The sequence below is a fragment of the Streptomyces sp. NPDC101227 genome (assembly GCF_044767545.1).
Classification (GTDB): domain Bacteria; phylum Actinomycetota; class Actinomycetes; order Streptomycetales; family Streptomycetaceae; genus Streptomyces.
Genome location: NZ_JBIWOD010000010.1, coordinates 167032 through 221029 on the forward strand (window position 1 = coordinate 167032; position 53998 = coordinate 221029).

The following is a 53998-nucleotide window of genomic DNA, read 5'->3' on the forward strand; positions in this document are numbered from 1 at the left end:
CAGGTCCGGTCCGGCCGCGTCCTCGGGGGCCGAAGGGAGCAGCGTCGGCTCGGCAGCGATCAGATGCAGCAGACCGGCCGCGGCCGCGGCGTTCACGGCGCGCCCCCCGCACGGGAACGGGCCTGCTCGCATGCGGAGCGGGCTGCGATGAAGGCGGCGTCGGCGCCGCCACGGTCGGGGCGGGCCGCGGCCATGGCCGCCTTGAGCTGGGTCAGATGCGGCGCGGCGGACGAACCTGCGGTGGTCAGGTCGAACTCGATCAGGGGCACCGGGGTGTCCGGGCGGGCGGCGGGGTCGGACATCGGGCAGGACTCCTCGGTGGTGCAGGTCAGAAATTGTGGAACAGGTTGGACCGACAGTCCGGGCAGACGCTGGTGTCGTCGTCCTCGTCGTCCTCGTCGGGTTCGTACAGCTCGCCGCACTCGGCGCACGGGACCGCGTCCTCGCTCAGGGGGCGGGCGCAGGCCAGGCACAGGGTGTGGGGGGTCTACGGGGCGGCGGCAACCAGGGCTTGCCGGAGCAGCGTGTCCATGCCGCAGCCAGCGCAGCTCCCGCTGCCCAGGCCGGGGCGTTCGAAGGCACGGAGGTAGGCGCCAGCAGCCCCAGGGCTGGCGCCAGGTCATGTGGCAGAAGCGGCAGGCCGGGGCGGGTACCCCGACCTGGACGGCGAACTGCGTCCATCCCGGGCACTCGACGACGACGTGCGCCAGCGGCTCCAGTTCCGCGCGTATCTCGTTGTAGGGAGCAGTGCTCGCGCAGCAGGCGCGCCTTGAGCAGAACCTCGGTGGCGGCCTGCAGGTGCAGCACCGCGTACTTCAGGTCCCTCGGGCTCGGTGTCTGGGCGCGGGTGAGGTGCTCGGTGACGGACAGCGGGTAGTCCACGTCGTTCTGCTCCGGCGGGAAGTGGACCTGCCGGTTGGCACGTGCGTGGCTCCGGCTGTTGTCGTCGCTAACGGTCAAGTCCTTGATCCTTGCTGACACCGGATGATTCTGACGGATCCTCGCTGCCTCGTACTCGTATTCTTCACCTGCTCCTCGCGCGTGCTCGAGGCCGACTTCAACTGCACGCAGCGCTCGGGCACGGCACCGACTCCGGTTTCGGCGCCCTCTGCGTGGGTGTCTCGAAGACTGTGCACCACTTGGTTCGAGCGCCTGGGCTGTGGTCGCATGGTGGCGATGCTCTCCAACGAACCTTCCGCAGATTCCAAGGCACAAATACCGGTGAGCCGTGCTGCCCAGGACGGCCCCGCCTCGGACAACCAGGGCCTGGACAAGCCGTCGGCCCAGGGCAGTGAAGAGCCGGACGCCTCGTCGACCCAGGGCAACACCGCCGTCACCGACAACGACACCGACTCGCGCGCCGGCGCTGACGTCGGCACCAGTACCACCGCTACCGCCACCGCCGCCGACAGCGGCACGGACTCGGCCACGGCCACTGGCGCCGACACCAGCGTCGCCGGCGCAGCCGGAGCCACACCCGCAGCCGCCGCAGGTACGGACAACACGATCACCGGCGACGAGAAGGAGCACCCGCGGGCGGCCGGGCGCAAGCCGCGTCGGATCGTGCGGAGGACCGCGAAGGTGGTCGTCGCGCTGGCCGTCGTCCTTGCCTTTCTTGCGCTCGGTGACCGGTGGGCCGTGCTCTACGCGGAGAATCTGGCGGCGCAGCAGGTGCAGAAGGCGCTGAAGCTGAACGCCGAGCCCGAGGTGCACATCGACAGCTTCCCGTTCATCGGGCAGGTTCTCGCGGGCAACATCGACCAGGTCGAGGTCGACGTCCCCGATGTGGACGCCGGGCCGGTCTCCGTCGCTCAGGTGAAGGGGACGGTGGACGACATCCGGATCGTCGGCAGCCTGCCGTCCTCGGTCAAGGGTGCGGTGCTGAGCCGGGTGCGCGGTGACATCCGGCTGGACTTCAAGGACCTGAACCGCGAAGTCGGCGCGTCGCAGATCCGTTTGGTGCCCGGCCCAGAGAAGAACACGGTGCTGGCCGGCGGCGACTTGCCAGTGGGGGACGAGCAGGCCCAGATCCGGGGACGTGCGCAGTTGCAGCGCACCGGGGACCGCGGCCTGCGCATAACCGTGCAGGACACGCGCGTGGTGGTGCCCGGCCTGCTCACGTACGTACCGGGCAAGGGCGGTGGCTTGCAGCTGACCGCACCCGTCGCCGACAAGATGGACGAGGGCGAGCTGCAACAGGCGACCGGGAAGCACGTCCTTCCGCAGCAGATGATGAAGGGCCGCGTGCTGGACACGCTCGTGGACCATCCGTCGCTGCTCAAGCCCACCGGCATCGATCCCTCGCTCATCCAGGGCCTGCGGAAGCTCCGGGAGCCGAAGGTCGCGCAGCAGATGGAGTTCTCCATGCAGCTGCCGGACAACCTGCCGGGCGATATTCGGCTGCGCGGCGTCTCCGTGACGAAGGACGGCATTCGGGCGCAGCTGACCGGCAAGGACGTACCGGTGGGCTGACACGACTGACTGACGCAGGCGCCGTTACGCGGGCGCGAACTCACCGTCTTCCAGTTCCCTCCTACGCGCCCGAACTCAACCCTGTCGAGGCTGTCTGGTCGCTGCGGTGACGCGGGTTCACGGCCAACACCGCCTTCACCCATCCCGATCGCCTCGACCGCACGGTGCGGCACGGCCTCCGCAAGATCCAGTGCCGCGCCGGTCTCCTTGACGGCTGCCTCGCCGAGACCGGACTGACCCTCCGTCCCAGATAGCGGACAGGCTGATGCCGAAGGGGATCGCCGGCGCTCGGACCACGGGTGGTACGCAGTCAGGCGTGTTTGGGCAGGGCAAGCCAGTCCTGCCAGGAGATATGACGGCCGAGGTAGCGGGGCAGACGAAACGGCCAGTCGGTGGCGATCCACTGCGGCACCAGCGCGTCCAGCGCGCGCTCCACGTCGCTGCCGAGCAGGTTGTCCACCACCCACCAGGAGATCTCGCCGTCCGCGCCGACCCGCTCCGGCGGGTCGATGTAGACGCAGCCGAGGATGGCGGTCTCCGCCGCGTCGAACAGCGCGTAGTTGAAGGACTGGTGGGCAGCTATCTCCTTCTCGTGGCGAAGGAGGTCGACCCGGTCCTCCTCGTAGGTCATCGTCTCCTTCGGCCAACCCCAGGCGGGGCCGAAGATGCCCCACAGACGCTCGCGGGAGCCCATCACGGCTGGGTAGTCGAGCTCGGTATCGGCCTCCTTGATCGGCCGCAGGTGATGTGCGCCGCCGGGCAGCGGAACGTGGACCGGGTGGACGAAGTCGTCAGGGAGCCAGCTCATAGGACCCGAGGCTACCGAACCCGCTGCGCCTGGGTACGTGATCACCCGACGTCACGTGTTCAGTTGAGTAGTACCTGGTTGAGGGCGGTGGGCGGTGGGCGGCAGGGCCTGGACTGTGGTGCGGCCGTCCGGCGGCAGGTTCAGGTTCGTCCAGATCACGAGTGCTGAGGTCATCGTCTTCGCCGCACGCTCCACGGCGAACCGGACCGCGGCTGGATCGGTGGTCCTCAGCACCGGCGGGGCGGGTCGGAGGCGGTCACCGCCCCCGGGGTGGCCGACGTGGCGGTCGGGGGCTGCGCCCCCTCCTCAGGGGCGGGTTTCACGGCCCTCTCCGGGCCAGGCCCGGCGACGTGACTTTGCTGTCTTTGCAACTGACCCCACGTCGAAGATGTGCAGATGCCTCGTGAACGAGGGGGCGTCCGTGTGCGGCAACACCCCGGGGATGATTGTCTGGCCCTGGCAATGTCACCCCGACCCGAACCGGCCCGGCCGGCAGGAGGACTCCGCATCCATGAGCAGCCCCTATGCGTACGAATACAAGGTCGTCACCTTCCGGGAGTCGTTGATCGGCGACGCGCTCGACAGCGACAAACTGGAGAAGGTCCTGAACAAGCATGCCGAGGACGGCTGGGGCCTCAAGGCCATCACCTCCGCTGACGTCAAGGGCCGCATAGGTCCCGGGGCCGTAGAGGGACTGCTGCTGACCTTCGAGCGTCCGCGCGGGTAACCGGAAACATCCGCGTCTTGCAAGTTGGAACGGGTCCCCGACCTGGGCCAACTTGCAAGACGCCAACGGCCGACCGGGTGCCGACCGGGACCGCGCGTTTCGGTTGGTCTGTGCGTGCCGTTGGCTGATGCCCAGTGGGTGCGGATCGAGCCGTTGCTCCTGGACCGGATGCCTCAGAGGGGCGGCCGGTGGCGGGATCACCGCGAGATGATCGACGCGACTGCCTTCAAGTTCCGGACCGGATCGCAGTGGGGCCGTCTGCCGGAGAAATACGGCAATCGGCAACTGGAGAGCTGTCTGCAACCGGCTAGGGGTGCGGGCCGTCGGCGGCACTTGCGAGGGCGTGTTCACCGCGCTGAGTGCCCAGGCCGACGCCGAAGCGTCACGCGGATGGGGGAGTGCGTGCGGGAGCGCAGTGTCAGTGTCAGTAGCCGCCCACAGCGATCGTGCGATCCGCTGATGTTTCGTGGGCGCAGCGGTCGGTGGCAACGGTCGCAACTGACGACGGGTGACCGAGTGCTGTGGGCGGCCCTGGCTGACGGTGGTCACAACGCGACGGGTTCGGGCGTCTCGGCTCGGTGCTGGGCGGCGGCCAGCACGGGATAGTCGGTGTATCCGGCTGCTCCGCCCGTGTACATCAGGCCCTTGTCCTGCACTGGATTGAGCGGTGCACCGATGCGCAGTCGTTCGACCAGGTCGGGGTTGGCCAGGAATGAACGGCCCAGCGATATCAGGTCGGCTCCCGCGGCCAGCAGCCGCTCGCCCTCGTGCTTGCCGCCGTCGGCGGGCAGGGGTCCGCCCCACCCCAGCACAGGGTTGGCGATCAGCGTGCCCGGCCAGGCCTTCCGGATGTCCTGGAAGAGGGGCTGATCCGGGTCGGCGAAGACGACGTGCAGATAGGCCAGGCCGGCGTCCGCCAGGGCATCGATGAGCGCCGGGTAGATGCTCTCGGTATCGCCCTCGTCGATGCCGTTGACGGTAAGTCCGGGGGCGATTCGCAGGCCCACTCGTTCAGCGCCGATCGCGTCGGCAACGGCCTGGACCACCTCGACCACGAACCGGATGCGGCCGGCCACCGAGCCCCCGTACGCGTCCGTGCGGTGGTTGGTGTTCCGAGCCATGAATTGGTGGAGGAGGTAGCCGTTGGCGGCGTGCACCTCCACTCCGGCGAAGCCCGCGTCGATGGCGTTGCGGGCGGCGTCCGCGAAGTCGGCCACGGTGGAGTGGATCTCGTCAATGGTCATCTCACGCGGGACGACGGCGTCCTGGTGTCCGCTGGGGGTGTGGATCGTTTCCGGAAGCGGGACCGGCGAGGGCGCGACCGGCGCCAGTCCGCTGTTGTCGGGGTGCCCGATCCGGCCGCCGTGCTGCAACTGCAGGAACATCCGTCCGCCTGCGGCGCGCACCGCGTCGGTAACCCGCCGCCATCCGGCCACGTGCGTCTCGCCGTAGATGGCGGGGATATTGGGGTAGGTCAGGCCCACGGCGTTCGGCGTGGAGGCCTCCGCGATGATCAGCCCCGCCGAGGCGCGCTGTGCGTAGTAGGTGGCCATGATCGATTCTGGAACGCCGTCAGCCGAAGCACGATTGCGAGTCATCGGTGCCATCACCAGGCGGTTGGGAAGGCGCAGGGCGCCGAGGCTGGCGGACTCGAACAGGCGGGACATCACTGGTGTGTTCGTCATGCCGATACGATAGAAGTTGACACCAGTGTCAGGTTCAAGTCCCGAGTTGGCGTGAGAGGTGGGGGAATGCGGATCGGTGAACTGGCTCGGCGGAGCGGCGTGAGCGACCGCTCGCTGCGCTATTACGAGACGCAGGGGCTGCTGAGGGCCGAGCGAACTCCAGGTGGCCAACGAGACTACGGCGAGTGGGCGGTCGACCGGGTCATCCGCATCCAGGCACTCTACGCAGCGGGGCTGAACAGCAAGAAGATCGCGCAGCTACTGCCCTGCATGCGTGACGCGGACGGTGCCCCGAACGATCTCACCACACCACAGCTGGTCGACGAACTCGCCGCGGAACGGGACCGCATCAATCGAATGATCACTGACCTGCTCCGCTCCCGCGACGTCTTGGACGAGGTCATCTCCACGGCCTCGGTCGGCGGGCACACCTCCGCAATCTCCCTCGCCGACACCGCTGGGGCACACCGCGGGTAGTGGTCCGGTCTGCAGAGGTCAGGCGCAACCCTTGAGTCTGCCATCAACACGTCAGTCATCAGCCTGACGTCGAGTGGTCAGCCCGCAGGCGTCTGTGCCGGTGCGATGAGTTCGTGCCGCCATCCATTGAATGTGGCCGTCACAACTGGTCACCTAACGCCGGACCAGGCCCCGCTGTGCGGGGCCGTCGCGCTTCCGTGGATGGCCCGCAAGGAGGATGGGACCGGATTTTGGCGGTAGCGGGCCGAGGGCTGCGTTCGGTGCAGACGTCTGTGCGTTCATGTGTTCGCGTGTTCGTCTAGCGGTGGTTTCGCTGGAAGGGACCGCGGCGGGGCCGCACTGTCCCGTGAAGCCGTGGTGAGCTGCTGTTAGTGCTGGTGCGCTCGCGCTTGGCAATCAGGACGGCTGGACCTCGTCGAAGAGGGCGAGGGCTTCGGCTGGGTCCGGGCTCACGAGGCGTTCCAGACCGGCTGTCGTGATTTTCGCCCACCTGCCGGCCCGTGCCCACATCTGTTCCTCGAAGCCGCGGACGGCCTCGTCCAGATCTCCGGGGCCGGTGGCGATGGACTCGGCGAGTTCGGCGCCTTCCAGCATCGCGAGATTCGCGCCCGCCCCCAGTGGGGGCATCAGGTGGGCGGCGTCGCCCAGTAGCGTCACCCCCGGGACGTGGGTCCAAGTGTGGGACACGGGCAGGACGTAGAGGGGGCGGTGGACAAAAGCGGTGCCGTGGCGGAGGAGGCCGAGGACGGGAGCGGACCAGCCGTCGAACAGAGCCAGCAGGCTCGATCGCACGGCCTCGACGTCGGCCAGGTCCAGGTTCGTGTGCCAGCCCAGCGGCGCGCGGAACTGGGCGTACGCCTTGACGTGGCCGCCGCTGTTGCGCTGGGCGACGAGAGCTCGGTTCACGCCGTACACAGCCACGGAACCGTCGCCGATCAACCGGGCGAGGTCAGGGTGGCGGGTGTCGACGTCGTCCAGGGAGGTCTCGACCGAGGTGACGCCGGTGTAGTGCGGCGTCGCCGACGAGACTGCCGGGCGGATCCGGGACCAGGCGCCGTCCGCGCCGACCACGAGGTCGAACGTCTCCTGTCGCCCGTCCGCGAAATGGACCAGGACGCCATCCCGGGTCCCCGGCACCACCTGCGTCACGCCCCGCCCCCACCGGACGTCGAGAGGGCCGAGTAGCAGGTCACGGAGCTGCCCGCGGTCGATCTCGGGATTGGCCCGGTCATCCGGACGGGGTCGCCAGTCGCGCAGGACGGTCCCGTCCGCGTCCAGGATGCGCATGGCCTGCCCCTCGGGACGAGACAGCGCCTGGAACTCCGCCAGCAGCCCCGCCTTGTCCAGCGCGCGCTGGCCCAGCCCTTCGTGCAGGTCCAGCGCGCCGCCCGGGGGACGGGCGTCGGGGGCTGGATCGCGTTCGAGGACGGTGACGGGGTAGTCATGGCGATGCAGGACGCGGGCGAAGGTGAGGCCGGCAGGACCGCTCCCGACCACTGCGATGCGGTGTCTCATGTCGATACACTGTATTTCCTCGTGACGGTGTATCGCAACGGTACGGTGTGACCATGACTGTTTGGGATCGGCCGGAGCCGCCGACTCGCCCCGTGCCGCTCGACCGGGAGCGGATCGTCGCCGCCGCCATCGCGCTGGCCGACGAGGGCGGGCTGGAGGCGGTGTCGTTGCGCAAGGTCGCCGCCCGGCTGGAGGCCGGCCCGATGCGGCTGTACGGATACATCTCCACCAAGGAGGAACTGTTCGACCTCATGGTGGACGAGGTCCACGCCGAGATTCTCCCCGAGGAGCGGCCCGGTGACTGGCGGGAGGCGCTACGCACCCTCGCCCACCGCACCAGGCAGGCCGCCCTCCGTCACGAATGGCTGGCCGACCTGCTCGGCGGCCGCCCGACCCTGGGCCCGAACGGCCTCGCCGTGGCCGAGGCCACGCTGGCCGCCCTCGACGGCCTCGCCGACATCGACACCGTCATGCGCGCCGTGGAGACCGTCAGCGCCTACTTCACCGGCGCGATCAGGCGCGAGATCGCGAACCTGCGGGCCGAGCGCGCCACGGGCCTGTCCAAGCGCGACTGGCAGCGCGCCTCCGGCCCGCATGTGACGCGAATGTTGGCCACGGGCCGCTTCCCGGCGCTGGCCAAGGCCGTGTACGACGGCACGGACGTGGACGCCGAGGCATCCTTCGCGACCGGCCTGGACTGGGTCCTCGACGCCATGGCCGCCAAACTCACCCGGCCGCCGGCGTGACGCTCAGCTTTTGCCGAATGTGAGCGAGGCGGGGGCGGTGTCCACGGGCCGTGCGGGCTTGCGCCGTCACGCTTCACTTTGGTCCGCTCGGCCATAGCCTGCTCCTTTCGTAGTTGCGTCCTTCCGGGCTTGCGTGGACGCGTAGGTGGACGGACGGGATCGTCCTGGTGATTGCTGTGGCTGTCGAAAGTAGACGGAGCGGTGGTGTCCCCACGTGTGGGCGGCTTCTGGTTCAGCGCAGGTTGCCGTGATGGGCGCGGTGAGAGGATTCCTTGATGGGGATGACCGATAGCGACAGCGAGACCACCCAGTACATCCGGTTCCAGTCGCCGCACCGGAACACGCGGGGCCACTTCACCGGCGTGTTTGGACTCATCAACACGCTGGCGCGGGAGGGGAGACTCACTGACGAACAGGAATCCTTCCGCCGCGTCAACAACAGCTGGTACGACGCCGCGTACACCGACCCTTCGACCGTTGACCCCACCGTTTACGACCATGAGATCAACCCTGGCGCCGCGGCGTGGTTCAAGCCGTCAGCCGCACATCTCATCGCGCGAGTCCCCGGCTATCTGGAGGTTCTGGCCGCCCACGGCGTCGATTGCCGGATGATGCGTTCCGTCGATCCGGGGCGGGTCATCTACGAGGACGACGTACAGGTCGTGGCCGTGCCATACGCGTAGGCTTCCGAGGCCTTCGCGTCATGACCTGCCTGCCAGGCGGGACTGTGAGGATGCTTGGTGCTCGGCACGCAGGTCTCGTCGCTGCTGCGCAGCTCATCAGTCACGAAAGTCGTTGTGAGGTACATCGGCTCGTGTGATGCGGCTGCGGCTCGGATCATGGGTGTGTGGGATGGAATTCGGCTTTCGGCGGGGCCGAGCCGGTGGATGTGCTCGAGGTGGCGCCGACGGCCCGGACGGCGGTGGCGTGGCTGCCGCCGCAGGAGCTCTGGCCGGTGATTCAGGAGATCCGCTGGGAGCATGATCCGCAGGTACGGCGGTGGCCACCGCATGTGAATCTGCTGTTCGGCTTCGTGCCGGAGGCGGAGTTCGCACGGGCTGTGCCGTTGCTGTGTGCCGGGGCGGCGCAGAGCGCGGCGTTCATGGCGCGACTGGCCGGCGTGCGGTACTTCCGGCACCGGCATTACACGACGGTGTGGCTCGATCCGGCCGCGGCGGGCCTGGGACCGTGGGCACGTCTGCACCAGGCGCTGGAGCTGCGGTTCCCACTCTGCGGCGGGCGGGGCACCCACTTCACTCCCCATCTGTCACTCGGCCGCACTCAGCAGCCCCGGGCTCTGGCCGCCGAGTGCACCGGCCGGCTCGGCACACTGCCGGCTGTGGTCGAGGAGGTGGTCCTGCTTTCACGTCGAGGCGAGGGACCCATGCGGCCCCGGGCCGTGATCACGCTGGGCACGGGCGAGGTCCGCCGACTGCCGGATGATGAGGGCGGCCAACGGCGCTGACCGTCACTTCACCGGAACGGCTTCACCGGGAGCTTCCTTGAGGCCGTCGACTTCGCATCGGGGCGACCGGCCCATGACATGGTCGTGCGCCGCGCCGCAGCTGGCCGGTCGCCCGGGCTCATGCCCAACTTGCGGGGCAGACAAGAGCGTTCGCCCAGCGATGTAGTCCGATCAGACCCGCGCCCGCGCGGGCTGAACACGCGCCCGCCCCCGCTTGCCCGAGGTGCTCAGCTCTCTCTCATGCCGATCGAAGTGAGTGGTTCTGCGTCTCGCTCGGGTGTGAGGTTGGCGCTTCGGCCCGTTGCAGTTGCAAGCTCAATCGTCGTAGACCTCGTGTCCTACGAGATGGCCCGCAGTTGTCCGTGGGAGTGTCGGCACAGTTGGTCGACGGCCTGAGCCGTCCCCTCGTCGGCAGGGAGGTGGACGACCAACTGCTGTGCTTCTTCGGTGAGTTCGAACGTCACGCGGAGCAGTCGGAGTTCACTTCCGGAGGGGTGGTTGAGCCGGAGGGCGCCACGCTGCGGCACCACGTGACGGTTCAGGCGCCGCGTGAAGTCGGGTCCGGCGAGCGGTGCGAGTTCCGCGCTGAGCCACTCGGAGTTCTCCACGGCCGGCCCCAGCCACAGGTCGAACGCCTGCTCATCGGCGACGTCGTCCCAGTCGGCGAAGAACGTCCGGGCGCGGGGGTCGGTGAAGGCGTAGCGGGTCAGATTCGGGGCGTCGGCGTCCAGCAGCCCGCTCCCGCGCATCACAGCCTCGTACGCACCGGTGTAGGCGAGGACGTCGCCCAGCCGGTTGGTCACCAGGGCAATGCCTGGTTCGAGCAGGCGGAGTGTCTGCAGGACGGAGGGCCGCACGTCGCGGGGTGGGGGAGTGGGCCGGGGGTGGGCGGAGCATTCGCCGCCGGTGATCTTCGAGAGGTAGCGCAGGTGGCTGCGTTCCGACGGGTCGAGACTGAGCGCGTCGGCGAGCGCGTTCACCACGGCCACCGAGGGGTTGCGGTCCCGGCCCTGCTCGATGCGGGTGAGGTATTCGACGCTGATGCCTGCCCTTGCGGCCAGGTCCGAGCGGCGCAGTCCCGGTGCCCGGCGGCGGCCGCGGTCCGGCAGTCCCAGCGATTCCGGCTGGATGCTGTCGCGCTTGACACGGATGAAATCCCCCAATGGCGTACCCATGCCGGGAGGATACGGCGTCGGGTCCTGGTCGCGGGGGTGCTCAGGGTAGCCCTGCGGGGGCCAGCCTGAGCACGGTCTGGTTGCGGTCGCGGCGCTGCGTGATCGTGAGGGGCATGGACAACAACAAGCACAAGCTCGTGGTGATCGTCGGGAGCGTCCGGGAAGGCCGGTTCGGCCCGGTTGTGGCGTCGTGGGTTGCCGAACAGGCCGCTGCGCACGGCGGGTTCGAGATCGAGGTCGTCGACCTGGCCGACATCGACGTCCCGCTGGCACTGCCTGCGGCACCACCGAAGTTCGCCGGCGACGATTACCCCCGGCCGGCCGGAATGGCGGCGCTGACCTCGGCACTGGAGAGCGCGGATGCGTTCGTCGTGGTCACGCCGGAGTACAACCACAGCTACCCCGCCTCGTTGAAGGCCGCCATCGACTGGCACTTCACCCAGTGGACGGCCAAGCCCGTCGCCTTCGTCAGCTACGGCGGCGCGGCGGGCGGCCGGCACGCGGCACTGCATCTGGAGAACGTACTCACCGAGCTGCACGCGGTGACCATCCGCGACGGCCTCGCCTTCGCCAACTACTTCACGACATGGGAGGACGGCCGCCCCCTCGATCCCGAAGCCGCCGGGTACGCCAAGACGCTGCTGGAGCAGCTGGCCTGGTGGGCAGGGGCACTTCGCTCGGCGCGCGCTGCGGCTCCCTATCCGGCATGAGGACGGCGACGACGATGCAGTACATACCGCTCGGGAAAACCGATCTGAAGGTCAGCCGGATCGCGCTCGGCTGCATGGGATTCGCGGATCCCACGCAGGGCGTGAATCCCTGGGCACTGGACGAGCAGGCCGCCGTGCCGATGTTCCGGCGGGCCGCCGAACTGGGCATCACTTTGTGGGACACCGCGAACGTCTACGGCGGCGGCACATCGGAGGAAATCGTCGGTCGCGCCATCAAGAAGTACACCCGGCGTGCGGACATCGTCCTCGCGACCAAGGTCGGACTCCCCGTCCACAACGGGCCCGGGGGCTCGGGCCTGTCGCGTCACGCGATCCACACACAGGTCGACGCCTCACTCGTCCGCCTGGGCACGGACTACATCGACCTTTACCAGATCCACCGGTTCGACCCGGCGACGCCTGTCAGCGAAACGATGGAGGCACTCCATGAGGTGGTGGCGGCCGGCAAGGTCCGGCACATCGGGGCCTCCTCGATGTGGGCCTGGCAGTTCGCGAAGATGCAGCACACCGCCGCGCAGCACGGTCGTACGAGCTTTGTGTCGATGCAGAACCAGTACAGCCTCGTTCAACGCGAGGACGAGCGGGAGATGTTTCCGCTGCTCGCCGACCAGGGCGTGGTCAGCCTGCCGTGGTGCCCCCTCGCCAAAGGTCGGCTGGCCCGCCCCCGCGGGCAGGTGACCCACCGCTCGGCGGGCGATACCGTCGGCCAGCGGTCTTTGCCGACGTCGATCGCCCGATCGTCGACGCCGTCGAACGCATCGCGGCCGCACGCGGGATACCCATGGCACAGGTGGCGCTCGCCTGGGTCCTCCACAACCCCGTCGTCGCCGCCCCCATCGTAGGGGCGACCCGGCCGGGCCACCTGGACGATGCGGCGGCCGCCCTTACCGTGCAACTCGACACGTCCGAACTCAAGGAACTGGAAGGCCTGTACACCCCCCGCGAGCCCAACGGTTTCTGACGACAAGGCAGAGAAGACCAAGCCGCTGCGGGACGGCACCTACGGCGGCAGGAGTACAGCTCCGTTCGTTTTCGACCGGCCCCGCTGCGCCCGCAGGACGAAGTCGAACGAACCATCAACGCCCTCAAGGGCTTCCGGGCCGTGGCGACGAGATATGACAAGAGCGCGCATGCTTCGGGGGCACGGTCATTCGGTGGCGGTGGCGGTGGCGGGCGCGTCGTCCCAGGCCAGCGAGGATATCTTCCACCCTGAGGGGGTCTGGATGAACTGCGTGGTCTTGCAGCCGGAGCCCTCGAACCACTCGCCATGGTGGAAGCCGGACTTGCGGTATGTGCTGAACCGGTGCGCGATGGATCCGAAGATCTCGGTCCGCTCGGCGACCTCCCATTCGGAGAACTCCGTCAGCGTCCCGTCCGTGAGCATCTTCTCCCGGGGCTCGATGAACGCGTCGAGATCGTAGATCACGGGCTCGTCCCCGACGTTCGCGATGATCCGGCCCTGCGGAATGAAGACGTCCCGGATGACCCCGAGGTCCGGTCCGCGGCCACCGGTGTTGTCGAAGGCGCTGAAGAGCACGCGCATCAGCCGGTCGAGCTCGGCCCGGACTCCGGCCCCGGACGCTTCCCCCACAGGCGGCCATTCTGTGGGAAGGACCGACCAGATTTCGCTGTCGTGCCGCACACCTCGGTACGGATAACGCTGTCGCAGCACGCCGTCGCGGGTCATGCCCAATCGGCGCGCGACGTCGATGCTGCGGGCGTTGCCCGCCGCGACCCACCATTCGACGCGGCTCATCCCGCGCTGCTGGAAAGCCCAGTCGATCAAGACCCGGCACGCTCGGGTCACCAGCCCCCGTCCCTCCCCGGCCCGTTCCACCCAGCAGCCGATCTCACATACCCCGGAATCGCTCTCGAAGCGGGTGAACATGACGCCTCCGACCAGCGTGTCGTCCAGCCAGATCCCGCAGATTCGGCCGCCGTCCTGGGCCAGACGGTCGGCGTAGCGCTGGAGGGTGGCCGTGGCCGAGTCGAGGTCGGAGCTGAACGTCGCCCAGGGTATCCACGGGTCCACGGAGTCCCTGGCGCGGTCGATATGGGCGAGGAACTCCTCTGCCTGCCACGGCTCCAGGGGGCGGAGTTGGGCGTGATCGTCGAGCGGCAGGGTGAACATGTGAGCCTCGCTCTCTGGGTGCGTAACAAGTGTTCGGTACGTAAGCTAGCAGCATGCCGCCCGCACCCGGAGACCGTGAAGCCCGCCGCAAGGACGTATCCGAGGCGGTGTGGCGCGTACTCGCCGACAAGGGGTTCGGCGGGCTGACCCTGCGTGCCGTTGCCGCCGCGATGGGGGTCTCGACCGGGATGCTCATGCACTACTTCCCGACCAAACGGGCTCTGACCACGCACGCCCTGAACCTGCTGGAGGAGCGCACTGCGGAGCGGCCCCGTCGCGCGAGGCCCGCCGCGGGCCTCGCCACCGTGCGCGCCATGCTCCTGGACATCCTGCCGCTGACCCCGGGCGACACCGCCCGCAACCGCATCTGGGTCAGCTCCTGGGACCTCTCCCTCGCCGACGACGAGCTGGCCACGGAACAGGCCGACCGCTACACCCGCCTGCGCTCGACGATCCGCCCGCACCTCGACGCCGCACGTGACCTAGGGCAGCTCCCCGCAGACGCAGACCCGGAACAACTCGCCGCCACTGCCGTCGCCTTCACCCACGGACTCGTCGTCCAGGCCCTCTTCGACCCCGGCCGCTTTCCCGAAGGCGTACAGATCACCATGCTCGACGACTTCCTCGCCTCGACCGCGCTGCCCCGGCCCGACGACGGCGGCAGCCCCTGTACCCACGTCACACCTCCAGCTCGTTGCATGGAGACTTGAGACGCTGCTGCACGCAGGTGCTCCGGTCTGTCCTGCTGGGAGGCGGAATGAAGAGGCTATTGAGGACTACGCGGCAGGGCCGCAATGCTGTTGCGCCTGCGGTGCTGACCGTGACCGGTCTCCTGATCGCCGGCTGTGGAATCGACGGCGGCGGAGGCGGCGAGGCGAGTCCCGAGAGTTCACCGGTCATCCGTGTCCTTGGAGTGGACGAATCGATCGACCCTTCCCGGCTGTTCACCGAGGGGGCAGGCACTTCTGAAGGGGCTGGAGCTCCCCGGCGGTGCCGGTGAACTATCGACCTCACGCGGCACCTTACGAGGGCTGCCCGAAGACCGCGGTAGACGCCGAAGCCGGCCCGCCTCGGGAAGTCCGCTTCAGCGCTGAGGACGTGCGCATCGGAGACGACGCGTTTGTTGAGAAGTCGGAGTCCGGCGAAGCCGACACCGACCAGGAAGACTCGGCACAGGACGGCCACACTTACAGGGTCTACATCCGTCTGGGTGGCGTGATTGTCGAATTCTTTGGCGCGAGGGATGAGACCACCCTCGTCGAGGCCGCCGCGAAGGGCGCGCAGAAGGTTCGAACGCTGTACGGCATCTCCTGAAGCCCCTCGAGTGCGGGGCAGGGGTGGCTTTCTTCGCGAATCGGTCTGACTGTCAGACCCGCCTGAGCAGCCACGCGACATCACGAGTGCACCCCGGCAAGGGAGATGGGAGCGGCAAGCGCTGTGGGAGTCGGGCGGGCCGAGTGGCTACTGGCGCGGCTCGGGTCAGGAGACTGGCAAGAACCAGAAGATGACGCCGGCGAGTCCGATGGTGCCGAGGATGATTCCGGCGGCGGCGGTCCACAGGCGGCCGGCGCCGCGTCGGGCGTAGTGGATGCCCGCCGCGCCGAAGGTGACGGCGAGCCCGCCGGCAATGATCGTCCATGCGAGTAGGGCGAGCGCGAGCGCGGGCGTCCATGCACCTAGGGCTGAGATGGTGCCGAGGACCAGTGCGGTGGGACCTAGGGCGACGGCGGGTGTATCGGTTCGGCCGGGCGCGGTCGGCTTGGTCATGACCTGTTCCCCCATTTTTTGAACGAGTTCAAATTTACTGCTGATCATACCGACAGGTGGTGCGGCTCACTGGGTCGGGATGGGCATGGCGAAGCCTCCGGTGGCCGGCGAGGGCTCGGATCGGGCGCGGCAGACAACCAGCCGTCAGCCGCTACGACGCCACGAGCTCAATCCCAGTAGCTTGTCGATTAGCCTCGTCTCCGTTGGGGGTGGGGATGGAAGAGGCGGTTTTTGGGTCCGTCAGGTACTCCGGTGTGTGTCATGGCTGCGGTGCGGAGCTGGAGTGCTGGGGAGTTCAGGGCCTGGTGGACGGCCGGTTGCGATGGGACGTCGAGTCAACCTGTTCCGCCTGTGGATTTGCGGTAGCCGTGTGCGGTGGCGAGATGCCGGCCGAACGACGGGATCAGATGCTCTTTGAACATGGGCCGGCGAGACTGCGGGTGAGCAGTCCGCCGGCGAAGAACCTCGTCGTCATGCGCGTGCTACGGGCTGAGCTCGGCATCGACCTGATGAACGCCAAGTCTGCGCTGCGCCGTGTGTTGGACGGTGATTACTCAGGAACGCTTCCCGAGATGGAATGCCTGGCCCGCACGCTTCGGGGGGCCGGCATCGCTGCTTCAGTTACGCGCCCTTAGGCATCCGATTCTGCAGGTCTGTGCTTGGTTGGCGGCGCCAGTCCCATGCCGGGAGGCGGTCCAGCGGCGTGAGGAACTCGCTCGCCGGCAGAACGGCCCCGTCGTTCAAGCGACGGGCGTTGCTCCGAGGGGGCGGGAATGATTACAGGTGGCCAGGACACGCCTCCACCCCCGAAGCGACCGTATCCGAACTGCTCCCGTCAGGTCGTCTGGCTTCCGTCCAGCGGGGGTGGTGGCTGGGCCCCTCCTCGCGCGCTCGTGAAATCTGCGCTCTGCGAAGGTGACCGTCCATTGCGTGGCGTCCGCTCTACCTCCCACCTCCCGACACCCGCACCTTCGGGTATGACCCGCTACGTACTCTGCCGATGCTGACCGGCGTGCTGCGCGTCCGACGGCTGTGAAGCAGCACGGCGAACGCAGAGCTCTCTCGCCCGGTTGCCGCCGTCGGACCGCGACATCAGGCCGTATCCGAGAGGCTGGTTTCCCCGAATCGTCCTGGTGGTCGCCGCTCATCCCTGCCGTGCGCTGTCGTGCACCGGCTGCCGAGGCACCAGGGATGCGCGGTGCCGTTCAGGCCGCGCCCGCCGGAAGAAGGCGGTCGACGGCCCGGACCGGCTGTGGTCCGGGCCGCAGTCAAAGCCCTCGCCCTTAACCTCCAGCAGGCGTCAGCCGTCGTTCTCGGAGGAGGGAATGTATGCCCCCGGTACGTCCTGCGGCGCGAAGATCTTGTTCTCGCCCGGGTACGGCTTGTTCCAGTTGTACGTTTCGTACCAGGTGAGGTGGTTCATCTGGGCGGGGTTGGCGTAGTCGGGGACGGCGTGCGGGCCGGTCAGCCGCTGCTTGGACTTCCACTTGTCCCAGGTTGCCGCCAGGTCACGCTTGCCCGCGGGTACCTTCGCGGGCGAGACGGCGGCTGCCTTGGGGTTCTGTGGTGCCGGGTTGTCCGAGCCGCAGGGCGGCTGGGTCTTGAGGCCGTCGGTGAGGGGGACGCGGTTGGGCTGCGCCGTGAACGGGGTGGTGTCCGGGTGGGGTGAGAAGGCGCCACTCATGGGGCTGGCGGCGCTGTCCTTCTGGTTCATCGGGTGGATCCCGAGGATCTGCTCGATGGTCCGGATCGTCGTGATCTGGGTGTAATAGTGGCTGTCGGTCTTGCCGTGCTGTGCCCAGGGGCTGATGATCTGGATCGGGGCCCGGTGCCCGTCGATGTGGTCGAGGCCGGCCTGGGAGTCGTCCTCGACGACGAAGATGGCCGAGTTCTTCCAGTACTTGCTGTGCGAGATCTTGTCGACCATCTTGCCGACGGCGAGGTCGTTGTCCGCGACCTGGGCGGATGGGCTGGCGGGACCGCCGGTGTGGTCGTTGGAGAACCAGAACATGTTCAGGTTCGCCGGCCCGTTCTTCTCGAAGTCCTGCTTCCAGACCTGGTACTTGTAGACGTCGGGGACGTCGAGGTCGAACATCGGGAAGCCGGGCACCGACACGTCGTTGAGCGAGGGAATCGCCGACCCGGTCTTGATGGGGTAGGCCGTGGGCTGACCGGTTGCGTCCATGGTCTTGGCGTCGCAGTACAGGTTCTGCCAGGACGCTCCGGACGGCTTGCTCTCCAGCGACTGGAACTCACCGAAGTCCTTGACGGACTTGCCTGCCGCCTGCGCACCGGTCCACAGAAAGCCGGACTTCTGGTGGCCGAGCGCGTCGTTCTCGGTGTCGTAGCTGCGCTGGTACTCACCGGCCGAGGACTCGGTGTATTCCGGATTGTCGCTCTGCATCAGCCAGTTGTGGCCCTCAGCGGAGTTCGTGCCGATGTCGTAGGTGTTGTCGTACAGCCCGAACTGCTTGGCCATCGCATGCTGGTTCGGCGTCACGTTCTCGCCGAACTGCGCCAATGTCGCATCGCCGTTGCCCTGCGGGATGTCGCCGAAGACCTGGTCGTAGGTCCGGTTCTCCTTGACGATGAGGAAGACGTGCTTGATCGTCGAGGGGTCGCCGAGCCGCTGCGGGACCGCAACCGGCTTCGCGTGGCTCTTGCCGTCGGTCTTCTTGACCGAGTGGCCCATCCAGCCGTTCTGCTTGAAGACCTGGGCCGTCTTGGACCTGATGATGTTGTCGTCCGGCAGGGTGAAGCGCTGCAAGCTGGAGGTGGTGTCGTGGGTGCCGTGCGCGCCGCTGGGGTTGGGGCGGCGGGCGTCGATGCCACGGGTGTTGGAGACCAGCACCTGCTTGCCGACGGTGGTGATCTCCGAGGGGAAGTAGTCCGTGGGGAGCAGACCGACGTAGCTGACCGGCTCCTGCGGGCTCTTGTACTTGTACACGGCGACCGCGTTGGCGCGGCCGAGCGTCACCAGCAGATGACCGTCGTCGGTGAGGGTCACCGCATTGGGCTCGTAACCCACCGACGCCTCCGGCCACGGGCGGGTGGCGATGGTCTGCACGACCTTGTCGCCGGCGGTGCTGATGACCGACACGTCGTTGGTGGCGGTGTTGGTGACGAACAGTGCCCCGCCCTTGGCGTACAGGGCGGTCGGGTGCAGTCCGACGTCGATGCTCTTGACGGCGGCATCCGGCTTCGCCAGGTCGATGACGCTGACCGTGCCGGTGGTGGTGGCACCGGTTTTCGGGTCGGCAGGCACCTGGGTGTTGTAGGAGTTGATCGTGGTGTCGCCGGGCTTGGCCGGACGGCCGCCCTCGTTGCTGACGTAGAGCTTGTCGCCGACCTTGACCATGTCACGCGGGGCGTTGCCCACGTCCCAGCTGTGCTTGACGGCCCCGGTCGCCGCATCGAGGGCAACCACCTTGTTCTGGCCGTTGACCGCGGCGTACACGGTGGACCCGTCGGAGGAGAACACCGGCTCACCCACCAGCGCGTGCTTGGCGCCGTCCACCGGGATCCGGATGAACACCGGGTCGGTGACGCTGCCGTCCGGGTTCACGGTGAACTTGGTGTAGCCGTCGGTCTGGCCCAGCCACAGCTGCTTGCCGTCGGGCGAGTACGTGGGGCCTTCCTGGCCCACGGAGTTGCTGCTGATGCGCGGGATGGACGATGCGGAGGCGCTGACGAGCTGCTGCACCTTCCAGTTGTTGCGGTCGACGATGGCCAGCGCCGCTCCGCCGTCGGTCAGTGAGGCCGCGACGTGGGTGCCGTCCGGGCTGACCGAGGACGACATGATCTTGCCGTTGTCGATGACGAGGCGTTCGCCGTACGGGGCGATGTACTGGTCGCTGGAGACGACCTGGCCGTCAGCGGTCTTCTGGCCGACCTGGTCCGTGCCGAACTGGTGCGTCTGGGCATATCCGATGCCGGCGGTGGCGGCGAGAACGACCGCGGTGGCCGTTACCAGGGCACTGCGGCGGCTGAGGCGTCTGAAGCGTCGCTCGAGAAAGCCGGAACGGTCGTTGTCGTCGTGCCGACGGCGGCGTATGACCTGCATGGAGTCATCCCTTCGAGGTGGAGAGAAGTTCGACGTTGCCGTCGAACTGCCACAGCGGATTCGGTGCGTCGCCTTCCGGAGTCCGCACCAGGAAGTAGCCGTTGACTTCCTTCGGCCCATCGCCATCGGCCATGAACCGCCCGTCCGGGGTCACGTCGAGCTGATAGATGGCCTGCCCCGCGACCTGGACGCCGGGCAGATACCAGGAGACGACGCAGCGCCAGTCGTTGCCCGGCCCCTGCGCGGCGACCCGCAGGCTGCCCTTGCTGCACGTCGCCGTGGCTCTGAGCCGGGCCTCGGTGACGGCGGGCCGGTGGAGCTGCTCGGTCTGCATGCGGTACAGGTGGGCGAATGCCGTGGCGACCGAGCTTTGCACCTTCTCCTGCCCGATCCCGGAGCCGGTCGCCGTGGCCGTGGTCGACGTCGTGAGGACCGCCACCGTCGTGGCGATCAGCCCGACCAGCGGCAGCACCGCGACCGTCGCCGCGCGGCGCCCCGAGCCGTCGTAGTTCAGGTTCGTGAAGTCGCGCCGCAGGAACAGCAGGTAGGCCAGCGCTGTCGCCAGCACGGCCCATGCCAGGCTGACACCGATGCCGATCAGGAGCGGGGTGAGCTGTGCCGGGCCGGTGAACAGACCGTTCCAGGCGATGAAGGCGTAGCTGGGCAGGGCCAGGCGTACGGCGACGGGCAGTGGCATCATCTGGGCGAGCTGCATCGCGAGGGCGACGAGCACGGGCAGCAGCAGTCCCATCGGGGAGCGCCCCAGCGCGACGGACCCGAGCAGTCCGATCCCGGCGAGGGCGAGGGTCGGAGCCAGGACGCAGACCCAGGCGAGCAGGACCTTCACGGCGGCGTCCGCCGACGTCAGCAGGTGGCCGTCGAGGCCGACCAGCGGCCGGCTGCCGACCGCCACGACCCCACCGGCCGCGCTGGAACAGGCCAGCCCGGCCACGAGCAGCAGAAGGACGGTGAGGCTGGCGAACACCTTCGCGGCGAATATCCGCCGGGGCGACCGCACCGCCACGAGCAGATGGCGCCAGGTGCCGAGCCGGTCCTCGGCGGCGAACACGTCGCCGGCGACCACCGAAGTCAGCAGCGGAAGCGCCCAGGCACCCGCGAAACCGAGCACCACCAGCGGCCCGGCCCATCCCGTGGTGAGCATCCAGCGGCCGAAAAGGGTATCGACGGGGAGCGTGCTCTGTTGGCTCACCGCGGCGACGAAGAGCGCCGGCGCGATCCAGCAGGCAACAACCAGCAGGCGGATCCGCCACTGTGAGACCAGCTTGACCAGCTCGAAGCGGTAGGCACGCGCCACCGAGGCGCGGCGGGTACCGGCACCGTGGGGCCGGGCGGGGGTGAGGGTCGCGGTCATCGTCCGGCCTCCTCAGGTTCGGTGAGGGCGAGGAACGCCTGCTCGAGCGGCGATACCACGGGGGAGAGCTCGCGTATCGCGACGCCCGCCTGCACCAGCCGCACCACCAGTTCGTCGAGGGCAGGCGCCAGTGCGCGCACGACGAGCATCTGCGCATCGTGCCGCGCCCCGGCGTCGTCGACGAGGCGTATCCCGGCCGTTTCGGTAGCCAGTTGGCGGGCGGCGTGCGCATCCAAGGTGCGCACCCGGTAATCGAGTTCCTGCTCCTGGGCGGCCAGCTTGCTCAGCGGACCGGAGAAGACGACCCGCCCCGCGGCGAGGATAGTGACGTCGGAGCACAGGGCCTCGAGGTCGTCCATGCGGTGACTGGAGAGCACGACGCTGGTGCCGTCCGCCGCGAGCCGGGTCAGCACACCGTGTACGTGCTTTTTGCCGGCCGGGTCCAGACCGTTGGACGGCTCGTCAAGCACCAGCAGCCGGGGCTTGGTGAGCAGCGCCGCGGCCAGCCCCAGCCGCTGTCGCATGCCGAGGGAGAAGCCGCGGGCCCGTTCGTCGGCGACCTGGGTGAGCCCGACCTGCGCAAGCGCGTCGTCGATCGCCGTCGTCCGTGCGTCGTCACCGCGGAGCGCGGCCAGTGCGGCGAGGTTCTGCCGGGCGGTGAGCGAGGGGTAGAGACCGGGTCCGTCCACGAAGCCCGCGACACCGTCGGGAGCGTCGAGCGCCCGCCCGACCCGTGTACCCCGAATGTCGAGGGTGCCGCTGTCGGCGACGGCCAGACCCAGCAGGAGGCCGAGCAAGGTCGTCTTGCCGGCGCCGTTCGGTCCGGCCAGGCCGTGAATCTGTCCCTGCGTCACATCAAGGTCGACGCCGTCGAGCGCGATGACGTCGCCGAACCATTTGGTGATCCCACGAGCCCGGACTGCGAGGAGTGCGTCCATGAGTCCCTTCCTTCGAAAGCCTCAAGGACCGTAGATGCAGCGCGCAACGATGACCAGGAGCAGTCAGTTGAATGCTCTCGAAACGGCTGACGACCGGAATGCGCCCCCACGATGCCCGGGCGGGCGCCGAGGGGGGCGGCGGGGTGTCGGCGGTGGCGGGCGCGGCTGACGGCGCGGATGCGTAGGAGAGGGTGGGGCGCCTCTCCGCGTCCGGCTGTGTCGCGACGGCGCCGTCATCGGTGTGCCGTGCTCACCGCGGAGCTTCGCACCGCCCGCCGCACCGGCCACTTCCCTTACGAGAACGCGGCCTTGAAGTGCGTCTGCATGGCCATCATGGAGCAATGCTCAGGACTTGTGGATCGGCCCCATCGAGTCCACGTTCTCCCGCGTCAAGCTCCGCACCAAGGTCACCCGTGGCGCGGGCAGCCCGGCCGCAGCCCTCGCGATGGTCTTCAAGCTCGTCGAGTCCGCCCAGGCCCGCCGGCGCGCGATCACCGCACCCCACCTCGTCGCCCTCGTCCGCGCCGGGGCTCGCTTCGAACGCGGCCTGCAGGTCGAGCAATTGAACGAGCAGGCCGCTCAACCTGCCATCGGTGAAGCCGCTCAGCCGTGGCCGGCGACCTGCTCGGCAACAAGGGCGCGGAATGCCTCCGGGTCACCGATGACCGTTTCCGCGCGGTCTCGCTGCTGGTACAGATCGTAGTAGCGGGCGCCGATGACGTCAGGGTCCATCACCTCGTCGCCGGGGACGATGCCGGAGGCGATCGTCACCGTCGCCGCATGGATCCCCTGCGGGCGTAGTTCGGCGTGCAGAGCGTGCGCCCAATTGCGCAGGCCCGCCATTGCCATTCCAACGTTGGCCAGGAACGGCGCGGGGACGGTGGAAGACACACCGGTGGTCAGCAGCAGGGTCCCCTCGCCGCGGGCGCACATCTGCGGCAGCACTTGCCCCACGGCCGCCACTGCACCAAGTACGTGCAGATCGATCTGCGCGGCGGCGGACGCGGCCGTGGTCTGGGCAGCGCCGGTGATCGGCCCTGTCGGGCTGGGGCTGTACTCCAGGACATCGACTGGTCCCAACGCCTCCCCGGCCGCGGTGATCGCGGAGGCCAGCGCGTCACGGTCACGGATGTCCGCGGGAAACCACGCAGCCTTCACGCCCAGCTCGGTCAAGTCGCCGACCAGAGCATCCAGGGTCTTCCTGTTCCGGGCGATCAGTCCCACTTGGAAGTCCTGGCGACCGAACGCCCTGGCCACACCCATCCCCAGCCCCGGACCTGCACCCACAATGACAAGAGTCTTGGCCACCCCGACATCCCCTCTAGCCACCAGCGGTGCGCCGCACGCGATCGCGCCGCACCGCCAGGTAGTTACTGTTTGTTCGTAGCAGCATGATTTGTTACCCGGCTGGCAGCCACAAGACGGCACATTCATGTCGGTAACGCACAAGGAGGTAACCGTTGACGCCCCGCAAGAGCACCTTGTCGGCCGGTCGACATGACCCGGTTCAACCCGATCCTGACGCCGAACCGGCAGGTGAGACTGAGGATGAGGTGTGCCGGGAGGTGCTGCGGATCCTCGCCCTGATCGGCGACAAGTGGAGCATCCTGGTCATCGGACAGCTCCGGGAGCGGACCCTGCGCTTCGGCGAACTCCACCGCGCGGTCCGCGGCATCTCGCAACGCATGCTCACCCTGACCTTGCGACATCTCGAACGCGATGGACTCCTCACCCGCACCGTGCATCCCAGCGTTCCCCCACGCGTCGACTACGCGCTCACCCCACTCGGCTCCACACTCCTGGACTCCATGGTGGGCCTCGGGGAATGGGCCACCACACACCGACAGGAAATCAACCACAACCGCCGCCGCTACGAAGCCACCCACTCACCGCGATCCCAACCCTGACGCCTGCCCAAGCCGCCCACAGAATGTGACAATTGCTCGCCATCATGCCGCTCTGAACCCCACCGGCAAGGGTCACGGGGGGTGCGCGGAAGCGGGCGTGCCCTCGTTGTGTGTGCGGGGCGATCGTTCGGATCCGCATGGGGATCCGAACGTTGCGCCCTACCCGTGCGGTGTGACTGTTAATTCCAAGGGTCGGTGAAGGACCGGCCGGGTACCGGTTTGGCGATGAGTGCGACGGCGATGAAGAAGTTGACCTGGCCGATGGCGAACATGAGGGTGGCGAGCGCCTTGGGCTCGTAGTGCTCGGCTGCCTGGGCGTAGAGCTGGTCGGAGACCCTCTCGCCGTGTGCGGACGGCTGAAGCACGGCCTCCACGAGTGCCAGCGCGGCGCGCTCGGCGCCGGTGAAGTACGGGGAGTCCTGCCAGGAGGCCACCGACGTGATCCGCTCCTCCGTCTCGCCGGCCTTGCGCAGGAAGCCGGTGTGCAGGACGGTCAGGTAGGTGCTGCCGACGATCTGGCCTGCACGCAGCTGGAGCAGACTGATCGTGGAGCGTGGGATCGAATTGTTGCCGGTGAGCTTGAACAGCGCCGCCGATACTGCGGCCAGCTCGGGGACGAGCTCGCCGGGGTCTTCGGTCATCCGCGGGACCATCGGGACCTCTGCGGTGATTGAACGTGTTTCCATCGCTGTCTCCTTAGGGCTTTCTTGGTGCTGTCACTGCCCTGACGGTTCGGGAGGGGGAGATGTGACCGGTGGAAGAAAGTTGTTCGTGTTCGCCTTGGACATCGACCTGTCGGACGGGCTCCGGTGGGGTGGCTTCGTGCCGGCTGGAGGCTCTTTCAGGAACGTTGGCCATTCGGCCGTCGTGGTCCCCGGCCGTGAGGAACGCCGGACTGTGTGAGGCTGCGGTTTCCCTGGCGCCATGAGCTGCCGGTGTCGGTGTCGGCTGCAGCCGGGTGCCGCGTGGCCGCGATCGATGTCCGCGGCTGCGGTCGTTCATCCAGGCCCGGCGGCACCGAGAGGTACTCCCTGTCCGCCGACACCATGCCCGCGCCCGACACGCCCGACCCGCACTTCGTCAGCCATGGCGAAAGCCCGCGCGTGCGCTTCCCCACCGGTCGGCTGCCCTCCTGGCTCAGTGAGAGTGACCTGGCCATCTGCAGCGGGGAGTTCGAGCGGGACGGCGTGAGTGGGGCGCTGAGCCGTCACCGGAACATGGACCGGGACTGGGAAGATCTCGCCGGCTTCGACGGCACCCCGTCAATGAGGTGCGACCAACGCACCTACGTTTTCCACGGCACCGTCAGGCGTTGTCTCGCTCCGACTCCGGCTCCGACTCCGGCCCGGCTCCGGTCGCGGTCCGCCGGATGGCCTTAGTAGTACCCCTTCTCCCCGTCGAGCAGCTCCCGCACGATGTCCGCGTGGCCCGCGTGCCGTCCGGTCTCCTCGATGAGGTGGATGAGCATCCAGCGGAGGTTGGCGTTGCCGGAGTGGTAGTCGGGGTGGCGGCCGACGTCGTCCAGGGAGGCTGCGGCCACGATCTCGTCGCTTCGGGCGCACTGGGCCTCGTACTCCGCGAGCAGTTGCTTCAGCGGGACGCCGTCGGTGCGCCAGCTGGCGTCCTCGTCCGTCTCGTCAAAGGATGGGTTCAGCGTCTTGTCGCCGCCGAGGAACAGCACCTCCAGCCAGGTGTGCTCGGTCCACCGCATATGGCTGATGAGCCCGGCCATCGTCATCGCCGGCGAGGTCGGGATCACTGAGCGGTGCGCGTCCGCCTCGTTCAGGCCCTGGCACTTCCATCGGAGAATCTGCCGCTGGAGATCCAGCCAGCCCATGAGCGCGGTGCGCTCGTCGGCCTGCAAGGGGGGACGTTCAAGTGAAGGGGCCATGCCTGCGGACGCTAGCGCGCCCGGCCTGCGGGTGTCGCCCTGTTTTCGGCTGTGTACGGCAATGGGCTCCGCGCCTCCTGCCGATGCCGACGACCCGGGCCTTGAACCGGTTGCAAGATCCGTCGGACCGGCTCTGGTCGTCCGAGCCGGTGTCCGGCGGCGGTTCTTCGACGGCGAAGGGCAGGAAGCTGCACCTGATCTGGGAGGACTGTTCGGCCGCCGGGCCTGAGCACTCGCCGTATCTCTTGGCCGGCGTCGGTCCCCAGTCCCTCAGATGGTGCAGAACCAGTGACGCGACCACGTCGTCGACCACGCCGTCGGGGAACGGGCCCCGGCGTGGGCCGAATCTGCGGTTAGCCGATCGACGTGTCGCCGTGGGCTTCGAGGAGGGTGCGCAGCGCCGCGGCGACACGGTCACAGGTCTCGCGGTCGAGTGGTTTGAGGATCTCTGCGTAGTTGCGCAGGTGTGCCTCCATCGCCGTGTTGGTGATCTCATGGCCCCGCTCGGTGAGGTGGATCTTCACAGTCCGCCGGTCGGAGCCGTCGCGCACCCGCTCGACCAGGCCCTTGGCCTCCATCCGGTCGATGCGATTGGTGATCGCGCCCGAGGTCACCATGGCCGCCTTGAGGAAGGCGCCCGCGGTCAGGGCGTACGGAGGGCCGGAGCGGCGCAGCGTGGTCAGTACGTCGAACTCACCTGGTTCCAGGCCGTGTTCAGCGCTGAACTCCTTGAAGCTCTTCTCGATGACCCGGTGCATCCTCTGCATGCGGCCGAGCACCTCGACGGGCCACAGCTCCTCCTTGAGCTCGGGGCGCTCCCTCTCCCACTGACCGATGATCGCGTCCAGCGCGTCGCTCATCGCTTCTCCTCCCACTCTTGCGCCAACATCTACCTTCTCAACGTTAAGACACTTGACGCTGAACAACCAGCCCTGCTTTTATCTCAACGTTGAAATTATCAACCTTGAGACGAACAGGGGTGCTTCACCATGTCCACTTCCGCTCCCGCTTCCTCCCAGTCCTCCGTCCCCGCCCTGACCCTCGACCCGACCGCCCAGGACCTGCTCTTCCGCGAGGCCCGCACCGCCAACACCTTCACCTCCGAGCCGGTCACCGAGGAGCAGATACGCGCGGTTTACGACCTGATCAAGTACGGTCCGACGGCTTTCAACCTGTCCTCGCTGCGCATCACCCTGATCCGCACCCCCCAGGCCCGCCAGCGCCTCCTGCCGCACATGGCCGAAGGCAACCGGTCCAAGACCGCCGCCGCCCCGCTCGTCGCGATCCTCGCCACCGATCACGAATTCCACGAAGAACTCCCGAAGTTGGTGCCGCACGCCCCGGGCCTGAAGGACACCTACTTCGCCGAGCGGACCGTGCGCGAGCAGGCGAGCCTGCTCAACGGCGCCCTCCAAGCCGCGTACTTCCTCATCGGCGTCCGCGCCGCGGGGCTCGCCGCCGGCCCGATGACCGGATACGACGCCGAGGGCATCCGCAAGGAGTTCCTGGACGACGACCACGAGCCGCTGATGGTCGTGAACATCGGCATCCCCGGCCCCGACGCCTGGTTCCCGCGCCAACCGCGCCTCACCTACGACGAGGTCGTCACCACCGCCTGACCTGCTGTCCGACGTCGTCTCCTGCCACCACCGCAAGCACCCCGGGGGAAATCCACATGCCCGCGACCGCCACACCCCACCCGCACACCCCGCCGGCCCTGCCCACCCCGCAGACCCTGCCCACTGGGCCCGCCCGCCCCGACCAGGACCACCCCCGCACGACTGCGGGCCAAGTCCCCGTCTTCTGGCTGGCGTTGCTCGCCACACCCATCGCCGCCGGAGCCAACGCGCCGGTACTGATCCTGCCGGACATGGCCCGCTCCCTGGGCGTCGGCGCCGCGACCGCCTCCTGGCTGGTGATGGCGTTCGCCTGGGCAATGGCCGTCGGTACTCCGCTGGTGGCGGGCCTGCTGCGGCGCCGCGGCCTGCGCGCGGCACTGCGACTGAGCGGGGCCCTGGTGTTCGCGGGAACCGTGCTGGTCACACTCTCCCCCTGGCTCCCACTAGCCCTCGCCGGACGCGCGGCACAGGCAGCCGGCGGCGCGGGCCTGGTGACCTCGGCGATGAGCCTCGCCGGGAGCGCACGCCGGATGGGCGTGATCAGCGCGGGCTTCGGAATGCTCGGCGCGTCCGGGCCCCTGCTCGGCGAATGGCTCACCGGGATACTCTCCTGGCGCGCGGCGCTCGCCGTCTCCGCCATCTCCCTGCTCGCGGTCGCCAAGGTGGGGCGGTACGCGCGTGAAGTCCCGCCCGCCGAGGACCGGTTCGACGCCCGGGGCGCCGCGCTGCTCACAGCCTTCGCCACGGCCCTCGTCCTTCTGCCGACCGCACCGGCATACGCCACGGCGCCCGCCGTCATCGCCGGCGCGCTGCTGACATGGCACGTGAGCCGCCGCCCGGAAGGCTTCGTACCTCTGAAGCTCCTGCGTACGCCGGCCTTCCGCACCTCCGCGCTGCTCGCCCTGGCCGCCTCGACGTCATACTTCACGCTGCTGTTCGCGGTGCCCGAACTGCTCGCCGACCGCGCCGGCTGGTCAAAGGGAGACGTCGGCACCGGCCAGCTGGTGGCGCTCCTCGTGGGGGCCGCGCTCTCCTGGTTCTTCGCGGCGGCGTCCTCACGGATCGGCCGGGGCACGGTCCGGGTCGTGCTCGTGGCGCTCGGGGTGGCGGCCGCGGGGACGGCGGCAGTGACGAGCTGGGGCCCGCTGCTCCTGGTGGCGATGGGGACTGCTGTGTTCACCGCGACCGGATCCAACGCGGTCCTGTCGGTGCACGCCGCGACGAGCGCGCCGGAGCAGGCACGGGCCACGGCGATCGGCCTGTTCACCCTCTGCTACCAGCTCGGCGGAGCCTTCGGCCCGGCAATCGCGACGGCACTGGTCCTGAGCTGAGCCACGAAGCTACCTACCTACCTACCTACCTACCTACTTGGTCAGGTTCCTCCGGGCTCGTAGTCGGCCAGGATCTCGCCCCGAGAGGTGGGAGTTCTCGGCACCGCCAGAGACACGCGGGAGCGGACTGTCCCTGGCTCCCGCCGGGGCGGCTCGGCTGCGGACGCCGGCTCAGGCGCGGCCGGGACCACGCGCGGGACCGGCAACGTGCAACCATCAAGAGATGGCCGACACAGAGTAGCGATGGCGGCCGTACCTTCCGGCGTGCGACCGAGCGGGTCGTCAACGAGATCGCCCAAGGGCTACGCACGTTGGATGCCGTGCGAGCTGGTTCTCCGGCCTCGCCCCGACACGTCAGCGGGAGGTTCTGCGCAGGGCTCCCCGCCACCGAACACGTCAAGGCGTTCCGGGTCCTCGTCTCCGTGTTCGCCGTCGCCGTCGCCGACACTCGCCGCCGCGAGACGTACTGCAGAGGCACCTGCGGTCACGCATGGCACACCTGCCGGCGGCAATCGAGCGGCCGCAGCATCGGCCACGGATCGATCGTCAGCCAACGATCAGCATTCGACCCTGACCAACCGGATTCGACAAGAGAGCGTCAGTCTTTCAGGGCACAGACACCCCCCTCGCCGCTATCCGGCTATAGCTCCGATGAGGACTTGCCGGACAGTCCCTCAGCGGGCCGGGCGAAGCGTTCTTTGAGGGCGTCCAGGCCGGTGGCGTAGATGTTGTCGCCGAACTGCTTCTCGATCTCGGGGACGAGTTCGCCGGCGGCCTCGTATGTTGCGGCCCAGCGAATCTCGGTGCCCGCGTCGTGCGGGTGCACGGACAGAGTGGCGACGTAATCGGAGACGGGGACGGCGGATTCATGGATGGTGTAACAGAGCATTCGGCGCGCGTCGTCCTTCTCCAGGAGCCGTTCCCGGATGACCACTTGGCCGTCGACGGAGAACGCCTGCACTGCCCCGGGCGTCTCGGGATCGGCGCCGTCCTCGATCACCGACGGCGGAAGCAGGGGATGCCAGTCGGCGAGGCCGCCGAACGTGCCGATGATCCGCCAGACGGCATCGGGGTCGGCGGTGACGACGGTGGTGCGGGTGAGCGTGTGCACGGGAGAGCCTCCGATGAGCGCGGATCGCGATGACTGCGGGTTGTCTGTGATCGGCCGTTGCCCTCGACGGCTCACCAAGTGCCATCGCCGCGCAGTACGGCGTCGGCGCCGCCGTCGATGAAGACGACCTGGCCGGTGACCAGTTGGTTCTCGGGAGAGGTGAGCCATGTCAGGAGGGGAGCGATCTGCGCCGGGTGTGCGTGGCCGTGAAGCGGCATGGGGACAGTCGCATCGACGATCTTCCGCACGTCCGGGCTGGCCAGCATGGGTTCGGTCATGGGGGTGACGACGGTTCCGGGGGCGATGGCGTTGAGGGGGATACCGGCGCCCGCCCAGTCGGCGGTCACGGCGGTGCGGCGTATCCATCGGGCGATGGCGGCCTTCGTCGAGCCGTAGATCGCATAGCCCTCCCCCCGGTCGACCGCTGCCTGGGCGGCGGCCAGCGCCGCTTCCTCGTCACCGGCGAGCGCCGCGTCGGCGATGGCCGAGTCGTGAGGGTGGATGGAGGCGACCGAGGCGATGACGACGGCGCGGGGGTCTGGACTGGCGGCCAGCAGGGGGCGCAGCCCTTCCAAGGTGGCGACCGCGCCGAAGTAGTTGACGCTGACGGCTCGGGGGTCGAAACCGGCGAGGCCGGCGCCCGCGATCACCGCGTCGAGTCGCCCACCGCTCAACTCGTTTGCCTGTCGGACCAGATGGACCCGGCCATCGGGGGTGGCGAGGTCCGCGACGATATCGGCGTCCTTGAGGTCGGCGCCGATGACCGTGTGCCCCTGCTCCTTGAGGCTGGAGGCGGTGGCCTTGCCGATGCCGGAGGCAGCTCCGGTGATGAGGTAAGTGCGGGACATGGTTCGCTCCTTCGTTGACGCTGCATGTTCAACCGGTCACTCCCGATCAGTCATTAGTTCCGTGGAACCGCGGCTACCTCGACAGGGCGACCAGCTGCGGGTACGACGAGGCCGGGTGCGTAGGCGATGTCATACAGCTTGGGAGGCAGGTCCCACATGGACCGTCGCACGGCACTGGGCGGCGCATGGGCATCGTTACGGTGCCTCGATCCTGGGATGGGGGCGGCCTCTTTCTCTACGTACGCTGTACATAGTAGCTCCTGTTTGGATGGACTGTCAGGAGGAGGGAGGTGCCACCATGGCCCGCGCAGGATCAGCATCCTTATCGGGCAGCCGCGCCGGCATCCGGCTCGCGGAAGCCCGCTCGACCGCTCGGTTCCAGCTCGCCACCGAACTGCCCGTCGCGGTCCTTGCACGGCACCCTAGGCATCGACATCACCGTCGCCGTCAAGCGGCAGCGAGCCGCCGCAGGCGACTGGGGCACCCACGGAGCCGACGTCGGCTGACGTCGGCCGACGGCTTCACGTCAGAACTGCTGTCACGTCAGAACTGAGAAGAGAGAGGACACGACGATGGGCGCTTACGTGTCGATCAGAGGGTGGCTGGAGTGCGACGAGACACAACTCGCCACCGTCCAGGAGATCATCGCCACACACGACGACGATCACTACACAAACGGATGGGGCTCACCCCGCCGGCACGTCAACTGGACCCACTACATCTTCTACGGCGCCGACATCCGTGAATCAGCCCTGAACTGGTTCACCGACCAGATCAGAGCGATCGCTCGGATCCCCGCCTCCGACGCCGACGGAGACCTCGTGCAGGGCCTGTTCCTTGCCAGCCACGAAGTCGAGGGGACGACCGAGTGGCAGGTCCGTGATGGCCAACTCTTCATCGCACCGGCCGACATCAGACACCGGTACCTCGACGAATAGCCTCACCCATTCCGAGAGTTCCCCCACCCGACTCCGCCATCACGACCGTCTCCCTCACAGGAACGAAAACGCGACGCCGTCACGAAGCTCGACGCCCACGCCGTCGACAACCACGGTCATCCCAGCCCCAGCCCCAGCCCCAGCCCCAGCCCCAGCCCCAGCCCCAGCCCCAGCCCTTGCACCGACACCGCCTACGAACTGCGCTCCGTCGCCGTCTCCTACAACGGATCACCGAACCAAGCAACGTCAAAGCGGGAGGCGGCTCCTGCCCGATCCGCTCCCAGTGCGCCGGCTGCGGCTTCTACCGCACCGGCCCCTCCTACCTCACGGCGGGGTGGCCGATGCGCTGCGGCGCTGTGATGGCCGTGTCCGACGTGCAGCGAATGAGCCCTGCTCAGCGGCGGGTATCGGGGGCGGGGCAAGCATTCGGGTATCCGCTGCGCGGCGTGGTTGCCGGGGTATCCCGGGCGGAAGCGAACCGGGTATCCGCGCGGGGGAGCGGCCACCGTGGCTCCCGGCCCCGGTGCACGGGGTGGCGGCTAGCTATTCGCAGCGAATGACGGAATTGGGGTCCGCAGCCGGAACGAAGGTTGCTGACCGCTTGGCCCCGTAGCCCAGGGCGTTGCTCCCAGTCCTTCCAGGAGCTCAGTCCCGCTGCGCGGGCCCGAAGGCGGGCGGCCTCTGATCATCTCCGGCCGGGCCGACGTCGCCGTTCTTCCATGCTGGGTCGTAGGCGCAGGGCACGGTGGCGCCGCCGATGAAGTACTCCCGGTCTGGGAACCAGGTGAAAGACATCAGCTCGGCGCCGTCGTCCCGCTGGACGAACAGGTCCCAGTTGCCCTTCGTGCCATCACGGTAGGACGTAACCTTCCAGCCAGTGTCCTTCAGGTGCCGGTGCAGTCGACGGAGGCCGGAGACGGCCTGGCCGGCAGGGACGTGGTCCAGAGCCCAGCTGTGGTTCATCCGGTAGGCGCCGTCGATGGCTTTGTCCTCCAGCCCCAGCAAGCCCCCGTCGTGGCAGAAGTCGGAGCTGAAAGTGTTCTCTGTGCTGATGCCGAGTCGCTCGACTCCTGGCTTCACGGTGCGTTTGAACCCCACGACGTCGTATGCCTCCTGGGAACGTTTGAAGGCGCGGGCCGCCATCTCCTCAGGCACGACGCGGGGAATGTCCGTCGACCCCCATGAACCCCACGCGAATTGGATGACCAGCACGAGTACGACGACGAGCGCCGCGCAGCCGCATCCGAGGGCTCCGAGGACGGAAGAGCGGGCACCGGACTCGGCTGGGATGGTGGTTTCAGTCGGCGCGGTCTCCTGGGGCATGCGAGGAAGCTATGCGAGCAGGCGAGAGCGGCGGATGAGCGCGGCTACCTGGCAAGGAGTGCGTACGCGTACTCAATCGACCAGCACTCAGCTTGAGGTTTGACCACGACCTTCTGCTATGGCACCTCCGGTGATTCCGTGCGGGAAGCCGGCAGTACGACGACCAGCCGTGCTCTTGCTGCTTCGACGCCGGGAACGCGCCCGTATCCGCAGCGAGAAAGGCATCCGCTGGGGCGGCCGCCCTCTCAACCCCGCGGTCTGACCGTCCGCCCCTGTGATCGTCAGCGACCCAGCACGGGCGGCCTCACCGCGGGAACCTGCCCCGTCAGGGCCTTTCGGGCTTGCGGGCCAGGAGGCAGGCGTGCGGTCTGTTCACCCGTCCGCCGGGCTCCTGCTCCAGTCGCGCGGTGACGACGAGCCCGGCCTGGCCCAGCAAGCCGACCATGTGGCCCAGGGGCAGAAGGTGCGACTCATAGGACACCGGTCGGCCATAGCCGTGGGTTGGCTGCAGCCGTTCATTGCCGACGTAGTCTCCCCAGAGCAGGAAGCCGCCGGACGCGAGCGTGCGGTGGAATTCAGCGAACACCGCCGGCAGCCACTCCGGGGGCGTGTGGTGGGTGGAATACCAGGCCAGGATGCCGCCGAGTTCGTCGTCTCCCGTCTCCAGGGCCGTCATCGAGCCCTCGGTGAACCGCAGGTCCGGATAGGCGTGGCGGGCCAGCCCGATCATCTTCGGTGACAGATCGACGCCGAAGGCGGACACCCCCAGCCCGGCGAGGTGCGCCGTTATGCGACCGGGGCCGCACCCCAAGTCTGCGACTGGTCCCAGACCGGCCGTCCGCACGAGCTCGGCAAACCCCGCCAGCATCGCGCGGGACAACGGGTCCATCTCGGCTGGAGGCGGGACGCGTTCGACGTAGTCGGCGGCGACCGTGTCGTACGACTCCCGGACAGCGGTCAGAAACGAGGGCTCGGCCATGCGGACGACCCTAGACCAGGGAACTCACAGGCCGTGGCGCGACCTTGTTGACCTTCCTGACATCCACCGCTGCAGACACCGGCCGTCACGCCGACCCGGTGAACCTATGAGGGCCGAAAGACCTCGACATGCTCCACGCCATCTTCGCTGTCTTCGCCGCGCCTTATCCGACCACGTTCTGCCGTCTCGATGAACTCGGCCTGAAAGCCGTCGGGCAACCCCTTGAGCCGGATCAGGCGGTGATCGAGTGCCGGCACCCAGCCGTGTTCACCGATTAGCGGCCAACACTGCCGCGAGGCCTTCTTGCAGGTCCTTGACGAAATACTCGGGAACCTCCAGCGACGGGAAATGTCCGCCGACCTCGGGGGACCGCCAGCGGACGATCTGGCGGTACCGCTCCCGTGCCCAGGGGCGTGGACACTTCTCGATGTCGCGGGGATACATAGTGATTGCTGACGGGACGTCGACCCGAAGTTCGGGATCGAGCGAGTTGTGGCTTTCGTAGTAGATGCGGGCCGCCGATGCGCCGGTCCGCGTCAGCCAATACAGGGTGACGTCGTCAAGAATCCTGTCTCTGGAAATCGTCTCGAACGGGCTGTCTTCGGTATCTGACCACTCGGCGAACTTGTCGAGGATCCAGGCAAGAAGCCCGATCGGTGAGTCGACGAGCGAGTAGCCGATGGTCTGCGGTCGGGTCGCCTGCTGCTTCGCGTACGCCGCGCGGTGGTGCCAGAAATCGCGGGTATCCTCGGTCCACTTGCGCTCGGCCGCCGTCAGCCCGTCCGTTGTCAACCCGGGCGGCGCCTCCGCGAACAATGTGTGGATGCCGAGAACGTGCGCCGGGAACCTGCCGCCGAGGACCGTGGTGATATTTCCTCCCCAGTCGCCGCCGTGGGCCACGAACTTGCTGTAGCCGAGCCTTCCCATCAGTTCCACCCATGCGGCCGCGATCTTTTCGGTTCCCCACCCGGTGGTGGCCGGCTTGTCGCTATAGCCAAAGCCCGGCAACGACGGGGCCACTACGTGGAACGCCGGCGCGTCCGCATCTTTCGGATCTGCCAGCTCGTCCACTACATCGATGAACTCGGCAATGCTGCCCGGCCAGCCGTGCGTCAAGATCAGGGGAGTGGCATCTGCGCGGGCGGATCGGCGGTGCAGGAAGTGGATTCCCAAACCATCAATGGTCGTGCGGAACTGGCCGATCCGGTTAAGGCGCTCTTCGAACGACCGCCAGTTGTACCCGGTGCGCCAGTAGTTCACCACATCGACGAGGTCGGCGAGAGGAACGCCCTGTTCCCATCGACGAGGGCCGGGCGCGGCGCGATGGACCGTCTCGGCCTCCGGTAGCCGCGCCGCGGCTAGTCGCGCGCGCAGATCGTCGAGGTCAGCGTCAGTTGCGTGGGCTTCAAACGCTTGCACGTCGCTGGTTGGACGGGACATGAACCCTCCTGGCCGTCGCGGAACCGGCTATGACCTTCGGTGAACCGGCTATGACGGTTCTACCAGTTTTCGGAGCCACGCTGCAACCAGCTAAGGTGGTTCCATGCATGCTCGGTTCCCTGACTTCCGCCTCGGTAATGTGCTGGCTACCAGCTTCACGGGGACCCTGTCGGAGCGTCATGGCAGCGCTGTGGAGCGCATTCCCACGCCGCACCGACTCATCGACTGGCTGGCAGTGAACGGCCTCGCCGTGGACTCCTGCACCGCTGCCCAGCTCGACCTCGCTCGGGAGCTGAGGGAGTCGATTCACGCCGCCGCGACAGCGGCCGCGATCCAGGACGCTCTCCCTGTATCCGCTGTCCAAGTCATCAATGACTGCAGCGTTCAGGGTCGGGCCGCGGCCATCCTGACGCCCGAGGGTGAGCGGCGATGGCGGCTCAGCTCGGCTTCCTGCGTGGAAGATGCCCTCAGCGTGATCGCCGCCGACGCGATCAGCATCATCGCGGGCGAACGAGACGGAAAATTGGCCCTGTGTGCATCACCAACCTGCCAAGCCGCCTTCTTCGACACCAGCCAAAGTCGCACCCGCAAATGGTGTGACATGAACACGTGCGGGAATCGTCAGAAGAAAGCGCGTTTCAATGCCAACCAGCGCAAAAACCCTAGATCAGCAGAGTGATTGTTACCTTGGTACATCCACCCGACATGCTCCGCAGTGAACTGCACCGGCTCCCTCCCTGCTGGTCATCGTCGGCTTCGCGCGCGAGTCAGGGCCGCAAAGGCCCGCGGCCAGGGCCGGGGAGGAACCGACGGCTTCTTCCCGGCCCGCCACGGCGTCATCCAACGTGCTTGCAGCACCGGAATGCCGACCCCGGCCGCGGCGAGTCCGGCGAGCGTGGTGTAGGCGAGAGACCGGCTCTTCCCGCCTCACGCCGGTCGGCCCGGACGGCGCGTAGCCGGCAAGCATTTGTCTGTGAGTTCGGGAGGCATCCGACGTGTGGACGCGTCTGGAATGTTCACGTGAATTGTGATGTCGCCGCAGAGGGGATGGGCCTTCGCAACTCGCTCCCAGCCGAAGGCGCTGATCGGTGTGAGCATGCTGCGTCCACTACAGTTCAGCGTGGGCCGTGACTGGCGCTGAGGTGGAGCACCACCGGGGAGCGGTCTGACGAGACGTCGTTGCCGTGCGCCTGGGCGATTGGTCAGCAACGCCTGGAGGGCAACGATGTCCGCGACTCAGACGGCCCAGCTCATGGATGGCACCAGCCTCGCCCAACGCATCGTCGAGGAGGCTGCTGCCAGGGCGGCGGAGATCTCACGACGCACGGGGACCAATCCCTGTCTGGCGACGGTGCTGGTGGGAGAGGATCCCGCGTCGGCCACGTACGTGCGCATGAAACGAGCGCGGTGCGCGAAGGCAGGCATCCAGTCCCGGCATATCGGTCTGCCCGCCACCACCACGACCGCCGAACTGATCGACACCCTCGCTGACCTGTCGGGCGATCCGGAAGTGCACGGCATCCTGCTCCAGCACCCTTGCGGTCCGCACATCGACGAGCGAGCGGCGTTCGAGGCCATCGCTCCGGAGAAGGATGTCGACGGGGTCACGTTGCATTCCTTCGCCGCGATGACCTTCGCGCTGCCGGGCTTCGTGTCCTGCACTCCGGGCGGGATCATGCGGTTGCTGGAAGCGTACGACGTCGAACTCGCCGGCAAGCACGCCGTCGTGGTGGGTCGCAGCGCGATTCTCGGCAAGCCGGCCGGGATGCTCCTGCTCGCCAAGGACGCAACGGTGACCTACTGCCACTCCCGCACGACGGACCTGTCGGCGATCGTCCGGGAAGCGGACGTCGTGGTAGCAGCCGTGGGACGGCCCCGGCTGATCCGCGGTGAGGACATCAAGCCTGGCGCGGTCGTGATCGACGCCGGCTACAACCCGGGCAACGTCGGCGACGTGGACCACGACACCGCCCTCACCCGAGCTCGTCTGATCACTCCGGTTCCCGGCGGCGTCGGGCCGATGACCATTGCGGTCCTGCTCGCGCAGACCGTGGCAGCCGCCGCGAACCAGCTCGGAATGCAGCACCACTGACGCCTCGCCGCCTGTGAGGCGGTGACCGCCGCCGAGGAGGCGGGCCGGCGAATGTGTCAGCCGGCCTTGGCGGGCTCTGAAGCCCGGGCTCGGGGGCGAGGCGGTCAGAGTCGGTCCCGGTCTCGATGATGGTGCCGTTGAAAGCGAGCCGGTCGACGATGGCCGCGCAGAGACGCGGGTCGGTGAACGTCTTCGTCAGCGCCGGACGACTCGTTCGAGGCGATGGCCACGCCGTTCATTGCCTCGCGCTCGGTCAGGACCTGGAAGAGGAGTTCGGTGCCGTGCCGGTCGAGTTCCATGTATCCAGGTTCGTCGATACAGAGGAGATCGACGCGTCCCTAGCGGCGATGGTCTTGTTCAGCTGCTTCTCGTCTGCGGCCTCGACCAGCTCGTTGACCAACTTCGTGGCCAGCGTGTAGCGGACCCGGTGGCCCGTCATGGCGGCCTCGGTGCCCAGGGCGATGAGCATGTGGGACTTGCCGGTGCCGGAGTGCCCGCTTTGCCGGCCCTGGTGGTGCCGGCCCCGCGGTGTTACTTCTCCTCAGAGCTTTCGTCCGGGATGTCGTCCGGCGGATGTCCGGCCGGGACGGAGGCGGTCAGAGTCGGCTGGTGTCAAGGGCGATACCGAACGGCTCCGGGAGCTGAACGGAGGTGCCGTAGGGGTGGGGACCGTCGGCGCGGGTGTAGCCGAGCTGGCCCGGCTCCGAGTACAGCGTCACGGAACGCTCCTGACGATCGACCAGGAGGTAGAGCGGAGCCCCGTACTCCGCGTACCGCTTGCGTTTGACGACGCGGTCGGTGTCGGCGTTCGAGTCGCTCGTGACCTCCACGACGAGCAGGGTCTGGTCGGGTAGGAGCGCGCCCGCGCCTTTCGCGGCCGCGGCAGGCACGACGGCCAGATCGGGGATGTACCAGTTCGGGGAGCCAGGCAGGTCGAGGTTGCCGGAGCCGATGACGCAGTCGAGTTCACGTGCCCGTGCGCGGATCTGTTCCCGGATGACGTCGATGGAGGCTTCGTGGTCCCAGGTGGGCGGCACGGTCTCGATGACCCCTTCGATGATCTGGGCCCGCTCGTCCTTGATGTGCTGGATCGCGTACTTGAGGGCACGTTCGGGGTCGACGCCGGCGTTGTAGTCGGACGGCGCTTCGCTCATGTGGCGTCCTTTGGCTGGCCTGGGCTTGTGCTCTCAACTTAGCGCCCCGCGCTGAGGGGCGGGGCGCAGCGGACCCGAGTCGTTCGTACGGGCTATTCGCTGGTCGATTCGCCCTTGAGGGCCTTGCGGACGGTTTCGCTGCTGAGGCCGATGGTGGCGGTGATGGTGTCACGGTGAATACCGCGCGTGTGTGCGGCGCGCATTGCCTGCTTGCGGCGGGCCGTGAGGGCCTTCTTACGGTCGAGGCCTGCGACGGTGCGTTGGAGGACACGGGCCCAGGTGAGGAGGGCTCTGCCTTGCCAACGAGTGAGGGTCCGAGCGAGGTTGCGTGGATGGGGTGCGGGTGTGGTGGTGCCGGCCAACAGGTCCCCCAACAGTTCGTCCAGTGCTGAACCATCCACGGTGCTGGGAGGTAACCAAGGGTGGCAAGAGCGCGAACTCGCCGCGCCGCTGCCCATCGGCAGCTGGGGTGCCGTCGGTACCGCAGTCAATGGGGCCGGCGCCCTCTCCCTCTCCACCTTCGCCAACAACATCGGGCGCCGCTGGCCCACCCCCCAGGAGGGGGTACGCACGGTGGCACCCCGTCAGACGTGACCGGAGCGCGTGCCCGTTCGTTGAAATGGGCGTTCACGTGCAGGAAGAAGCCCCGGAGCCGTGACGGGTCCGGGGCTTTGCCGACACCTCTCTGTGCGGGCCACTGCGAGGTGTCGAGTGGTGCGGCGGCCGGCGGGACGGTCCCGCCTGGCGGCCCGTGGTGTGCGGGAGTTTGCGGTCAGTCGGTGATGCGCAGCAGCAGCTTGCCCGTGGACGTGCGTCCGCCGATGAGCTGGTGTGCGCCGGCCGCGTCCGACAGGGGGAACTCGGCGGTGACGGGAAGGACAACCGCTCCGTCGCAGACGGTGCGCAGGGCGCGTTCGGTAAGCGCATGAAGGGCGTCGGGTGCGGCCTGGGCGAGGGACAGCACGGAGAAGCCCGCGACGGAGCGGCCCTGCGCGTACAGCTGGCTCTGCCCGGCCTGCCAGGGCTCGGCGCCGCTGGCGTTGCCGAAGGACACCAGGCGCCCGAAGACGGCCAGTGCCTCCAGGCCGCGGCGCAGCGTGTCGCCGCCCACCGGGTCCAGGACCAGGTCGACGCCCTTGCCGCCGGTCGCCAGGCGGACGTCCGTCTCGAAGGTGTCGGGCCGGAACACCTCGTCGTAGCCGTGCTTGAGTGCGTAGTCGGCCTTGGCGTCGCTGGAGGCCACCCCGTACACCGCGCCGGCGCCCGCTGCCCGGGCCAGCTGCCCGACCGCCGTGCCGATGCCTCCCGCCGCGCCGTGCACGAGCACGCTCTCCCCGGCCCGCAGCCTCCCCACCTCGTGGACCAGGGCGTGCGCGGTCGGCAGCACGGTCGGCAGCGTGGCCGCGGTCCGCAGATCCAGCCCGTCGGGCAACAGGAAGACCCTCGTGGCCTCCGCGAGCACGACCTCGGCGTAGCCGCCGCCGTCGACGAGCGCGGCGACCTCCTGCCCCGCCCTCAGACCCTCGACGCCTTCCCCGACCGCCCGGATGCGCCCGGAGACCTCCAGGCCCGGACGGTAGGGCAGCGACGCCACCCGGTACCCCTCGGCGCGCGCTTTCACGTCCGCGAAGTTCACCCCCGCCCAGACGGCCTCGATGGTCACCTGGCCAGGGCCCGGCTCGGGTGCTGCAGTTTGCACGATCCGCAGCACCTCGGGACCGCCGTACTCCTGGAACTCGACCGCACGCATACGCGAAACCACCCTTCCATGAGTGTTCAACCGGAAGCGAACACTAGCACTGTAAGATGGTCATCGAACACTGGGCGAAGGAGGACATCGGAATGACGGACCAGGCTGAAGGCGCAAGTCACCGTCCGGCGCCCGTGCACACGCACCCCGACGACGTCCCGCTTCTCACCGCCCTGTCCGCGCTCGCGGATCCCGTGCGCATCCAGCTGATCCGCGGCCTGGCCAGCCACCCCGACTGGGCGCTCAGCTGCAGCAACTTCGACGTACCGGTCGGCCGGGCCGCAAAGAGCCACCACTTCTCGGTCCTGCGCGACGCCGGCCTGGTCGAACAGCGCGACCAGGGCCCCAAACGGCTCAACCGGCTGCGCCGCGAGGAGTTCGACGCCCGCTTCCCCGGCCTCCTCGACCTGACCCTCCGCGCCGACGACACCGAGTAACAGCGGCTTGCTCCGTGGCGTGGCTGTCCGGCGGCCGGGCCGGGGCCGGGCTCAGCGTCTGCTGCCGCCGGGCGCCAGCGGACTGGCGACCTCGGCAATCGCCTCCGCCGAGGAAAGGAAGTGGCGCCATACGTCCTGAGCGATGCGGCCAGGCAGATCCCCCAGCTCGTTCGTGACAGCGGTTGTCCGGTCGGCGCATGACCGTCAAGCGGCAGAAGGAATGAGCGTGGGCCGAGTGCGGTGCCCTCGTGGCTGGGGGCTGTCAACGTGCGGTGGAGGCTGTCAACGTGCGGTGGAGGCCTCGGCGTTCGCGCATCGGGGCTGCGCTGATCGAGGTGGACCGCTGGGGTTGAGGGGGCGTCACTCACCGCCGCGGGGAACTCCCCAGGTCCTGGCTTGCGAGGGCTAGGTTGCGCCGGGCAGCCCCAGGGCGACCAGGAGGGCTGAGGAGAGCTCTTCCGCGAACAGGGCCGACCCGGTGAGCGCCTGCCGGATGGCTTCCTCGTCGGGTGTCAGTCCGGCAGCGGCCGACCAGGCCAGTGCGCCGGCGACGGCTGGTTCGATGGGGAAGTGCTCCGGAGGTATCTCGTAGCTCTCCGCCGTCTCGCGGTTGAGCAGGCCCTCCCAGCTGCTGCCGTCCGGCGTGAGGGCCTCAATGAAACCCACATCGCTGTCCAGGAAGGACACCATGACGGCCGGCGTCCCCGTTTGCTGGACGAGCTTCGCCAGGCTGCGCCGTCCGGCGTCGGCGAAGTCCGTCACCTGCCAGCCCTCCGCCAACGCCTCCGTGTCTTCGATGCCCGTGAACCCGGCTGCCCGCATGAGCTGGTGCAATTCCCCCGTGGACCGGGTCGTCAATGATCCGCCTGAGTTTCCCATGGCCAGCAAGCTAGCGGATGCCTCTGACAAGCCAGCTCGTGGTCCTGAGACGCCTGCGAGGGATGCCGTGGAAGGTGGGTGGCGCAGCGCCCTGGTGGGGGATGGGCTTGACCTGCGGTCCGACGACTTGTCTTGAGCCTGAGCCACCGGTCGGTGCCCCGCTCCGGCAGATGCCGATGTGTCCCGCCGCGCGGGATTCTATGGCCGCTGCCCGGCCGCAATGTTCACGCCGTTCCGTGAGGCTTCGCGTCGTCGGATGATCGGGCGTCGATATGATCATCTCCGTTGTCGATAACGGGGGTTGGCCAGTGCAGACCAAGCAGCGTCGAATCAGCGGGGCGGTAGCAGCTGCTGCCTGCGGGATCCTGACCCTGGCGGCCGGGTGCAGCAGCACACACGCCACCGCAAAGCACGACGCCGAGCCGAAAGCCTCCCGGGCTGCAGAGCCCCGTTCCCCGGCCGCCCCGGGGGCCTCTCCCGCCGATCTCAAACCGGTCCAGAGCCAACGCTTGCGCCGCTACCTGCTGACCACGGACGACCTGGGGCCGGGGTACACGCAGACCGAGACACCCGACGACGAGAAGGCCGCCGACCCTCACCGGTACGACGACATAGGAATGAGCGGCTGCCCCGCGCTGGAAGAGCTGAGCAAACACAGCGACGAAGTTCAGTTCGCGACGGAGACCTCCGCCGGTTTCGCATTCGGCACTGATTCGGAGCTTTCCGAGGAGTTGCACAGCGATACGCCTACCAAGCTCTCCGCTGGTCTGCGCAGGCTCGTGCATGCCCAGACGTCCTGCCCCACCTACACCATGACGAGCGGCAGCACCCCTGTCACCATCACGGTGCGCAAGGACGCCGCTCCCACCTCCGGACCCGACGCCTACGCGTTCACGACCACACTCAATGGCCCACGAGGCACCTCGGTGCTGAAGACGACTGCCGTCCGACGCGGCAATGTGGTGGTGATGCTCGTGGGCGCGCCCGCCCTGGTCGACCGGCACATCGAGGCCGCGGTCGCCAAACTCTCATCCGTCTGAGCCATCCCTCACCTGGTAATAGGGCCGTTGCCCGCCCTGAGCCTGGTGTGTGCCGCGCCTGCTCGGGCCAGGGCTGCTGGTACAGCCTTCGACGCTTGAACGTCGTGGCCGCCCAGGGAGGACACGCGGACAGTGCGGCGGGCACGGGACATCGACAATCAGCTTCTGCGGGGCCGAGCTTGCCCCGCAGGCACGCTCATCGTCGTTCAGCCAGCCGGTCAGCCTTTTGGACGACGGCATTCGCAGGACCAGCTTCGCCGATCCGCCCCCTTCACGCCCGCTGAACTGGGAAGACACTGAACAAGTTCGAGCCGCGTTCGACGCCGGACCATAAATGACAAGCTCAGCGCCGAACCGGCGTGTGTCTAGGACGGCCTCTTTCGGACCCGGGGTACCGGGGTGAGTTCTAGATCTCGTCGCAACGCACCCATCGGACCGGCCCGGAGCGGGTTGCCTGGGCGAACTCAAGGGAGCTGCACGCTCAACGCGTAGAGACGGGTGATCTGTTCGCTGTTGGTGTTGTCGTCCGACACGAGGTACAGCGGACGTTGGCCCTTGTGGGGGCCGGTGGTCCACGGCGCGCCGAGAGCCATACCCTCGACGTTCTCCAGCAGCGGACTGACGACCCGTCCTGAGTGGGTGGGAACGACACCGGGGTCACCGGCAGGGCACTGCCCAAGGTCGAAGAGCAGGCTGTGCTCGACGAACACATCGGCCGGCTGGTCATAGAGCGCCTTGCGCGCGTCCACGGGCTGGGCGCCTTTGAGGGGGACGTCGTAGACCCGGATGGCGTTGCCGACGCCGTCCACGTACTGCCGTTCCAGGGCGAGCAGCCGGTCGTCGGCGGACGCGACCAGTTCAGCGAGGTACATGCCCTCCTTGGCCTGGTACGCGTACTGCCGGTCGAGGCGGTAGGCGCCGCCCGGGGTGCCGACGTACCGCTGGATGCGGAGCATGTTGCGGCCGCGGGAGTCACCGTCCTTGGCCAACGCGCCCTCCATCGCGGCGTAGAGATATCTCCCGTCCGGGGAGACGGTCAGCGACTCGATCGTTCGCCCGGCCTGTCCCTGGCCCTGCGGGCTGGTCCGGAACTCGGGCGGAATGGGCAGGTCGGGGCCCACCTGTGTGCCCGTGGCCATCTTGAAACGGCGAATGGCGGGCCCGGACTCCGAGGCGACCAGGATCGTCTTTCCGCCGCGCTCGACGACCAGGCCCTCGCCGTCGAACCACTCGGAGGGTTTGGTGCCGCTCTGGGTGCGCAGTGTCTTGGCGGTCAGAGCCTCAGGGCGGAGCTTCTCCGGTGAACCGAGACGCAGCGGGAAAACCCGCCCTGTCTGATTGTCCGTCAGGGCCATGGCCCGGCCGGGCCCTGTCAGCGCGAGCGCGGAGAGGCCGCCGATGGTCTCGCCCGATGCCTGCTGCTTGTCGAGCGCGTCGGAGTAGCTCAGCAGAGTGGCCCGCGGCGAGCAGGCGCCGCCCGGCAGGCGGGGATGGAATTCCCGCACCCACTGCCACACGGGCGGTGCGGCGAGTCCTGCCACCAGGCCGAGCACCAGGGCACCTGTCGCCAGCGCGCGGCGCGGGATACGCACGCGCGGCGCAACAGGCAGGTCCGTGACTCCCGGGGGCGGCGCCACCGCCAGATTGCGGATGAACGGCAGGAGGCCGACCCCGCCCTCGTCCCGGTCCTGAGGCTCCTGCGGCTGCGGCAACCGGCGCTCGGCCATCCGGTCCCGGACCGCCTCAAAGATCGCGTGCAGGCCCAGCAGCTCGGGCCCGTCGGGCACGCCCTCGCGCAGTACGCCAACGAATTCACCGGTGAATGCCGTACACCTGCGGGGGTCGGGAGCATGGGACTTGCGGTCCGCTGACGTGGACGTCATCACATAGGCGCCGCGCACGCCCTTCAGCGTCTTGCCCGATGCCCGCACGCCACGGTCCGCGACGGACATGCCGCCCTTGAGGACCCGGCCGCTGTAGCAGCAGTCCAGCAGGAGGACCCGGCGCTCGGCGGAGCCGTGATCGCGCATGGCGCGGCGGATATAGGAGTCGCTGACGGCCGTCTCGGGCTGGTCCTCGACGGAGTCGGGGAGGGTGAGGTAGAGCTCCTCCTCCGCGCGGTCCAGCAGGCCGTGCCCCGCGTAGTAGACGATCAGGGTGTCGGCGGCCACCCGGGCAGCCGCACGGATCGGGCCGACAAGAGCGGCCGCGGACTCCGGGTTGCGGACCGTTGTGATCCGCTCGGCGGGGATACCCAGGATCGCTTCGTCGGTCAGCGCGGCAGCCAGTTCGGTGAGGTTGTGCCGTACGCTGCGCAGCGGTTCGAGTTCGGAGTAATGGTCGACGCCGATGAGGACACAGGCCGAGCGCGCGGCGTCGATCCCAAGCGCGTCCTCGGTGCCCGTGCCCTCCGTCGTCGCGTCGACGGTCACCTCTCCGCCTCCTCCGTGCCTGCACCCGGCTCCGGCTCTTGACCGTCCCCGGCGATCGGCCGCACCGAGACGTCCGGGAAGGCCTCCCGGACCGCTTCCAGTTCCCCAGGCATGGCGCCTGTGACCTGGATGATGACCTGGGACCGAGGTCTGCGCCCGTCCCGCCAAGCAGCATAGGAGAACGGCAGCTGCGCCAGCGTCGCCAGCGTGGACACCAGCGCGAGCACACCCTCCAGGTCGCCGCCCATCTCGTCCGGCCTGGCCGGTCCGCGCACCGGCTCGATCGGGATCCGGCCGCGCAGCGAACGGTCGTCGCGCAGCCAGGTGTAGAGCGACCGCAGCTCCTGCCGGCTGTCCGGACCGATCAGCTCGAACCTGATGTCCATCGCACTCCCCCCGGGTTCACACGTCAGCTTGCTCTCAGTGTTCCCCCTGTCACTGACATAACTTCCCTGTCTTCACGGGATGTTCCCCGTCCGGACACCTTCCGGCCTCCCGGACCGGAACCAGCCGGGGACGCCGGCACAGCGATCGTCCCGTCACGGCCCTCGACGAGTGGCTGCGACCGGCCCCTCGACCCACGCCGCACCATCGCGCCGGAGGAATCCCCCACGGGAGCCGGCGCCGCACTCGCGGCGGGCATGTACCTCGTCGCTGTCCCCTCGGTGCCCGACCTTCACTTCGACGCCCACTTCCACGTGCGCGACTTGACCGACCCGAACCTGTGGAACCACCTCGGCATCCGACCCGCCCCTGCACACACCGGGTGATCGCGGTCCGAGGAACAGCTCCGCGGGTCGCGCCGCAGAAGAGACGGAAGGCACAGAGCGCCCGTTATGGGCCCTCCACCTGTGTCAGCTGCCGGCCCGCGAATGCTCGGCACCGCAACAGGCGGACCTGAGGACCGCTTGCAGCAGAGATTTGATGGTCTGCGGGGGAGTGGTGCAGCCCCAGTGACCTGGTAGTTGGCCCTGACGGTTAGCGCGCACCTGTTGCTGACATGAGCGACGAATGGCCATGTCATTCTCACGCCGACTGCTATAGACGGTACGGAGTTTGTGCTGTTCAGAGGTCTGAGGTCCACGTCATGGGGGCTTCGCCCGGTCGGCCGGGGCACTGCTGACGACCGGTTGGCGAACTTGGCGGACGACCTGCTCAGGTACCAGGACCCCCGAAACGGCCTCGAGCTTCCCTGGGTAGCCCAACGTGACCTGGTCTTCCGTCCCTTGGACGCCCCCAGGATGTATCTGCGCGTCCGGCCGCACGAACCCGTCGGTGGGCGTACCGCCCACCGGGTACGTTGGAGAAGTCGTAGAAGTCCTTGTACTCCTCGTCGCAGCGCTTGCCCTGCTTGAGCGGCGGCTTCGGCTTCGCCTCGGCCTTCTCCGCGCCGGAAAGCCCGGTCAGGGACACGGCGCAGGCCGGCGTGAGTGCGGCGGTTGCCCACCAGTGACGCCGGCCGGATCGTATGTGCTGGGCCACGAATCCCCCTGGAGGCCCCAGGTCAGTCAGATTGCCCGTCGCGGCGCCATGGGCCCCCGTGGTCGTTCGGCGCAGTCGGGCATCAGCCCACCCCAGAGCCTCAACTTCCCGCACACGCACGGAAATTGCCTACGGCACGCCTGCGGCTCACCCTCCGCACGGGATCGTTACCGGCCACTGCCTATCCTCGGGGCATGACGTACCAGGACCCCAGCGATATGGACGACGAGGAATACCAGGAGTACCTGCGCGAGGAGAAGACGAAGGATCACCTCTCCGCCCACAACCCGCTCCTCGAGGACTGGCTGGCCCGGCTGAAGGATGCGTTCCCGGCCTGGGCCGGCCAGCACAAGGCCCGCGGCCCGTGGGACTTCACCGTCGACTCCCTGCCGCGCCTCGAAGCCCTCTTCCGGGACACCTTCCCCAGCACCGAGGATGCCCGCGCGAACATAGACGAGCCCCGCCTGGCGGTGGCGGCCTGGTACCTCGGCGAGGTCCACAACCGCACCTTCCACGCCCAGTGGCAGTTCCACCCGTCGTTCGCGGACAGCAACCCCCACAACTTCCGCCCCCACGTCACCCTCCCCTGGGACCGCCGCGACGACTTCTACCGCACCGACCCCGAGCACATCGAAGACGACGCCCGCCCGATCTACTCTCCCACCGACGTCCTGTGCCGTCTGCCCAACACCCCCCTGGAGAATGGGTTGATGTGGCGGATCGGTGAGCAGTGGGAGCCCGGCGGCTGCGACGACGAGTACTGCCGCTATCACGCCAACTGACGCCGGAAGCGAGGCCTCCTCGGCGTACAACGTCTCGGCGCCCGCGTCGCTGGCGGATGGTGCGGTGTGCCAGGGCGGGGCCGCGTGATGGTGCGCGGCAGGTACGGCACACCGATGACCGTGCACCTTATCTCGGGTGCGGATTGAGCGTCAGGCAAGTTTGGCAAGGTGTTCCGGGAGCCCGTGCCTGACAGATATCCACTGGTCCGCCAGGAAAGTTCAGTACGTGAGATACGAGCCTAGACCCCAACCTTGTTACGACCACCCGGGTCGAAGCCAGGGGCGGAGGCAGGACGGCACGGTTACTGCGGGATGCCAGCCGGTGAGCATCAGTAGTCGGACACTCCGGGAGGCATCCACTCGTGCACGGCCAGACACCGCTGGTCAGCGCAGCGTGAGCTGCCAGTATGCGCTGTCTCGATCCGGGTGGTCCGGAGGGCGCACCATCACCGAGATGTGCATTCCATTTCTCTCCCCGGACACGCGCACGGGCACGGTGATGCTGTCGCCCGCATCGATCGGCGCCTGGAGCAAGCGGCCCGCTTGCTCGCGGTTGATCCACTCACTTGTGCCCTCGTCAAGTCCACTGCCGTCGGGACGTTCAGAGGCCTGCACGACAAGGGGTGCGTCGTCGTATTCCGATTCCGAGACGCTGTCCTCGGCCGTGCTGCCGCCGGGGTGCAGTGATTCGTCCGTTCCGTTCTCGTACGTGATGGTGAACTGGTGGGCACGCCCGCCCGGCTCTCGGCGCGGCTCGCTGACGGTCACCTTGAGTCCGTCCTTGTAGGTCGCGGTGGCACCCGGCGTCAGCGGATCGGCCACACTCCCGGAAGAGCCGCTGGGCTGCTCCTTCAGACGGTGCGGATACCCGTCCATGTCGTTCACCAGATTGCTGATCCCCCACAGCGCCAGTAGTCCAAGGCAGGTGAGACCGAGCAGCAGTATCACGCAGCCCCACGGGCCCGTTCTGCCACCGCTGTTGGTGGCATCCACGTCTGCATCCACGTCTGCATCCACGTCGGTCATCGTACGAAGCGTGCGCCCAGTGTCCCTGAGCGCCGGTACTTAGAGCGGTTGAGTACCGGCTGGAGCAACTGTCATGAGCCCATGCCGTCCGCGGCCCCGGGCACGGGTTGCCATGGCCTCAGCGTGACTTACCTGCCTGCACGGCAGACGACGCCTCTGACCTGCACCGATACCGTCCTAACCCTAGATAGCCGTTCGCCTGTCCCGGCGGCCGCCGGGGCCTACGCCGCGAGACATGCCGTTCCCTGCCGGGGAAGCCGGTCTGGTCCACCTGCTCAACCGGTGCCAATCGAGCTCACGGACGAACTGATCGCACTGGAACAGGTGGCCTGGGACGAGATCCAGGCCGGCGCTCTCACCGTGGACACCGCCGAGGTCGTGTGGGCGGCCATCGCCGCTCATGCCGAGGCGACCGGACAGCGACGCGTGGCCGAGCAGGATGGCGCATTCCCGCGAGTATGGGGGGCACGCGACGCCGACGCCCCGCCGGGCCGGCAGCGACGGGGCTCCTTTACGGCTGGTGGTCACCAGTTGGTGAGGTCGACGAGGCGTGAGCAGTGCGGGTCGTCGGTGTCAGTTGTAGTGAGTCGTTGTTCGTCGAGCAGCGACGGCAGGGCCGCCAGCAGCGCGGTGAGGGCGCTGCCGGGGCGCACGTCGGCGGCAGTCATTCCTGGAAGAGTTTCCTCGGCGTCGAGGTAGAGGCGGAGCCGGTCCGGGGCCAGGAGCAGGAAGCCGCACAGGCGTGGCTGTGGGTACTCCTCGGTGGAAGGTTGGGCCAGGTGGCGCAGGAGCGTGAGGGTCCAGTCGTCGTTGGTGAAAGCGGCTGGTTCCACGGTCGCGGGGTCCACGGTGAACAGGGTCATTCCCATGACGGTGCTGACTCTGTCGCGGGGGTAGATGTGGGTTCCTGTGTGGACGGTACGCAGGAGGGCGGCGACGTCGTGTGGTGTGCGCAGTTCGTCGCCCGTGCGGAGGGGGATCTCGTAGGCGGTGAGCTGGTCGGGGGCGTACTCGTCCTTGTCGCCGAGGACGATGCGCACGGCGTCCGTCGCCGCAGGCGCGGGCAGGACGCCCCGTACGTGCTGGTCCTCGACGAGGGGTGCATAGACGTGGTGGAGCAGCAGGCCCGTGATGTCGGCCTGTTGCTCCACGATCTCTTCGTGTTCGTAGGTCACTGATTTACCCAGTTCGGGCACTTCTGCATGCCCTTGCAGTATGCGGTGATCACGCCGATCGTATTCCCCTTCCCGGCGTCGTAACGTCCGTCGTCCGTCTTCCGCGCGTGCCGGACAACGACGACGATCTTCACGGTTCCGTACCGGCGGTTCGTGGCGACGCCCAAGTACTCCAGGTTGGCCCCCTTTTTCTTGTCGACCTGGCCTCCGAGAGGGATGTTCAGCAGGTCGCACTTGCGAATGTTGTGCCGGCCGGTGAAGTGGTTCCAGCCCAGCTCGGCGTTGCCGATGCGCGTCGGTATCTCACGACCGTCGGGGTCGACGGCGCCACACTTTTCCTTCTTGTTCCACCACGGTGCCGCGCTGGCGGGTGCGGCGGCTCCGGCCACGAGAAGGGCTGCTGCTGCGACTGGCGACAGGAACGCCGAGATCTTCTTCATGGCCCGACCATGACACGGCTGACCTGCGCGATGTCCGCTCACTGACGCCCATGGCAACGATCTGTCGTCGCGGTCGGGTCACGCGCGCGACACCACCTGTGCCCGCCTCGGTGGCGACCACGCTCCCGTCCCCGTGGCCGGTGCTTTTGCCGGCGTGTGCGGCGGGAGGCCGCCGGGCTGGCGCCGGTCAGTGCCTCCGGCCTGTCCGGTGCTGCTGTCCGTCGGCGGCCGAGGCCGGCAGTCGTACACTCCGGAACTCGTCGAGAAACGCTGCTCTTCGACGTCGACAGAGCCATCTCGATCGTGAAGCTCCTCGTCGCCAGAGGAGACACGCGACGCCGCCGGCCGCCGAGGACCGCCACCGCCGCGTCCACCGCGCCATCCCACCGGTCGCGATGCGGGGTTCGACCGATGTACCTGACTGCGTGAGTTTGGGGCGCTTGCCCAGCTCGACCACATCCAATACGCCTAAGCCGGAGAGTCCGGCATCGCCGCCAGATCCTGACCTTGCCGTCCCGGACCTGGGCGTACAGCCGGGGCCGTCCGACGGTGTGACGAAACCTCTCGCCCTACTTCTCCTCCTGCGCAGGCTTGGCGCTCATTGGCCGCCGCAGCCGTGGCCGCTTCCGCAGCCGTGTCCTCCGCAGCTGTGTCCGCTTCCGCAGCCGCCCCCGCTGCCCCTGCTGCCGGGCCTGCCGTACCGCTGACCGCGCGTCCCGCTGCCGCGGCGCCGGGCTGTTCCCCGCGCCCGGGAGGCCTGTTCCTGATGGCGTAGGTGCGCTTGCCACCGCTCGTCCCGCTCGCGTTTTTCCTGCTCCTGCTTGCGGATCCGTTCGCGGCGGGCGGCATCCCGGGCCGCGCCGTCGGCCGGCAGCCATGGGGCGAGGCCGTGGTGGTGTCGCGGCAGCAGCGGGGCGACCGTGACGCCGGCATACGTATGCTCCGTCCCCTGGTAGGCGCTGCGCTCGATGACGGCGTACTCCAGGACGACCTCGGCGCCTTCTTGGGGCGCGCCGTACAGGACCGCCTCGAAGGGTTCGCTGCGGGGGTCGATGTCGTAGTGCCCGTCGTCGGCTCGGTAGGCGGAGCTCGTGCCCACAAGCCTTGCCGTGCCGTTGGTGTCCCGGTCCTTGGGTAAGTACGCGATCAGGGGCCGCCCCGAGGTCGTGCGGGCATCCGGATACAGCCAGTGGTAGCCGTCGGGTGCGATCCGTACGCCCACCATCAGAGCCGGCTGGGGCTCCTCGTACAGGCGGCGCGCCGCACGGAAGGCGACGTGGCCGCGCCCGTAGACGCTGGTGCCGGGGACGAGGAACAGTAGGGCGGCGATCTGCTGTCCGACGGCGTCGTAGGGTGCGCGGTCCGCTGCCGTCAGGTCCTTGACGAGACCGTCGGTGAGGAGGGCGCCGGCGATGAGGCAGAGGACGAGTCCGAGGTAGAACTGCCGGTACCCGCGGTAGTCGTCCGTCTCGGGTACCCCGTCAGGGAGTTCGTGACGGCGCCGGCCGGCCGCGGCGAGCGCGAGCGCCCGCTGCCTGCGGCGGGCCCGAAAGCGCAGGCACGCACCGGTGAACGCCCAGGCGGAGCCGGTCAGGGCCAGGAGGTAACCGCTGGTGACCAGCCTGTCGTCGGCGTCGGGTGATGCCAGTGACACGGCCGCATCCACCGCGACCACGACCGCGGCCGGCATGGTCGGGACCGGCAGATAGCGGTACCACAAGGGCAGCGCGGCCAGCAGGACGGTTGCGGGATATCCGAGCCAGTCGGTGCCGCCGGGCGCGGACGGGCCACCGCTCCACCGCGAGGCCGAGAATCCGGACGTCAGGACGTACGACACGGCGACCAGGACGAGGAGGACCCAACTGCCTGCGACTGGGGCGAAGGGCGCCGGGACGCGGGCTTTTCTCCAGCGCTCGGCATCGGCGACGGACCAGGGCGCCACGCCGCCCTCGGGCAGTGCCGCTGCGGGCAGACGCTTGATGTAGTCACGCACGGCTCACTCCTTCCGCAGACTCCGCACAGCTGCGGCTGTATCTGCCTCGCCCACGCCGGTCAGGCCATGGTGGGGGCGGCGGACGGTCATCACCAGATCGCCGGCGAGCGCCGCCCCGGCGCACCGGCGCCCCAACCCGCGCTGACGCCCCCGGTGAGGGAAGCCGCGCTCTGGTCGAGCAACTCCCGCCCAAAGGGCGTGCTCCAGGACGCACACGTTAGGAGCAGCCGATGAAATCGACATGAAGCGCCCTCTTCGGGTGTTCCGGGCGTGTGTAGGGGCCGGCCGGGCGCGTCGGCTGCCGAGTGCCGGTATCCAGAGCGTGCTCGTGTGCCGTGGGCGTGCGCCCTGCCGGTGGGGCGGGGCGGTCGCTGGTTCACTCCGGGCTCGCCTCTGTGCGTTGCCTGTCCACCGCCTGGCGTGCGGAGCTTACGTGGTGGCTGACTTGCTGCGCGCGGACTGCATCCCGCGGCATGTGGCGTTGATCTTTGACAGGATTCGTCGGCAACATCCGCAGCGCGGGGCATGGCGCCGGCTGATGGACACCGGGACGGCGCCTTCGGCCTGTTCGAGGGGGTGGAGTGGAGTGATGAAGCGGGGGTCTCTACTTGACGTGGTGGGTGCTCTTGCGTGACAAGCTCAAACGCCCGCCCGAAGAAGTCGGCGCACTCTTCGTACTGATCGACCAAGTGGTCAGGGAGCTGCGCTGACGGCGACGATGGCACGTCCGTTGCCCGTACCTGGGTGACGCGTCGGTTCTCCCAGGCTTCCTGCGCCGCGACGGAAGGCCGCTCGCTCCGGGCGGGGAGGGGGCACCGCTGCGATCACCGGCGGACGGCGCACATGGTGGCCGGCTACGACGCTCGCGCGGAAATCGCCGAGGCCGTAAGCAGTTTTATCGTTGGCGCCGAGGCCGACGGCACGGACGGCGCTCATCGGAAGTCGCTGATCGACTCACACCTGGACACCGCGGGCTCTGTCTCGAGGCAACGTTCCGGCCGTTGGCCCAGGAGAGGGGACTGCGCTTCTCCATACGGCTCTCCCAACGCTGCCGGACTCACTGCACTCCGATTCCGAGAGGCTGCTGTCTTCTGTGTAGAAGATCGCGGGCCGTAGGTCGTCGGCAAGGCGAAGCACCCAAAACATCGACACTTCCGGGTGTCGAGAATGCGGCACCGGCTCCGTCCCAGGGGTACCAGTAGCCAGAACGGACTGCGCGACGAAGAAGGAGCACCCCGTGACGATTCAGCGGATGGACAACGTAGGCATCGTCGTCGACGACCTGGAGGCTGCCATCGCTTTCTTCACCGAGCTCGGCATGGAGCTGGAAGGCGAGGCGCAGATCGAGGGAATCTGGGCAGACCAGACGGTCGGCCTCGACGGGGTCCGCAGCGCCATCGCGATGATGCGCACCCCGGACGGCCACGGCAAGCTGGAGCTGACGAAGTTTCACACCCCAGCGGCGATCACGGCCGGACCGCTCAACCCGCCACCGAACACTCTGGGCCTGCACCGTGTCATGTTCGCCGTCGACGACATCGACGACACGATCACCCGTCTGCGCCGCCATGGCGCCGAACTCCTCGGCGAGGTGGCGCGGTACGAGAACATCTACCGACTGTGCAACCTCCGCGGCCCTTCGGGAATCATCGTCGCTCTGGCCGAACGGATCGGCTAGGTCCTGTCTCTTTGCGATGGCCTCGAACGTGCGGCGGTGGTCGGCCCACCGCCGTCCGCGAACTGGATCGGCCGGCATCTGCGGCTCGATTCTGCTCCGCATCGCGTCAGTGGTCACTTGATCGGACAGACGCATCCGATCAAGTGACCAGCCCATCGAAGAGACGCGCGCTGGGCTTG

The 53998-nt window shown here is 68.4% G+C and carries 53 protein-coding genes, 6 pseudogenes and 1 riboswitch (1 of these 60 cut by a window edge); of the genes and pseudogenes, 28 read left to right on the forward strand and 31 right to left on the reverse strand.

What is annotated here, in order from left to right:
- Positions 1 to 96: the 5' end (the start) of a hypothetical protein gene (locus tag ACIRPT_RS24125; RefSeq protein ID WP_403830375.1), read on the reverse strand. Its footprint begins 165 nt before the window's first position; only the first 96 of its 261 coding nucleotides appear in the window; its start codon is at positions 94 to 96; its stop codon lies beyond the left edge, outside the window.
- A complete protein-coding gene (locus ACIRPT_RS24130; RefSeq protein WP_403830377.1) occupies positions 93 to 302 on the reverse strand; it encodes a hypothetical protein in 210 nt (69 codons plus the stop codon). Before ACIRPT_RS24130 ends, ACIRPT_RS24125 begins: the two co-directional genes overlap by 4 nt.
- A 919-nt stretch (positions 303 to 1221) precedes the next feature.
- Here ACIRPT_RS24130 and ACIRPT_RS24135 point away from each other — a divergent pair.
- Complete coding sequence (locus ACIRPT_RS24135; RefSeq protein ID WP_403830380.1) at positions 1222 to 2472, forward strand: LmeA family phospholipid-binding protein; 1251 nt, start codon at positions 1222 to 1224, stop codon at positions 2470 to 2472.
- A gap of 310 nt (positions 2473 to 2782) precedes the next feature.
- On the opposite strand, the gene ACIRPT_RS24140 is transcribed toward ACIRPT_RS24135, so the two are convergent.
- Positions 2783 to 3280, reverse strand: coding sequence for an N-acetyltransferase (locus tag ACIRPT_RS24140; protein ID WP_403830383.1), 498 nt, complete (start codon positions 3278 to 3280; stop codon positions 2783 to 2785).
- 511 nt (positions 3281 to 3791) lie between these two features.
- Between ACIRPT_RS24140 and ACIRPT_RS24145 the strand changes: the two genes are divergently transcribed.
- Both ACIRPT_RS24145 and ACIRPT_RS24150 read left to right on the forward strand, forming a co-directional pair.
- Positions 3792 to 4007, forward strand: coding sequence for a DUF4177 domain-containing protein (locus tag ACIRPT_RS24145; RefSeq protein WP_030063177.1), 216 nt, complete (start codon positions 3792 to 3794; stop codon positions 4005 to 4007).
- Between the two features lie 114 nt (positions 4008 to 4121).
- Positions 4122 to 4613 (forward strand): transposase, encoded by a 492-nt coding sequence (locus ACIRPT_RS24150; protein WP_403830385.1) that lies wholly within the window; start codon positions 4122 to 4124, stop codon positions 4611 to 4613.
- On the opposite strand, the gene ACIRPT_RS24155 is transcribed toward ACIRPT_RS24150, so the two are convergent.
- On the reverse strand, positions 4553 to 5692 hold the full coding sequence (locus ACIRPT_RS24155) for an alkene reductase (protein ID WP_403830387.1): 1140 nt from the start codon (positions 5690 to 5692) through the stop codon (positions 4553 to 4555). The two genes, ACIRPT_RS24150 and ACIRPT_RS24155, sit on opposite strands and share 61 nt — an antisense overlap.
- Positions 5693 to 5758: 66 nt before the next feature.
- On the opposite strand from ACIRPT_RS24155, the gene ACIRPT_RS24160 reads away from it, so the two are divergent.
- Entirely contained in the window at positions 5759 to 6169 is a 411-nt protein-coding gene (locus ACIRPT_RS24160) for a MerR family transcriptional regulator (protein WP_403830390.1), read from the forward strand.
- Between the two features lie 396 nt (positions 6170 to 6565).
- On the opposite strand, the gene ACIRPT_RS24165 is transcribed toward ACIRPT_RS24160, so the two are convergent.
- Positions 6566 to 7684 carry an FAD-dependent oxidoreductase gene (locus ACIRPT_RS24165; RefSeq protein ID WP_403830393.1) on the reverse strand — a complete coding sequence of 373 codons (1119 nt, stop codon included), beginning with the start codon at positions 7682 to 7684 and terminating at the stop codon, positions 6566 to 6568.
- Positions 7685 to 7737: 53 nt separating this feature from the next.
- Between ACIRPT_RS24165 and ACIRPT_RS24170 the strand changes: the two genes are divergently transcribed.
- The 3 genes from ACIRPT_RS24170 (at position 7738) to ACIRPT_RS24180 (ending at position 9895) form a co-directional block, all read left to right on the forward strand.
- Positions 7738 to 8430 carry a TetR/AcrR family transcriptional regulator gene (locus ACIRPT_RS24170; protein ID WP_403830395.1) on the forward strand — a complete coding sequence of 231 codons (693 nt, stop codon included), beginning with the start codon at positions 7738 to 7740 and terminating at the stop codon, positions 8428 to 8430.
- A gap of 275 nt (positions 8431 to 8705) precedes the next feature.
- On the forward strand, positions 8706 to 9113 hold the full coding sequence (locus tag ACIRPT_RS24175; protein WP_403830398.1) for a hypothetical protein: 408 nt from the start codon (positions 8706 to 8708) through the stop codon (positions 9111 to 9113).
- A 164-nt stretch (positions 9114 to 9277) separates the two neighbouring features.
- Positions 9278 to 9895, forward strand: coding sequence for a 2'-5' RNA ligase family protein (locus ACIRPT_RS24180; RefSeq protein WP_403830401.1), 618 nt, complete (start codon positions 9278 to 9280; stop codon positions 9893 to 9895).
- A 338-nt stretch (positions 9896 to 10233) separates the two neighbouring features.
- Here ACIRPT_RS24180 and ACIRPT_RS24185 read toward each other — a convergent pair whose 3' ends face one another.
- Complete coding sequence (locus ACIRPT_RS24185) at positions 10234 to 11070, reverse strand: helix-turn-helix domain-containing protein (protein ID WP_403830404.1); 837 nt, start codon at positions 11068 to 11070, stop codon at positions 10234 to 10236.
- Positions 11071 to 11183: 113 nt separating this feature from the next.
- On the opposite strand from ACIRPT_RS24185, the gene ACIRPT_RS24190 reads away from it, so the two are divergent.
- The 3 genes and pseudogenes from ACIRPT_RS24190 to ACIRPT_RS24200 form a co-directional block, all read left to right on the forward strand.
- Positions 11184 to 11780: an NADPH-dependent FMN reductase gene (locus ACIRPT_RS24190; RefSeq protein WP_403830406.1), complete on the forward strand. Its 597-nt coding sequence runs from the start codon at positions 11184 to 11186 to the stop codon at positions 11778 to 11780.
- A 14-nt stretch (positions 11781 to 11794) separates the two neighbouring features.
- Positions 11795 to 12762, forward strand: a pseudogene (locus tag ACIRPT_RS24195) (aldo/keto reductase).
- Positions 12763 to 12796: 34 nt separating this feature from the next.
- Positions 12797 to 13014 (forward strand): annotated as a pseudogene (locus ACIRPT_RS24200) (hypothetical protein); the annotation flags it as partial.
- Here the strand turns inward: ACIRPT_RS24200 and ACIRPT_RS24205 are convergent.
- The gene (locus tag ACIRPT_RS24205; RefSeq protein ID WP_403830408.1) at positions 12949 to 13932 is read right to left on the reverse strand and encodes a GNAT family N-acetyltransferase; all 984 of its coding nucleotides are present in this window, start codon (positions 13930 to 13932) and stop codon (positions 12949 to 12951) included. The pseudogene ACIRPT_RS24200 and the gene ACIRPT_RS24205 sit on opposite strands and share 66 nt — an antisense overlap.
- 53 nt (positions 13933 to 13985) lie before the next feature.
- Between ACIRPT_RS24205 and ACIRPT_RS24210 the strand changes: the two genes are divergently transcribed.
- Both ACIRPT_RS24210 and ACIRPT_RS24215 read left to right on the forward strand, forming a co-directional pair.
- Complete coding sequence (locus ACIRPT_RS24210; RefSeq protein ID WP_403830410.1) at positions 13986 to 14642, forward strand: TetR/AcrR family transcriptional regulator; 657 nt, start codon at positions 13986 to 13988, stop codon at positions 14640 to 14642.
- A gap of 280 nt (positions 14643 to 14922) precedes the next feature.
- A complete protein-coding gene (locus ACIRPT_RS24215) occupies positions 14923 to 15246 on the forward strand; it encodes a hypothetical protein (protein ID WP_403830413.1) in 324 nt (107 codons plus the stop codon).
- Between the two features lie 165 nt (positions 15247 to 15411).
- Here the strand turns inward: ACIRPT_RS24215 and ACIRPT_RS24220 are convergent, their stop codons facing one another.
- From ACIRPT_RS24220 to ACIRPT_RS24235, 4 genes are all read right to left on the reverse strand, one after another.
- Positions 15412 to 15747, reverse strand: coding sequence for a hypothetical protein (locus tag ACIRPT_RS24220; RefSeq protein WP_403830416.1), 336 nt, complete (start codon positions 15745 to 15747; stop codon positions 15412 to 15414).
- Between the two features lie 1252 nt (positions 15748 to 16999).
- Entirely contained in the window at positions 17000 to 19762 is a 2763-nt protein-coding gene (locus ACIRPT_RS24225) for an alkaline phosphatase family protein (RefSeq protein WP_403830419.1), read from the reverse strand.
- Positions 19763 to 19766: 4 nt separating this feature from the next.
- On the reverse strand, positions 19767 to 21134 hold the full coding sequence (locus ACIRPT_RS24230) for an ABC transporter permease (protein WP_403830422.1): 1368 nt from the start codon (positions 21132 to 21134) through the stop codon (positions 19767 to 19769).
- The gene (locus tag ACIRPT_RS24235; protein ID WP_403830425.1) at positions 21131 to 22072 is read right to left on the reverse strand and encodes an ABC transporter ATP-binding protein; all 942 of its coding nucleotides are present in this window, start codon (positions 22070 to 22072) and stop codon (positions 21131 to 21133) included. Before ACIRPT_RS24235 ends, ACIRPT_RS24230 begins: the two co-directional genes overlap by 4 nt.
- A gap of 364 nt (positions 22073 to 22436) precedes the next feature.
- Here ACIRPT_RS24235 and ACIRPT_RS24240 point away from each other — a divergent pair.
- A pseudogene (locus tag ACIRPT_RS24240) lies at positions 22437 to 22634 on the forward strand (IS256 family transposase); the annotation flags it as partial.
- Between the two features lie 41 nt (positions 22635 to 22675).
- Here the strand turns inward: ACIRPT_RS24240 and ACIRPT_RS24245 are convergent.
- Positions 22676 to 23380, reverse strand: a complete 705-nt coding sequence (locus ACIRPT_RS24245; RefSeq protein ID WP_403830427.1) for an SDR family NAD(P)-dependent oxidoreductase — start codon at positions 23378 to 23380, stop codon at positions 22676 to 22678.
- A 257-nt stretch (positions 23381 to 23637) separates the two neighbouring features.
- Between ACIRPT_RS24245 and ACIRPT_RS24250 the strand changes: the two genes are divergently transcribed.
- Complete coding sequence (locus tag ACIRPT_RS24250; protein ID WP_403830429.1) at positions 23638 to 23979, forward strand: winged helix-turn-helix transcriptional regulator; 342 nt, start codon at positions 23638 to 23640, stop codon at positions 23977 to 23979.
- A 179-nt stretch (positions 23980 to 24158) separates the two neighbouring features.
- Here ACIRPT_RS24250 and ACIRPT_RS24255 read toward each other — a convergent pair whose 3' ends face one another.
- A complete protein-coding gene (locus tag ACIRPT_RS24255; protein WP_403830432.1) occupies positions 24159 to 24665 on the reverse strand; it encodes a carboxymuconolactone decarboxylase family protein in 507 nt (168 codons plus the stop codon).
- A 342-nt stretch (positions 24666 to 25007) separates the two neighbouring features.
- On the opposite strand from ACIRPT_RS24255, the pseudogene ACIRPT_RS24260 reads away from it, so the two are divergent.
- Positions 25008 to 25241, forward strand: a pseudogene (locus ACIRPT_RS24260) (alpha/beta hydrolase); the annotation flags it as partial.
- Positions 25242 to 25354: 113 nt separating this feature from the next.
- Here the strand turns inward: ACIRPT_RS24260 and ACIRPT_RS24265 are convergent.
- Together ACIRPT_RS24265 and ACIRPT_RS24270 are read right to left on the reverse strand one after the other, a co-directional pair.
- Positions 25355 to 25870, reverse strand: a complete 516-nt coding sequence (locus ACIRPT_RS24265) for a DinB family protein (RefSeq protein WP_403830434.1) — start codon at positions 25868 to 25870, stop codon at positions 25355 to 25357.
- Positions 25871 to 26223: 353 nt separating this feature from the next.
- Positions 26224 to 26730, reverse strand: coding sequence for a MarR family winged helix-turn-helix transcriptional regulator (locus tag ACIRPT_RS24270; protein WP_403830436.1), 507 nt, complete (start codon positions 26728 to 26730; stop codon positions 26224 to 26226).
- Positions 26731 to 26859: 129 nt separating this feature from the next.
- Here ACIRPT_RS24270 and ACIRPT_RS24275 point away from each other — a divergent pair, with 129 nt between their 5' ends.
- The 3 genes from ACIRPT_RS24275 (at position 26860) to ACIRPT_RS24285 (ending at position 29545) form a co-directional block, all read left to right on the forward strand.
- Positions 26860 to 27489 carry a malonic semialdehyde reductase gene (locus tag ACIRPT_RS24275; RefSeq protein ID WP_403830438.1) on the forward strand — a complete coding sequence of 210 codons (630 nt, stop codon included), beginning with the start codon at positions 26860 to 26862 and terminating at the stop codon, positions 27487 to 27489.
- Positions 27490 to 27545: 56 nt separating this feature from the next.
- On the forward strand, positions 27546 to 28820 hold the full coding sequence (locus ACIRPT_RS24280) for an MFS transporter (RefSeq protein ID WP_403830440.1): 1275 nt from the start codon (positions 27546 to 27548) through the stop codon (positions 28818 to 28820).
- A gap of 320 nt (positions 28821 to 29140) precedes the next feature.
- Positions 29141 to 29545, forward strand: a complete 405-nt coding sequence (locus ACIRPT_RS24285; protein ID WP_403830442.1) for a DUF5958 family protein — start codon at positions 29141 to 29143, stop codon at positions 29543 to 29545.
- Here the strand turns inward: ACIRPT_RS24285 and ACIRPT_RS24290 are convergent.
- Positions 29461 to 29931, reverse strand: coding sequence for an SRPBCC family protein (locus ACIRPT_RS24290; RefSeq protein WP_403830444.1), 471 nt, complete (start codon positions 29929 to 29931; stop codon positions 29461 to 29463). The two genes, ACIRPT_RS24285 and ACIRPT_RS24290, sit on opposite strands and share 85 nt — an antisense overlap.
- A 71-nt stretch (positions 29932 to 30002) precedes the next feature.
- Positions 30003 to 30779, reverse strand: a complete 777-nt coding sequence (locus ACIRPT_RS24295; RefSeq protein WP_403830447.1) for an SDR family oxidoreductase — start codon at positions 30777 to 30779, stop codon at positions 30003 to 30005.
- Between the two features lie 572 nt (positions 30780 to 31351).
- Between ACIRPT_RS24295 and ACIRPT_RS24300 the strand changes: the two genes are divergently transcribed.
- Together ACIRPT_RS24300 and ACIRPT_RS24305 are read left to right on the forward strand one after the other, a co-directional pair.
- Positions 31352 to 31717, forward strand: coding sequence for a hypothetical protein (locus ACIRPT_RS24300; protein WP_403830449.1), 366 nt, complete (start codon positions 31352 to 31354; stop codon positions 31715 to 31717).
- A gap of 54 nt (positions 31718 to 31771) precedes the next feature.
- A pseudogene (locus tag ACIRPT_RS24305) lies at positions 31772 to 32049 on the forward strand (hypothetical protein); the annotation flags it as partial.
- A gap of 313 nt (positions 32050 to 32362) precedes the next feature.
- On the opposite strand, the gene ACIRPT_RS24310 reads toward ACIRPT_RS24305, so the two are convergent.
- Positions 32363 to 33040, reverse strand: a complete 678-nt coding sequence (locus ACIRPT_RS24310; protein ID WP_403830451.1) for a hypothetical protein — start codon at positions 33038 to 33040, stop codon at positions 32363 to 32365.
- A gap of 325 nt (positions 33041 to 33365) precedes the next feature.
- Entirely contained in the window at positions 33366 to 34019 is a 654-nt protein-coding gene (locus ACIRPT_RS24315) for a class I SAM-dependent methyltransferase (protein ID WP_403830453.1), read from the reverse strand.
- A gap of 128 nt (positions 34020 to 34147) precedes the next feature.
- Here ACIRPT_RS24315 and ACIRPT_RS24320 point away from each other — a divergent pair, with 128 nt between their 5' ends.
- Positions 34148 to 34297 carry a hypothetical protein gene (locus ACIRPT_RS24320; protein WP_403830621.1) on the forward strand — a complete coding sequence of 50 codons (150 nt, stop codon included), beginning with the start codon at positions 34148 to 34150 and terminating at the stop codon, positions 34295 to 34297.
- On the opposite strand, the gene ACIRPT_RS24325 is transcribed toward ACIRPT_RS24320, so the two are convergent.
- Positions 34287 to 35459 (reverse strand): epoxide hydrolase, encoded by a 1173-nt coding sequence (locus ACIRPT_RS24325; protein WP_403830455.1) that lies wholly within the window; start codon positions 35457 to 35459, stop codon positions 34287 to 34289. The genes ACIRPT_RS24320 and ACIRPT_RS24325 overlap by 11 nt on opposite strands.
- A gap of 103 nt (positions 35460 to 35562) precedes the next feature.
- Here ACIRPT_RS24325 and ACIRPT_RS24330 point away from each other — a divergent pair, with 103 nt between their 5' ends.
- Positions 35563 to 36138 carry a CGNR zinc finger domain-containing protein gene (locus ACIRPT_RS24330; protein ID WP_403830457.1) on the forward strand — a complete coding sequence of 192 codons (576 nt, stop codon included), beginning with the start codon at positions 35563 to 35565 and terminating at the stop codon, positions 36136 to 36138.
- Positions 36139 to 36576: 438 nt separating this feature from the next.
- A riboswitch (ZMP/ZTP riboswitch) is annotated at positions 36577 to 36662 on the forward strand.
- Positions 36663 to 36684: 22 nt separating this feature from the next.
- Positions 36685 to 37551, forward strand: a complete 867-nt coding sequence (locus ACIRPT_RS24335; RefSeq protein ID WP_403830459.1) for a bifunctional 5,10-methylenetetrahydrofolate dehydrogenase/5,10-methenyltetrahydrofolate cyclohydrolase — start codon at positions 36685 to 36687, stop codon at positions 37549 to 37551.
- A gap of 94 nt (positions 37552 to 37645) precedes the next feature.
- On the opposite strand, the pseudogene ACIRPT_RS24340 reads toward ACIRPT_RS24335, so the two are convergent.
- The 3 genes and pseudogenes from ACIRPT_RS24340 to ACIRPT_RS24350 form a co-directional block, all read right to left on the reverse strand.
- Positions 37646 to 38047 (reverse strand): annotated as a pseudogene (locus ACIRPT_RS24340) (ATP-binding protein); the annotation flags it as partial.
- A 100-nt stretch (positions 38048 to 38147) separates the two neighbouring features.
- Positions 38148 to 38705, reverse strand: coding sequence for a Uma2 family endonuclease (locus ACIRPT_RS24345; protein WP_403830461.1), 558 nt, complete (start codon positions 38703 to 38705; stop codon positions 38148 to 38150).
- Between the two features lie 92 nt (positions 38706 to 38797).
- Entirely contained in the window at positions 38798 to 39106 is a 309-nt protein-coding gene (locus tag ACIRPT_RS24350; protein WP_403830463.1) for a hypothetical protein, read from the reverse strand.
- 1 nt (position 39107) lies between these two features.
- On the opposite strand from ACIRPT_RS24350, the gene ACIRPT_RS24355 reads away from it, so the two are divergent.
- Positions 39108 to 39299: a hypothetical protein gene (locus tag ACIRPT_RS24355; RefSeq protein ID WP_403830466.1), complete on the forward strand. Its 192-nt coding sequence runs from the start codon at positions 39108 to 39110 to the stop codon at positions 39297 to 39299.
- Positions 39300 to 39477: 178 nt separating this feature from the next.
- Here the strand turns inward: ACIRPT_RS24355 and ACIRPT_RS24360 are convergent, their stop codons facing one another.
- The gene (locus ACIRPT_RS24360) at positions 39478 to 40455 is read right to left on the reverse strand and encodes a zinc-binding alcohol dehydrogenase family protein (RefSeq protein ID WP_403830469.1); all 978 of its coding nucleotides are present in this window, start codon (positions 40453 to 40455) and stop codon (positions 39478 to 39480) included.
- A gap of 92 nt (positions 40456 to 40547) precedes the next feature.
- Here ACIRPT_RS24360 and ACIRPT_RS24365 point away from each other — a divergent pair, with 92 nt between their 5' ends.
- Positions 40548 to 40892: an ArsR/SmtB family transcription factor gene (locus tag ACIRPT_RS24365; RefSeq protein WP_403830471.1), complete on the forward strand. Its 345-nt coding sequence runs from the start codon at positions 40548 to 40550 to the stop codon at positions 40890 to 40892.
- Positions 40893 to 41297: 405 nt separating this feature from the next.
- Here ACIRPT_RS24365 and ACIRPT_RS24370 read toward each other — a convergent pair whose 3' ends face one another.
- On the reverse strand, positions 41298 to 41714 hold the full coding sequence (locus ACIRPT_RS24370; RefSeq protein ID WP_403830473.1) for a hypothetical protein: 417 nt from the start codon (positions 41712 to 41714) through the stop codon (positions 41298 to 41300).
- Between the two features lie 365 nt (positions 41715 to 42079).
- On the opposite strand from ACIRPT_RS24370, the gene ACIRPT_RS24375 reads away from it, so the two are divergent.
- Positions 42080 to 42811: a hypothetical protein gene (locus tag ACIRPT_RS24375; RefSeq protein ID WP_403830475.1), complete on the forward strand. Its 732-nt coding sequence runs from the start codon at positions 42080 to 42082 to the stop codon at positions 42809 to 42811.
- 464 nt (positions 42812 to 43275) lie between these two features.
- Here the strand turns inward: ACIRPT_RS24375 and ACIRPT_RS24380 are convergent, their stop codons facing one another.
- Together ACIRPT_RS24380 and ACIRPT_RS24385 are read right to left on the reverse strand one after the other, a co-directional pair.
- Positions 43276 to 45243: an esterase-like activity of phytase family protein gene (locus ACIRPT_RS24380; protein WP_403830477.1), complete on the reverse strand. Its 1968-nt coding sequence runs from the start codon at positions 45241 to 45243 to the stop codon at positions 43276 to 43278.
- Positions 45240 to 45629, reverse strand: coding sequence for a hypothetical protein (locus ACIRPT_RS24385; protein ID WP_403830479.1), 390 nt, complete (start codon positions 45627 to 45629; stop codon positions 45240 to 45242). Before ACIRPT_RS24385 ends, ACIRPT_RS24380 begins: the two co-directional genes overlap by 4 nt.
- A gap of 1290 nt (positions 45630 to 46919) precedes the next feature.
- On the opposite strand from ACIRPT_RS24385, the gene ACIRPT_RS24390 reads away from it, so the two are divergent.
- Positions 46920 to 47507 (forward strand): hypothetical protein, encoded by a 588-nt coding sequence (locus ACIRPT_RS24390; protein WP_403830481.1) that lies wholly within the window; start codon positions 46920 to 46922, stop codon positions 47505 to 47507.
- Between the two features lie 384 nt (positions 47508 to 47891).
- Here the strand turns inward: ACIRPT_RS24390 and ACIRPT_RS24395 are convergent, their stop codons facing one another.
- From ACIRPT_RS24395 to ACIRPT_RS24410, 4 genes are all read right to left on the reverse strand, one after another.
- Positions 47892 to 48533 (reverse strand): hypothetical protein, encoded by a 642-nt coding sequence (locus tag ACIRPT_RS24395; protein ID WP_403830483.1) that lies wholly within the window; start codon positions 48531 to 48533, stop codon positions 47892 to 47894.
- A 524-nt stretch (positions 48534 to 49057) separates the two neighbouring features.
- The gene (locus tag ACIRPT_RS24400; protein ID WP_403830486.1) at positions 49058 to 49708 is read right to left on the reverse strand and encodes a hypothetical protein; all 651 of its coding nucleotides are present in this window, start codon (positions 49706 to 49708) and stop codon (positions 49058 to 49060) included.
- Positions 49705 to 50148 carry a hypothetical protein gene (locus tag ACIRPT_RS24405; RefSeq protein WP_403830489.1) on the reverse strand — a complete coding sequence of 148 codons (444 nt, stop codon included), beginning with the start codon at positions 50146 to 50148 and terminating at the stop codon, positions 49705 to 49707. The genes ACIRPT_RS24400 and ACIRPT_RS24405 overlap by 4 nt, the downstream gene beginning before the upstream one ends.
- A gap of 598 nt (positions 50149 to 50746) precedes the next feature.
- Positions 50747 to 52141 (reverse strand): hypothetical protein, encoded by a 1395-nt coding sequence (locus ACIRPT_RS24410; RefSeq protein WP_403830492.1) that lies wholly within the window; start codon positions 52139 to 52141, stop codon positions 50747 to 50749.
- 1237 nt (positions 52142 to 53378) lie between these two features.
- Between ACIRPT_RS24410 and ACIRPT_RS24415 the strand changes: the two genes are divergently transcribed.
- Positions 53379 to 53819: a VOC family protein gene (locus tag ACIRPT_RS24415; protein WP_403830494.1), complete on the forward strand. Its 441-nt coding sequence runs from the start codon at positions 53379 to 53381 to the stop codon at positions 53817 to 53819.
- Positions 53820 to 53998: the final 179 nt, after the last annotated feature.

What these genes read in the sequence shown, in the direction of transcription:
- ACIRPT_RS24130 (WP_403830377.1), bottom strand. Translation starts at nt 302, where the DNA reads ATGTCCGACCCCGCCGCCCGCCCGGACACCCCGGTGCCCCTGATCGAG.
- ACIRPT_RS24140 (WP_403830383.1), bottom strand. Translation starts at nt 3,280, where the DNA reads ATGAGCTGGCTCCCTGACGACTTCGTCCACCCGGTCCACGTTCCGCTG.
- ACIRPT_RS24145 (WP_030063177.1), top strand. Translation starts at nt 3,792, where the DNA reads ATGAGCAGCCCCTATGCGTACGAATACAAGGTCGTCACCTTCCGGGAG.
- ACIRPT_RS24155 (WP_403830387.1), bottom strand. Translation starts at nt 5,692, where the DNA reads ATGACGAACACACCAGTGATGTCCCGCCTGTTCGAGTCCGCCAGCCTC.
- ACIRPT_RS24160 (WP_403830390.1), top strand. Translation starts at nt 5,759, where the DNA reads ATGCGGATCGGTGAACTGGCTCGGCGGAGCGGCGTGAGCGACCGCTCG.
- ACIRPT_RS24165 (WP_403830393.1), bottom strand. Translation starts at nt 7,684, where the DNA reads ATGAGACACCGCATCGCAGTGGTCGGGAGCGGTCCTGCCGGCCTCACC.
- ACIRPT_RS24170 (WP_403830395.1), top strand. Translation starts at nt 7,738, where the DNA reads ATGACTGTTTGGGATCGGCCGGAGCCGCCGACTCGCCCCGTGCCGCTC.
- ACIRPT_RS24175 (WP_403830398.1), top strand. Translation starts at nt 8,706, where the DNA reads ATGGGGATGACCGATAGCGACAGCGAGACCACCCAGTACATCCGGTTC.
- ACIRPT_RS24185 (WP_403830404.1), bottom strand. Translation starts at nt 11,070, where the DNA reads ATGGGTACGCCATTGGGGGATTTCATCCGTGTCAAGCGCGACAGCATC.
- ACIRPT_RS24190 (WP_403830406.1), top strand. Translation starts at nt 11,184, where the DNA reads ATGGACAACAACAAGCACAAGCTCGTGGTGATCGTCGGGAGCGTCCGG.
- ACIRPT_RS24205 (WP_403830408.1), bottom strand. Translation starts at nt 13,932, where the DNA reads ATGTTCACCCTGCCGCTCGACGATCACGCCCAACTCCGCCCCCTGGAG.
- ACIRPT_RS24210 (WP_403830410.1), top strand. Translation starts at nt 13,986, where the DNA reads ATGCCGCCCGCACCCGGAGACCGTGAAGCCCGCCGCAAGGACGTATCC.
- ACIRPT_RS24220 (WP_403830416.1), bottom strand. Translation starts at nt 15,747, where the DNA reads ATGATCAGCAGTAAATTTGAACTCGTTCAAAAAATGGGGGAACAGGTC.
- ACIRPT_RS24225 (WP_403830419.1), bottom strand. Translation starts at nt 19,762, where the DNA reads ATGCAGGTCATACGCCGCCGTCGGCACGACGACAACGACCGTTCCGGC.
- ACIRPT_RS24230 (WP_403830422.1), bottom strand. Translation starts at nt 21,134, where the DNA reads ATGACCGCGACCCTCACCCCCGCCCGGCCCCACGGTGCCGGTACCCGC.
- ACIRPT_RS24235 (WP_403830425.1), bottom strand. Translation starts at nt 22,072, where the DNA reads ATGGACGCACTCCTCGCAGTCCGGGCTCGTGGGATCACCAAATGGTTC.
- ACIRPT_RS24255 (WP_403830432.1), bottom strand. Translation starts at nt 24,665, where the DNA reads ATGGAAACACGTTCAATCACCGCAGAGGTCCCGATGGTCCCGCGGATG.
- ACIRPT_RS24265 (WP_403830434.1), bottom strand. Translation starts at nt 25,870, where the DNA reads ATGGCCCCTTCACTTGAACGTCCCCCCTTGCAGGCCGACGAGCGCACC.
- ACIRPT_RS24270 (WP_403830436.1), bottom strand. Translation starts at nt 26,730, where the DNA reads ATGAGCGACGCGCTGGACGCGATCATCGGTCAGTGGGAGAGGGAGCGC.
- ACIRPT_RS24275 (WP_403830438.1), top strand. Translation starts at nt 26,860, where the DNA reads ATGTCCACTTCCGCTCCCGCTTCCTCCCAGTCCTCCGTCCCCGCCCTG.
- ACIRPT_RS24280 (WP_403830440.1), top strand. Translation starts at nt 27,546, where the DNA reads ATGCCCGCGACCGCCACACCCCACCCGCACACCCCGCCGGCCCTGCCC.
- ACIRPT_RS24295 (WP_403830447.1), bottom strand. Translation starts at nt 30,779, where the DNA reads ATGTCCCGCACTTACCTCATCACCGGAGCTGCCTCCGGCATCGGCAAG.
- ACIRPT_RS24300 (WP_403830449.1), top strand. Translation starts at nt 31,352, where the DNA reads ATGGGCGCTTACGTGTCGATCAGAGGGTGGCTGGAGTGCGACGAGACA.
- ACIRPT_RS24310 (WP_403830451.1), bottom strand. Translation starts at nt 33,040, where the DNA reads ATGCCCCAGGAGACCGCGCCGACTGAAACCACCATCCCAGCCGAGTCC.
- ACIRPT_RS24315 (WP_403830453.1), bottom strand. Translation starts at nt 34,019, where the DNA reads ATGGCCGAGCCCTCGTTTCTGACCGCTGTCCGGGAGTCGTACGACACG.
- ACIRPT_RS24320 (WP_403830621.1), top strand. Translation starts at nt 34,148, where the DNA reads ATGCTCCACGCCATCTTCGCTGTCTTCGCCGCGCCTTATCCGACCACG.
- ACIRPT_RS24325 (WP_403830455.1), bottom strand. Translation starts at nt 35,459, where the DNA reads ATGTCCCGTCCAACCAGCGACGTGCAAGCGTTTGAAGCCCACGCAACT.
- ACIRPT_RS24330 (WP_403830457.1), top strand. Translation starts at nt 35,563, where the DNA reads ATGCATGCTCGGTTCCCTGACTTCCGCCTCGGTAATGTGCTGGCTACC.
- ACIRPT_RS24335 (WP_403830459.1), top strand. Translation starts at nt 36,685, where the DNA reads ATGTCCGCGACTCAGACGGCCCAGCTCATGGATGGCACCAGCCTCGCC.
- ACIRPT_RS24345 (WP_403830461.1), bottom strand. Translation starts at nt 38,705, where the DNA reads ATGAGCGAAGCGCCGTCCGACTACAACGCCGGCGTCGACCCCGAACGT.
- ACIRPT_RS24360 (WP_403830469.1), bottom strand. Translation starts at nt 40,455, where the DNA reads ATGCGTGCGGTCGAGTTCCAGGAGTACGGCGGTCCCGAGGTGCTGCGG.
- ACIRPT_RS24365 (WP_403830471.1), top strand. Translation starts at nt 40,548, where the DNA reads ATGACGGACCAGGCTGAAGGCGCAAGTCACCGTCCGGCGCCCGTGCAC.
- ACIRPT_RS24370 (WP_403830473.1), bottom strand. Translation starts at nt 41,714, where the DNA reads ATGCGGGCAGCCGGGTTCACGGGCATCGAAGACACGGAGGCGTTGGCG.
- ACIRPT_RS24385 (WP_403830479.1), bottom strand. Translation starts at nt 45,629, where the DNA reads ATGGACATCAGGTTCGAGCTGATCGGTCCGGACAGCCGGCAGGAGCTG.
- ACIRPT_RS24390 (WP_403830481.1), top strand. Translation starts at nt 46,920, where the DNA reads ATGACGTACCAGGACCCCAGCGATATGGACGACGAGGAATACCAGGAG.
- ACIRPT_RS24395 (WP_403830483.1), bottom strand. Translation starts at nt 48,533, where the DNA reads ATGACCGACGTGGATGCAGACGTGGATGCAGACGTGGATGCCACCAAC.
- ACIRPT_RS24405 (WP_403830489.1), bottom strand. Translation starts at nt 50,148, where the DNA reads ATGAAGAAGATCTCGGCGTTCCTGTCGCCAGTCGCAGCAGCAGCCCTT.